Here is a 56,984-nt window from a genome sequence, read left to right on the forward strand (position 1 = left end):
ACGTCCCAAGAATCAAGCCTGCAAGGCGCAGATGATTGGCTGACGTTGACCGCTAAGAACTAAAATGTTCGACATTCTTCTGTATAGTTTTGAGTATACATCGCTAAAGCGAGCCAGTCGGCTCGCTTTTTTTGTTTCGGAGTATTTTGCCTATGAAAAAAGCCCTCCCGCAGGAGAGCTTTTTTTCATTACTGATGATTGCGACGTGCCAAGGCACGGATGACTTTCGCGCCAGTATTGTGGATCTTGCGCAGTGGTGCAACCTTCGTCGTGACTTTCGGTTTGATTTCCTTAGCGACGCCGAAGTTGCCGCGCTTGAGGACTGTCGTCTTGGTCTTGTCCGGCTTGAAGAAGTTGCGGATCTCTTGAGCTACCATATCCGGCTCAGCATCCTCGTGACAGAGGAACACGTCAAGAGCAACGTACTTCAAATCGGTATAGATATGAAGAGAAAGATGACCGTCTGTCAGCAAGGCAATGAGGACATAATGATCATCGGCAAGCTGCTGGACATCCAACTTGACAAGCTGGTGTCCGATGCGTTCAAGTGCAGCTTTCATATTCTCCTGGATAAGTTCTATGTCAGTGAGTTTATTGTTTTTGCAGTTGAATAAATCGGCCGTTAAATGACGGGCTAATATTTTCACTATTTCTTACGCTCCTTTTAATATGCTAGGATGACGATAAAACATATACACTATATTATAGTTGATTGCAGGGGATGGCGTCAAGAGGGCGCCTGTTTACCTGCCCTAACGGAAATCATAGTCGTCTTGATGAGAATTACGTTCCAATGGGTAATCCAGTTCGATGGTGTGAAGAACCAGTACGAAGTCAGGATGCGTCTCATTGATATATCTGCGGATACTCCCTTTGAACCAGCGGGGATCGATGATATCCATCTGCCTTACGCAGAGAGCCAGAAAGGGAGCCACACTGTTGGCAAAGGAGTCCTTGATCATGAGAATTTTAACATCTGCCACTTCAGGCGCAAAGTTCTCGATACGAATCAGGGAGCAATCGGCATAGTTGTAAGCCGCATAGGGATTGGAACCGTAAAAATCTTTATGCTCCAGTTCGTGTATGTCGTAGGTGATAGAAAAATCCCCATAAGTATCAATGCCCAGTCCGGGAATTTCGTAATGCAGGCAGGTGGGGAAAAGGGGATAAAGAAGCATAAAATCGTCGGGCTTAGCCAAAACGGTGGTCATCCGCTTACCCTGGCTGCCCAGGAAGTAAGCCGGATAATGTTCCTGCCGATAGCTGGCCAAAGACAGCCGGTCTTTGGGGAAAGGGATATCACCTGCAGTTTCCAGCCATTGGGCGATATGCGTAGCGGCCCAGAGGCCGGTGGTGGGCAGCCAGTGATGGTCTGTCCGAAAGAATAACTGATGGTAAGGTGTGTCAGGAAAATCCTTGTGCATGTATGGATACAGGTCAAGGGTGGCGATATCGCGCGCCTGCAATCCCTGCAGCATCGCATCTTTTTTTTGCAGACTGAAATCCAGCTGGCCGATGAAAGTGCTATCTGTTTCCGTGTCTAGGGCAGGCGGATTGGGAACGAACAGGAATTTTGCGCCCTGCTGCTTACAAAAATCAGCTAAGGAAGCTGTTTCGTTAATGTACTCCTGAATGTCAAAGGGCAGAGTGGGGAAAAAGAGCCAGCCATCGGCCAGCACCTGTACGCTGCCGATGGTCAGCGGACGGATATTCCAGCCAATGAGCTGGTCATAGCGCCGGCCAGTTTCTACGATGTTCGTGTAACCGGGGAAATAAGTTTCGCTCCAGCTGGCAATGCGGGCCTGATCTTCCCGTATTTTGTTTTCCTGCTGACGTATTTCTGTCAGTAAGGAGCGCTCCGGCTGTGGTTCAAGGAAAGGATAGAGACCAGCCCAGTCAATATCTTTTTCCCGAGGATGGATACGTTCGGGCAGACGCCAATTATCCCAAAGAATTAGCCTGGTCAGCGCGTTGTCCCATTTACAGTGGTCAATCAGAACTACCACGGTAAACCAGCGGATAAATATCATGGCAAAAGCCAGCACTAAAAGCCCAGCGCAAAAACGCATCATATAGTCACGAATGCTCATAGCTATACCTCAAAAGTTAAAATAGATAAAGGGATTATAATTCCCCGCTACAGTAGCAATAAGGGAAAGCAGAAAGAGAATCGTAGCCAGACAAGGCTCGGCCACTGAGTGCCAACAGCGCCAGTGCGCAGCAAGCCAAGGATAGAGGGGAAGAGAAAAAGCCAGCCCCATAAGCCAGATCAGCCAGCCGTTGCTGAGAAAATGTACAGCCCGTTCATCAAAGAGCGGATTACCGGCCTGTCCCCACATCATGCTTAGATAAGACAGGCTTTGTTCAAGATCAGGAAACTGGAATATCACCCAGGCAGTAATGACAGCCAGCAACGTGTAGAGATGACCGAAAATACCAATATGATCAGTAAAGCTGGTAAACTTTTCCAGAATCAGCAACAGAAAATAAATCAGTCCCCAAACTAAAAAGGTCCAATTGGCGCCATGCCAGAAGCCTGTCAGCGACCAAACGATAAAGAGGTTTAAGGCCAGACGTCCACGGCTGCACCGGCTGCCGCCGAGCGGAATATAGACATAGTCCCGGAACCATGAGGACAGAGAGATATGCCAGCGGCGCCAAAATTCCGTTACACTGCGGGAAATATAGGGATAGTTGAAATTTTCCCGGAAATGGAAGCCAAACATTTGCCCCAGTCCGATGGCCATATCCGAGTAGCCGGAGAAGTCAAAGTAAATCTGAAGCGTGTAAGCGATAGCACCGAGCCAGGCTGCTGATACGGAAAGGGGCTCCTGTCCTGCTATGAAGCGGCTGTTCATAGCAATGACTGCCAGGTAATTGGCCAGCAGTACTTTTTTGGCTAAACCGTAACTGAAGCGTATCATGCCGGCGGTGAAATCCTGCCGGGTTTCCTGGCGGCTCACGATTTCCCGTTCAATGTCAGCATAACGCACAATCGGGCCGGCAATAAGCTGAGGAAACAAAGCAATGTAGAGGCCGACATGCAGCACATTCTGCTGGGCCTGAGCCTTCCCGTAATAGATATCGAGAAGATAGGAAAGAAGCTGGAAGGTAAAGAAAGAAATTCCAATGGGCAGGGCCAGCTGGATCGCAGAAAAATCTTTTTGCAGCAAAAGTCCCAGCTGAGTGGCCGCAAAGGTAAGATACTTAAAGACGAACAGCATGCTCAAATGAAAGGCGGCGCCAAGAGAAAGCCATAGCTTGCGTTTCCTTGGCGTAGCTGCTGCTGTCATCCGGAGGCCAACCTGCCAGCCGGCGATGATGGAAATAAGCATCAACCAGATAAAGAAAGGCTCACCCCAGCCGTAAAAAAGAAGGCTGGCGATGAGCAATAATACATTGCGGAATTTCCGGCTTTGGCAAAATGGATTGTAGTAAAGCAGAAGTATCATTGGCAGGAATATAAACAAGAATATATTGGAAGAAAAAACCATGAAGCTTCCTCCTTCGCATATTACGTTGCATGAAAGAATCATTGGTTATGTTCTACAAAAAATAGAGAAAATCCTGCCCTGGTTTTGCAAGTGGAACCTCGTGCTGCTTTATGTTTGTGTCCAGTCTGTTAAATGGTTTGCTTGCGTGTTTTCCAGGCCAGAGCGATAAAGCATAGGAAGGCAAGCGTAAAGGCAACGAAGCTGGTGGTCTGTGCACTGGTCATAAAGGCCAGTGTCTTTTCGGCATAATCGCCGCGGAGAAATTCAAGACCGAAGCGAGCGGCACTGTAGAGCATGACATAGAGGGCAAAGCACTGCCCTTTGACGTGTTTGGTACAGCGATACATGAGCAGCAGGGCGAAGATGACGACGTCGAGCTGTCCCTCCCAGATCTCGGCGGGCCAGAGTGGCTGTGTGCCATAGGTATGGGCAGCCAGTGTCGTGGCAGGATAAACAATGCCAAAGGAGCTGCCAGTCGGTGCGCCGAAGGCATCACCGTTCAAGAGATTGGCACAGCGTCCCAAAGCCTGGCCGAGGATGATGGCCGGAGCCAATACGTCCATAAGCCGAAGGGTGTCGAGTTTATGATGGCGGCAGTAGAGGATGCCGGTAATCACGCCGAGGGTTACGCCGCCTTGGATGGCCATGCCGCCCTGCCAGACATTGAATAATTCGGTCAGGTGCTCGCTGTAGTAATTCCAGTCAAAGAAGAAAACGTCCCAGAGACGGGCTCCGAGCAACCCGGCGATGCCGCAATATATGCCCATGTCGACAATGTGTTTTTCATAGCCGCAACGTTCCTGTTTCGCAAGGAAGTAGCCGACGCCAGTTGCCAGAATGATGGAAAGCGACAGAACAAGTCCGTAGGAGCGGACCGGAAAGTCGCCGATGAAGAATAGATATTGATGCATATAGGCCTCCCAGGGATCAGCAGCTGCCAGGCAGCTGGATATTCGTTGTTGAAACACTGTTAATTATAGCTTACGCGCGCTTAAATTTGAAGGAAAGGTTTTTGAAAAAAGAATTGAATTATGTCTTCTCGTATGTTACAATAAGTGCTGTTAACATGTAAATGCGTGGATGAAGAGAGTACATCTTCAGCGAAAGTTCAAGCGAACCGGGGTAGGTGCGAGCCGGAAGCGAGTAGCGAGGGTAGAAAATCACTTCGGAGCAGCAGGCTGAAAGAATGCGAGTAGGCCGGGCCGGTATTCCCCGTTACGGAATAGCGTATGATGGTACGTGAAAAATAGGTGGTTTTAGTGTAGGTAATACAGCCTGCATCCTGTTTTGGGATGCAGGCTTTTTCTATTAGGAGGAGGAATCCGCTTTGTACAGTAAGGTAGACACCAACCTGAACTTCGTGGAACGCGAGCAGGAAGTCCTGAAGTTCTGGAAAGACAACAACATCGCCCAGAAAGCTATCGATCAGCGTGAAGGCTGCGATACGTTCACGTTCTATGATGGCCCGCCGACGGCTAACGGCAAGCCGCATATCGGTCACGTCCTGACGCGTGTCATCAAAGATATGCTGCCGCGTTTCCAGTCCATGAAAGGCAAGAAAGTTCTGCGCAAAGCGGGCTGGGATACCCATGGCCTGCCGGTTGAGCTCGAGGTCGAGAAGGCTGTCGGCATCAACGGCAAGGAGCAGATCGAGGAGTACGGCATCGAGCCGTTCATCAAGAAGTGCCGTGAATCGGTTTGGAAGTACAAGGGCATGTGGGAAGAATTCTCCGATGTCGTCGGCTTCTGGGCGGATATGGACAATCCGTATATCACCTACGAGAACAACTTCATCGAGTCCGAGTGGTGGGCGCTCAAGGAAATCTGGAACAAGGGCCTCCTGTATAAAGGGTATAAGGTTGTTCCGTATTGCCCGCGCTGCGGCACGCCGCTTTCGAGCCATGAGGTTGCGCAGGGCTATAAGGATGTCACCGAGCGTTCGGCGATGGTCACGTTCAAGGTCAAGGATGAGGAGAACACGTACTTCCTGGCTTGGACAACGACGCCGTGGACACTGCCTTCCAACTTGGCATTGTGCGTCAATCCGGATGTCGATTATGTAAAACTCCGTGTCAATGGTAAAATCTACATCCTTGCGGAGGCGCTCGTAGAAAAAGTATTTGAAGATGTTGAGGGCGAGCGTGAGGTTCTCGAGAAGTTCAAAGGGCAGGCTCTCGAGGGACGTGCTTATGAGCCGCTCTATCCGTTTGCCAGTGATGCCATTGCCAAACAGCCGGGCAAAAAGGCGCATATCGTAACCTGCGATGGTTATGTCACGACCGAAGATGGTACGGGTATCGTCCACTTAGCCCCGGCTTTCGGTGAAGACGATAACCGCGTCTGCCAGAAGTACAACATCGCGTTTGTCAATCTCGTCAACAGCAAGGGCGAACTCACCGAGGAGACAGACTGGGCCGGTGTATTCGTCAAGAAGGCTGACCCGATGATTCTGGAAGACCTCAAGAACAAAGGCTTGCTCTTCAAGGCACCGGAATTCACGCATAGCTATCCGCACTGCTGGCGCTGCGATACGCCGCTGCTCTACTATGCGCGTTCGACCTGGTTCATCAAGATGACCGATGTCAAAGACGAACTCGTCGCCAACAACAACACGGTCAACTGGATCCCGAAATCCATCGGCAAGGGCCGTTTCGGCGACTGGCTCGAGCATGTACAGGATTGGGGCCTGTCCCGCAACCGCTATTGGGGTACGCCGCTGCCGGTCTGGGAGTGCGAATGCGGCCATCAGCATACGATCGGTTCCATCGAGGAGCTCAAGTCCATGTCGGACAACTGCCCCGAGGAAATCGAGCTCCATCGTCCGTTCATCGATAAGGTAACCATCAAATGCCCGCAGTGCGGCAAGGAGATGCATCGCGTCTCCGAGGTCATCGACTGCTGGTTCGACTCGGGTTCGATGCCCTTTGCCCAGTGGCATTATCCGTTCGAGAACAAGGACATCTTCGAGAAGCGCTTCCCGGCGGACTTTATCTCTGAGGCTGTTGACCAGACCCGCGGCTGGTTCTACTCGCTGATGGCTATCTCGACGCTGCTGTTCCACAAGGCACCGTACAAGAATGTCATCGTCCTTGGCCATGTCCAGGATAAGGATGGCCGCAAGATGAGCAAGTCGAAGGGCAATGCCGTCGATCCGATGGATGCACTGCGCCAGCATGGTGCCGATGCCATCCGCTGGTATTTCTATGAGAACAGTGCTCCGTGGCTGCCGAACCGCTTCCATGATGATGCGGTGCAGGAAGGCCAGCGCAAATTCATGGGCACGCTCTGGAATACCTATGCTTTCTTCGTGCTCTATGCGAATATCGACCAGTTCGATGCAACGAAGTACACGCTGGACTACGATAAGCTCAGCGTCATGGACAAGTGGGTACTGTCGCGCCTCAACACGATGGTCAAGGAAGTCGACAACGACCTGTCCAATTACCGCGTAACCGAAGCCGCCAAGGCTCTGCAGGATTTTGTCGATGAGCTTTCCAACTGGTATGTCCGCGGCAGCCGCAGCCGTTTCTGGGCTAAGGGCATGGAGCAGGACAAGATCAATGCCTATATGACGCTCTGGACGGCGCTGGTCACGACGGCCAAGACGGCAGCACCGATGGTTCCGTTCATCACGGAGTCCATCTATCGCAACCTCGTTTGCAGCATCGACAAGCAGGCACCGGAGTCCGTGCATCTGGCTGATTTCCCGGCAGTCAACGAGGCCTGGATCGATGAAGAGCTCGAGGCCAACATGGAACTCGTACTCGAGATCGTCGTGCTCGGCCGCGCATCGCGCAATGAGACGAACATCAAGAACCGCCAGCCGGTTGCCAATATGTTTGTCCATGCTGGCCGTGAGCTGCCGGAGTTCTTCCAGAAGATTGTCGAAGATGAGCTCAATGTCAAGGCTGTGACCTTCAAAGACGATATGGAAGAATATCTCACCTACAGCTTCAAGCCGCAGTTCCGTGTACTCGGGCCGAAAGTCGGCAAGCAGATCGGCGAGATCAAGGCAGCCCTTGGCAAACTCAATGGTTCCAAGGCTAAGGCTGAGCTTGACAGCACGGGGACGCTCAAACTGTCGCTTGCTAGCGGCGAGGTCACGCTGACGCCGGAGGACGTCGAGGTCTCGATGGCACAGAAAGAAGGCTTCAACTGCCAGCGTTACAATGGGGTGACGATTGCGCTCGATACGACGCTTACCGAAGAGCTGCTTGAGGAAGGGTTCGTCCGTGAGATCATCAGCAAGGTCCAGACCATGCGCAAGGAAAACGGCTTTGAGGTCACCGACCATATCACGGTCAGCCTCAGTGGCAATGAAAAACTTGCAAGCATCGTCAAGAAGAACGAAGCATATCTCAAGGAAATCACGCTGGCTGACACGGTGGTCTATGGCAGCCTTGAAGGTCAGAAAAAAGAATGGAATATCAACGGCGAGATGCTGACACTTGCTGTGAAGTAAGTATCGGTTGATGCTTAGGGCCTTCCCTGCGGGGAAGGCCTTCTTATTGAAAACTTTTTGCTGCTGGCAGGAAAAGTGCGTGGCAATCAAGAACAGATATAGAGGAAAGCTAGGACCTAAGGGAGGCTCATTCGTGGCAGAGGATAGAATAGACGATATCGCCAGCACAAAGGTACAGGAACATGTCCATACGCATGTCTTAGCGGATGGTACCACCATCCAGCATACGCATGGTCATCTGCACAGCCATACGCAGACGAAAGCGGTGCTCAACCGCATGTCGCGGCTTATCGGCCATCTGGAGGCCATCAAGCGCATGGTGGAGGAGGGCCGTGACTGCAGCGAGGTGCTTGTGCAGCTTTCTGCGGTGCGCAGTGCGATAAATGGTGTCAGCAAGATCATTCTCAAAGACCATCTGGAGCATTGTGTTGTCGATGCTGTCAAAGAGAATGATAAAGATGCGATTGCCCAGCTCAACAAGGCAATCGATCAATTCATGAAATAGTGCAAAGGGTTGGGAGGCGGATCTCATGGAACAGATGCAGATAAAGGCAACACTCAAACAGGCAGGTGTGGATTACGATAAAGGGCTGGAGCGTTTTATGGGCAATGTGGCGCTTTATCATAAATTCCTGCTCAAATTCCTGGTGGATGGTTCGTATGCGGATTTTGTAAAGGAACTGGCAGCCGGAGATCTCGTCCTGGCAGAAAAGAGCGTTCATACGCTCAAGGGGACATCGGGCAACTTGAGCCTCATGCGGCTGTTTGAAGCGGCGGACGCAACGGTGCAGGCAATCCGGACCGGACAGGGCAGCGAGGAGATCAAAGAGCTGGCGGAAAAAGTCGGCGAAAGCTATGAGGAAACCTGTCAGGCTATCCGTCTCAGCATCGGCGAATGATCAAAAAACAAAAAGCCTTCTTCCATCGCGGAGAAGGCTTTTTGTTTTGGCGCGGTTTCTGTGACACATGTTACGGTAATTATCGGGAAAATCCGTTATCCTAATGCTTGTCGATTTTACAGGAAAACATTTGTATTTACGCTGTAAATAATGATAGAATCATAATGAGATGGTAAGACAAGTTACCCGTAGGAGGTTATTCATATGGCGCAGAATAGAATCGTAATCAGCCAGGTCATGATGCCGAGCCAGACCAATCCCAATGGCAATGTCCATGGCGGCGAGATCATGAAGATGATGGACTCGACGGCCTATGCAGCGGCGCGCCGCTATGCCCGTTCCAATGTGGTCACGGCCCGTGTCGATGAGCTGGAGTTCCATCTGCCCATCCTGATTGGCGATCTTGTGACCTGCACGGCGGAGATTGTGTTTGTGGGGCATAGCTCGATGGAAGTAGCAGTGAATGTCGATGTCGAGGATCTCGATCAGGAAGGCAAGCCGCAGCGTGCGCTTACGGCCTATTTCACGATGGTGGCTTTGGATCGCAACTCGCGCCCCAAACCGGTGCCGCCGCTCATCCTAGACACGGAGGAGGCCAAGCGGGCGTTTGAAGAGGGCCGCGAGCGCTATGAGGCGCATAAGGAGCGGAAAAGAATCCAGCGTGAGAAGGAAAAAGCCCGCCTGGCGGCGAAGAAGTCACCGAGAGAGCCGGAAGATGATCCGCGCAAAAAATAAAAATAGTTTACAGTTTTACAGATAAATGCTTGCAAAATGTATTTTTATGTGATATTGTAGTATGCAACACAGGGAAATGCATAGCAGAGGAATAGTACGTATCAGAAAGCTCCCAGCGAGTTGTCGGTTGGTGCAAGACAATAGTGGCATGATATGGAACTCGCCTTGAAGCAGCCCGCTGAACGCCGCAAGGCAAGTAAACCGGGACGGAGCCTGACCGTTAGCACAGGAGGACTTGATGGAGTCCGTATGAGGTGCCGGCAGGCACGAATTGGAGTGGTAACACGTAAGCTAGCCTTTCGTCTCTTGGAGATGAAGGGCTTTTATTTTTAGGAGGGATTCGCAGATGATGAATTATCAGAAGTACAGCAAGGGTTATTTCATGCCGCCAGAGATCGACCTGGAATGGGCGAAGAAGGATGCCCCGGACCATGCGCCCATCTGGTGCAGTGTGGATATGCGCGATGGCAATCAGGCGCTCATCACGCCGATGAACCTCGAAGAAAAGCTGGAATTCTATAAGATGCTCATCAAAGTCGGATTCAAGGAGATCGAGGTCGGTTTCCCGGCGGCGTCGGAGACCGAGTATGAGTTCCTGCGCCGTTTGGTCGAGGATGACCTGATTCCCGATGATGTGACGATCCAGGTACTCACGCAGGCCCGTGAGCATATCATCCGCAAGACCTTCGAGGCGCTCAAGGGCGTCAAGAATGCCATTGTCCATGTCTACAACTCGACGTCGGTCGCTCAGCGCCAGCAGGTCTTCCGCAAGTCGAAGGAGGAGATCAAGCAGATGGCCGTCGATGGGGCCAAACTCCTCAAGCAGCTGACCGAAGAGGCCGGTGCTGACTATCGCTTCGAGTATTCGCCTGAGTCCTTTACAGGCACGGAGCCAGAGTATGCGCTCGAAGTCTGCAATGCAGTGCTCGATGTCTGGCAGCCGACGGCTGACCGCAAGGCCATCATCAATCTACCGGTGACCGTAGAGATGAGCATGCCCCATGTCTATGCGATGCAGGTGGCGTATATGAACAAGAACCTCAAATACCGTGAGAATGTCGTGCTGTCCCTGCATCCGCACAACGACCGTGGCTGCGGTGTCGCCGATACCGAGATGGGCCTGCTGGCTGGCGCTGACCGTGTCGAGGGCACGCTGTTCGGCAATGGCGAGCGCACGGGCAACGTCGATATCGTGACCGTTGGCATGAACATGTTTGCCCTTGGCGTAGATCCTGAGCTGGACTTCTCGCATATGTCCGAGCTGGTCGAGACCTATGAGAGCCTCACGCGCATGCAGGTCAGCTATCGTCAGCCGTATGCAGGCAAGCTCGTCTTTGCCGCCTTCTCGGGCTCGCATCAGGATGCCATCGCCAAGGGCATGAAGTGGAAGGAAGAGAAGAACCCCGACAAGTGGACCCTGCCGTATCTCTACATCGACCCGAAGGATGTCGGGCGCGAGTATGATGGCGATGTCATCCGCATCAACAGCCAGTCTGGCAAGGGCGGCGTCGGCTTCATCATGGAGCAGAAATACGGCATCGAGATGCCGAAGAAGATGCGCGAGGACTTCGGCTACTGCGTCAAAGGTGTTTCGGACCACAAGCACAAGGAACTCATGCCGGATGAGATCTTCCAGATCTTCCAGAATGAGTATGTCAACGTCACGACGCCGTATGAGCTCGACGACTTCATGCTCAAGAAGGAGCCGGACGGCACGCGTTCCGGCACGGTGGATCTCAAAGTCGATGGCAAGAAGGTCACGTTCCTGGCCAAGGGCAATGGACGTCTGGATGCAGTGTCGAATGCATTGCAGCAGAATCTCAATATCTCGTACAAGGACCTGACGTATAGCGAGCATGCCCTGGAGGTCGGCCAGAATTCCCGGGCAATGGCCTATATCGGCATCACGTCGGATGACGGCCATATCACCTGGGGCGCTGGCATGGATACCGATATCATCACGGCCTCCTTCCATGCGCTGTTCAGTGCCATCAACCGCATGAAAGCGGGAAAATAAAAATTTAAAAGTATTCTTCAGCAAAAGATGATATAATGGAATCGCATTTTTCTAAAGAACATGAAGGGTGATTCCATGAAGAAGACTATCATATCCTGTCTCCTGACGGCTGTCATCACCTTGGTGGCCGCTACGACGGTTTTCGTCATGGGGGCAGGATATTTTATTGGCAATTATGCTGTGCACTTCGGGCTGGAGCGTGGCACGGCGGAGAATCCGCAGGAACCGCCGCGTGCTTATGCGCTTTTGATGCCGCCTGAGGCAAGGCAGTTCAATAAACCGGAATATGAGAATGAAGTATGGGACTTGCAGGCAGCGGACGGCCTGCAGCTTGAGGCTACGCATTTTTCTCCCAGGCAGGACAGCGAGCGCTGGGTGATTATCGCGCATGGCTATGGCTGCACCCAGCAGAATTCTTGGTATATCGCCGAAAATTATCTGCTGATGGGATATCATGTATTGACGCCGGATTTGCGGGCCTCAGGCAACAGTGAAGGCAAGTACCTGACGATGGGCTATAAAGAGGGCGGAGATATTGCGGCCTGGGCCCGGCTGATCGCCAGGCGTCATCCGCAGGCCAGGATTATTCTGCATGGCGTGTCGATGGGGGCTGCGACGGTGATGATCGCTGCAGCGCGTGAGGATCTGCCAACGCAGACTGTGGCCTGTATCGAGGACTGCGGGTATACGAGTGCGTTTGACCTGTTGGTCCATCAGCTGACTGTCTCGTTTAATCTGCCGGCGTTCCCCGCGATGAATCTTTTGGATTGGCGCTGCCAGAAAGTCGCAGGCTTCAGCTTGCATGATGCTGAACCGGTAATGGCCGTGCGGCGGTCGAAGCTTCCCATCCTGTTCATCCATGGTAAGAAAGATACGCTGGTGCCGGTGGAGATGGCTGAGAAACTTTACAAAGAGGCGCGAGTGCCAGAAAAGAAATTACTGCTGATCGATGGTGCTATCCATGCAGCGTCGTCACAGAAGGATCAGGAACGTTATTTCCAGACGGTCAGTGACTTTGTCCGGCCGTATATGTATTGAGGGAGGAACTATATGAAGGCAGTGGTAACCCGGGTGAAGTCGGCGGCGGTGCGGATCGATGGCAAGGTCAATGGTGCGATCGAGCAGGGATTTCTCGTGCTGTTGGGGATCGGCCCGGAGGATGATGGGGAAACATGTGCCCATCTGGCCGAAAAGATTGCCAATGTGCGCGTGTTTTCCGATGAGGCTGGCAAGATGAACCGGAGCATCGATCAAGTGGGCGGCTCCTTCTTGGTCATCTCGCAGTTCACGCTTTACGCGGACCTCAAGAAACGGCGGCCGGGCTTCAGCCATGCGGCTAAGCCTGACTTGGCAGAGCCGCTCTACGAGCAGTTCATGCAGGAGCTGCGGGCGAAGGGCTTTGCGGTGGCGCATGGGGAGTTTGGTGCTGATATGCAGGTCGAGTCCATAAACGATGGGCCTGTGACGCTGCTGTTTGATACGGAGGAAGTATGAGCATGAACAAAGAGTTATTGCAGAAATATGCCCAGCTCGTCGTGAAGGTCGGCGTCAATCTGCAGCAAGATCAGATTCTCGTCATCAATTCGCCCATCGAGTGTGCGGATTTTGCCCGCACGATAGCGGAGGAAGCCTTCGCGGCGGGGGCACACGATGTCGTCGTGAGCTGGGGCGATGAGCTGCTGGCCCACATCCGCTACGCGGGCGGCAAGAAGGAGCTCTTCACGGAGTTCCCTGAGTGGCGGCGCAAGTTCTATACGGATTATGCCGAGCAGGGGGCGGCCTTCGTATCCATCGCGGCCCGCGATCCGGAAATCTTCAAGGATATCGATCCGGAAAAACTCAAGCTCTCGCAACAGGCGGCCGGGGCGGCGCTCCTGGAGTACCGCGCGCGCCTTATGAACAACCGCAATACCTGGTGTGTGGTTTCGGTGCCCACCAGGAGCTGGGCGCAGAAGGTCTTCCCCGCTGTCTCAGCCGATGAGGCTGTGGCAAAGCTCTGGCAGGCTATCTTCCAGACGGTACGCATCGAAGCGGGCACGGATACGGTGGCTGTCTGGCAGGAGCATATCGCTTTCCTGCAGAAGGCGGCCAAGTTCATGAACGATAATGCGTTTGTATCGCTGCACTATACGAATGACAGCGGTACTGACCTTACCGTCGAGCTGCCCGAGGGACATATCTGGGCTGGCGGTGCTGAGGACTCAGAGCTCGGCGTGCAGTTTGCGGCCAATATGCCGACGGAGGAAGTCTACACGCTGCCGAAGCGTGAGGGCGTCAACGGCACTGTGGCAGCGTCCAAGCCGCTGAACTTCAACGGCAATCTGATCGAAGGGTTCAAGCTGACCTTCCAGGAAGGGAAAGTCGTGGATTACTCGGCCGAAAAGGGTGAGGAGATCCTCAAGGGGCTGCTCGAGACCGATGAGGGTGCGCGCTATCTGGGGGAGGTGGCGCTGGTGCCGTACGATTCGCCGATCTCCCAGAGCGGTATCTTATTCTACAATACGTTGTTCGATGAGAATGCGTCGTGCCATCTGGCTCTGGGCAAGGCCTATCCGACCTGCATCGAGGGCGGCGAGTCGATGGACAGCGTGACGCTCTTGCAGCATGGTGTCAATGATTCGCTGCTGCACGAGGATTTCATGATTGGTACACGTGATTTGGATATCGTCGGCACGACAAAGGACGGCCGGCAGGTACAGGTATTTAAAGATGGCAATTTTGCCTTTTGAGTGGCAGGAAGGGAAAGAGGTTGTTATGAAACAGGAGTTATTGCGCCAAGGGATGCGCATGGTACTGGTATTGATGGCGGCAGTGGTCATGCTGATTTCGCCGGAGGCCGAGGCAGCAAAGCCGGTGGCAGCAGATTTTGCCTGCCGGCAGGTTTCGCTGGGGGCGGATAAGGATGCCGTGGAGAAGGTGTTCGGCAAGCCGGTTTATGACCGCACGGTACGCATCCAGGATGTACTGGTCAAGGAATGCGACTATGCAGATGACTACACGATCGGCTATTCCGTGGCGACGGGTGAGGTCATCGACATCATCGTCAAGAATAAGCAGTATGAGGCAAGAGGCGGTGTCCGCTATGGTGCGACGCCGGCCTTGATCCAGAAGGTCTATGGCAAGCAGAAGGCCCAGAACATCATGGGGAATAAGTTTTATGTCTATGACAATCCAAAGAACAAGTTCCAGCATTTGATGCTGCAAGTCAATATGGACAATGATTCGCTGGTGGTCATGCGCATCACCGGGCTGCCGATGAACGATGAAGAGATCGAGGCGCTGATGCAGGAGCGTCCGGAACTCTTTGAAGAGCCGGAAGATAAGAGCGTATCGCTGAATATGGCGGGGAAGGAAATCGATATGTCTGATCTGCCGGCAGCTCAGCCGGTTAAGCTGGGAGGTTTGACGGAATGATTCAGCTGCGGATGCTGGAGCATCGCCTGCTGCGTTATGCAGGCATCACGCTGGGCTGCTTGATTGCCAGCTGCTCCATCAATCTGTTCCTGGTACCGTCGCACTTGCTGACAGGCGGCGCGACGGGCATTGCTATCATTGTTTACTATCTGGCCCAGCTGCCCATCGGTCTGCAGACCTTTGCCTATAACCTGCCGCTGCTGGCAGCGGCTTGGAAGACCCTGGGGCGCGGCTATACCTTTGATGTCATCATTGGCACGGCGATCTTCTCGTTCTGCCTGGATTTCACGCGCTTCCTCAACGCCTATGCACCAGTCAACGATATCATGCTCGCAGCCATCTTCGGCGGCGTCTTCAATGGCATCGGCTATGGACTGGTATTCCGCATGAACGGCAGTACCGGTGGCTTTGATATCATTGGCGCGATCGTCAAGAAGTATTATTCGCTCAACATGGGCGGCGTCATCTTCGGCTTCAACTGCGTCATCATGCTGGTGGCAGGCTTCCTGTTCGGCGTGGCTCCGGCCATGTTCACGCTGATCTGCATGTATATGAATGCGATGGTTACCGACAAGGTCATCGCGGGCTTCAACAGCCGCAAGGCGGTGCTGATCGTCTCAAATCGTTCGGAGCACATCGCGGAGGCCATCATGGAGGTAGGTCGCGGCGTCACCTTCCTGCACGGGCAGGGAGCCTTCACGCGGCGGGAGCGCAATGTCGTCTTCGTCGTCGTGACGCTTACCCAGGTCGCGAAAATCAAGATGATCGCCAATGCCATCGACAGCGATGCATTCATGATCATCATGTCGGCCAACGAGGTCATGGGGCGGGGGTTCAGCTCGCCGGGCATACGCGTGGGGAATGTCATCAAGCGTTATGAAGGGAAGGATACATAATGGATCTGTCAGTCACGTATCTGCTGAACAGCGGCTTTATCGTGGAACTCGGCCGCACGCTGCTCGTCTTTGATGATTTCGAGGATCAGCAGGATCTGGTGGGCCAGGCCATCCGTGCGGGCAAGCATGAGGCGGTGTACCTCTTTGCCTCCCATGCCCATTTCGATCATTTCGATGCGCATATCCTGAGCTACCAGCATGAGGCGGCGCGCTATGTATTCGGCTATGACATAAGGCGGACGAAGCGCGGCCGGATGTTCCCGCAGGAAAAGGTCACCTATATGCGTCCCTATGAGGAATGGGAAGATGGCTGTCTCAAGGTGGAATCCTATGATTCCACCGATGTCGGGGTAGCCTTCCGGGTCACGGAAAAGGCCACGGGGAAAAGCATTTTCCATGCAGGTGATTTCAACTGGTGGGATTGGACCGGAGAGACGGCAGAGAACCGCAAGCTCGCAGAGAATGCCTTCCGCAAGCAGCTGAAGCGGATTGAAGGCATGCAGGCGGCACTGGCATTCTTCCCGGTCGATGGCCGTCTCGGTCCGATGCAGGACAAGGGCGCCCGGGAATTTGTCCGCGTGACGGATATTGGTGCGCTCATCACGATGCATGACCTCACGGAATCCGGCTGGCAGCCAGCAGCGGACTTTTTCCCCGTAGGGCGCAGCTTTCCCGTCTGGTCGCCGCAGTATCCGGGGGAACAGCGGACGTTCTCCGTCTGAAGGATTTGTGGTTGAAATGGCAGGAGGTTATAAGGTAAAATGAAGAAGATATTGATTATGCTGCTCGCAGGTATCATGATGCTGACTAGCGGATGCCTGGCCGTGGGCAGTGCAGACAATGGAGGAAACAAGAAAGTGGCTAATCGCATTGCAGTAATCCAGACGAATAAGGGTACGATTGAAATCGAGCTTTTCGAGGACAAGACGCCGATTACGACGAAGAATTTCATCGATCTGGCACAGAAGGGCTTCTATGATGGCATCATTTTCCATCGCGTCATCGATGGGTTTATGATCCAGGGCGGCGATCCGACTGGCCTTGGTACGGGCGGCCCGGGCTACACGATCGAGGATGAGTTCCGCGATGATTTGACGTTTGGTGGCGAGGGCATCCTGGCGATGGCCAATACGGGCATGCCACATACGGGCGGCAGCCAGTTCTTCATCACGCTGGCCAAGACGCCGTGGCTCAACAATCATCATACGATTTTCGGCAAGGTCGTAAAGGGCATGGATGTTGTCCGCGACATCGGCCATACGCAGACTGGTTTCCAGGATCGTCCGGTCCATGACGTCGTGATGGAAAAAGTCACCATCAAAGAAGCAGAATAATGGCTGCTGCCTACACCTATATCCTTGTATGTGGGGACGGCAGCCTCTATACCGGTTGGACGAATGACCTGGAAAAACGGGTAAAGACGCACAATGCCGGGCAGGGCGCGAAGTATACGCGCTCGCGCCTGCCTGTGCGTCTTGTCTATTTCGAGGCCTTTGCGGACAAACGCGAGGCGCAGAGCCGTGAGTATCAGATAAAGAAGCTTACGCGTGCACAGAAGCTGGCGCTCATTGACAAGGGTTCAAAAAATAATTATAATGAATTAGTTACCATAGAATAATCATATGAATTTGCAAAGGGGCGTTTCTACATGGCAGATAAAAAGGTCATGCTGACCGAAGACGGCTATAATAAACTGGTGGAAAAAGTAAACTATCTCAAGAGCGTACGCCGCATTGAGATTGCCGAGCGCCTGAAGGCAGCAATTGCCCTCGGTGACCTTTCGGAGAACTCCGAGTACGATGATGCGAAAAACGAGCAGGCCTTCCTCGAGGGTGAGATCCAGGAACTCGAGGCCAAGATCCGCAACTCGGACATCATCAAGGCCGGCAGCGGCGACGTCGTCCAGATGGGCTCGAAGGTTGTCGTCCTCGATGTGGAATTCGCCGAAGATGGTCCGCAGACGTTCATGATTGTCGGTTCGACGGAGGCTGATCCGGACGAGGGCAAGATTTCCAATGAGAGCCCGCTCGGTCAGGCACTGCTCGGTCAGAAGGTCGGCACGACGGTTGACGTGCATGCGCCGGCTGGCATCATCCAGTACAAGATTGAAGAAATCAAAGGCTAAGAATCGCAGGAATAGATAGGAGAATTCGCTTTTATGGCAGAGAATAAGGAAAATCAGCAGGGCCAGGAGCAGGATCTCAACGAGATGCTCAAGGTCCGCCGCGAGAAGATGGAAGCGTTCAAGGAAATCGGTGTAGCTCCGTTCGGCCATCGCTATGAGGTCACGGACTATGCTGCCGACATCAAGGCAAAGCATGATGGACTTGAAGGCGACGAAGAAGGGCCGGAGGTAACGATCGCTGGCCGTCTTATGGCTATCCGTGGCCATGGCAAGGCTTCGTTCTGCACGCTTAACGACCGCACGGGTAACATCCAGGTCTACTTCAAGGTCGACGTGCTCGGCGAGGAGAAGTACAAGCAGCAGTTCCGCAAGCTCGATATCGGCGATATCGTCGGCATCCGCGGCGTCGTCTTCAAGACGCATCGCGGCGAGGTCACGGTACGTGTTGAAGATTTCGATCTGCTGAGCAAATCCCTGCGTCCGCTGCCGGAGAAATTCCATGGCCTGCAGGATGTCGATATCCGCTACCGTCAGCGCTATCTCGATCTCATCATGAACCAGGATGTCCGCGACACGTTCCGCAAGCGCACGCAGATTATCCGCGCAGTCCGCGAGTATCTCGATGCGCGTGACTATCTGGAAGTGGAGACGCCGGTCCTGTCGACGATTGCCGGTGGTGCAGCGGCCCGTCCGTTCATCACGCATCACAATACGCTGGGCATCGACCTCTACCTGCGCATCGCCACGGAGCTCAACCTCAAGCGCTTGATCGTCGGCGGCCTTGACCGTGTCTATGAGATCGGCCGCATCTTCCGCAACGAGGGCATGGATGTCCGCCATAACCCGGAGTTCACGTCCATCGAGTTCTATCAGGCCTTTGCTGACTATCAGGACATGATGGACCTGACTGAGGGCATCGTGGCCAATGCCGCAGAGAAAGTCCTCGGCACGACGGTCATCAACTACCAGGGCGTCGAGATCGACCTTTCAAAGGTAAAACGCATCAGCATGAACGATGCGGTAAAAGAGGCTACGGGCAAAGACTTCATGGCTTGCGAGACGGTCGAAGAAGCCCGCAAGCTGGCCGATGAGATCGGTGTGCCGTATGAGCAGCGTCATGGCATCGGCGGCATCCTCAACGCTGCGTTTGAGGAAAAGGTCGAGGAGACGCTGATGCAGCCGACCTTCATCACGGGGCATCCGACGGAAATCTCGCCGCTGGCAAAACGCAACGCTGACGACCCGCGCATCACGGACCGTTTCGAGTTCTTCATCTATGGCCGCGAGCTGGCCAATGGCTTTACGGAGCTCAACGACCCGATCGACCAGAAGGGCCGTTTCGAGGATCAGCTCAAGCAGCGTGAAGCTGGCGACGATGAAGCCCATGGCATGGACGAAGACTTCGTCACGGCCCTGGAGTACGGCCTGCCGCCAACGGGCGGTGTCGGTATCGGCATCGACCGTCTTGTTATGCTGCTGACCGATGCTGCTTCGATCCGCGATGTCCTGCTGTTCCCGACGATGAAACCGCTGGGGACGCCGGCACCGCTGGCTGAGGCACCGGCAGCTGCTGTACCGGAGAAGATTGACTTTTCGAAGGTTGAGGTCGAGCCGCTTTACGAGGATATGGTCGACTTCGATACGTTCTGCAAGTGCGACTTCCGCGCCGTCAAAGTCAAAGACTGCGTTGCTGTCAAGAAGAGCAAGAAGCTCCTGCAGTTCACCCTCGATGATGGCACGGGCACGGATCGCACGATCCTTTCCGGCATCCATGCCTTCTACGAGCCGGAGCAGCTCATCGGCAAGACGCTCATGGCCATCGTCAACCTGCCGCCGCGTGCCATGATGGGCATTGAGTCTTGTGGCATGTTGATTTCCGCCGTCCACACGGAGGAAGGCGAGGAGAAACTGCACCTGCTGCAGCTCGACCCGCATATCCCGGCTGGCGCAAAAATGTGCTGAATGGTCAAACTTGACATTTGACTTTTGACCGGTCAAATCTGACTTTTGTTGGATTTGACCGGTCATTTTATTTGACTTGTCAACTGGTATGATATAATAGGGCGTGATAATGGTACGGGAAATGCTTGTCATAAAAGAGGTGTTTTGTCATGAAGAAAGATTTGGCGCCGGGTATATATGAACAGGTCATCAACGAGGGAATTGCTCAAGGCTTGACAAAAATCGATATGAGCCGTGTCCAAATTGATGCGATGGATATAGAAGAGGCTTCAGGGATACTGACGGGCTATTTAAAGGAAATCATTAAGAAGGGCTTGGATCATACAGCGGATCAGCATGACAAGGCAGAGCGGCTTAGGGCACAGATTGCACTGGCTAATGATATTATTGCGTTGATAAAGGCCAGAACCGAAAATGAGGATTTGCAGGATGAACTCGTGGAGGGGGCAGGTAAGCAGCTTTTGGGAATTGCACCGGAAAATTCGTTGCAGCAGGTGAAAAAGAAGTGTGAGTTGCCGCGCCCAGAGACTTCATTGATTGAAACCTCGCTCTTCACTGGGGCGCAAAAAGAGCCCTCGATGTTTCATGAATTGAAAAAGGAAATCTTATCTGCCGACCGCATTGATATGTTGGTGTCCTTTATCAAATGGAGCGGGCTGGTCATGATTATGGATGAGTTGGAAACTTTTTGCCAACGTGGTGGACAGTTGCGGCTGATTGCCACCTCGTATATGGGGGCAACAGATGTAAAGGCCATCGACAAGTTGGCAGAGCTTACGAATTCCTCTGTGCGCATTTCTTATGATACGAAGCGTACGCGCCTGCATGCCAAGGCGTATGTTTTTTATCGGGATACCGGTTATGACACGGCTTATATCGGTTCTTCCAATTTGTCGCATGCGGCTATCTCCAATGGGCTCGAATGGAATGTCAAGATTACGGCGTATGATTCTCCAGCGACTATGGAAAAGGTAAAGGCGACCTTTAATTCCTATTGGCATGCACCGGAATTCGAACCTTATACCCAGGCAGACCATGACTATTTGAATGAAGCCATTGAGCGGGAACGGCACCCGGATTGCTTCCGTGAGAAAGCCAGCACGTATTTATTTACCATTCGTCCCTATGCGTATCAGCGTCAGATGCTGGATGAACTTCAGATTGACCGCAAGATTCAGGGAAATTTCTGCAATTTGGTGGTGGCGGCAACAGGAACGGGAAAAACGGTGCTGGCAGCCTTTGATTATAAGCGGTTTTGTGAGCAAAATCCTGGAAAGCCCAACCGCCTGCTTTTTATCGCCCATCGCGAGGAAATTTTAGATCAAAGCCGCCAATGCTTTCAGGCAATTTTACAGGATGCAAATTTCGGCGGGAAATTTGTGGGTACATCGAGGCCGCAGACCCAGTCGGAATTCGAGCATTTATTCATGTCGATTCAGACTTTCAATGCGCAGGCTTGGTATCATAAGACAACGGCAACTGCTTATGACTATATCGTAATTGACGAAGCCCACCATGCGGCATCGCCTTCCTATCAGGAATTACTTAGCTACTACCAGCCTAAAATCTTATTGGGACTCACGGCGACGCCGGAGCGCATGGATGGGCAGGACATTACCAAGTATTTTGGCGGACATATCGCCACGGAGCTTCGGTTGCCTGAGGCTATTGAGCGGGGGATGCTTTGCCCCTTTCACTATTTTGGCGTCACCGATGTGGTAGACTTGTCTTCGCTCCAATGGGAGCGCGGCAGTTATCGCCGGAGTGAGCTGAATCGTGTCTACGTCTTTGAACATGAAAAGGCACGTCGGCGGGCCCATTTGATTATCCAGAGTGTCAAGCGCTATGTCACTAATCTTATGGAAGTTCACGGCGTTGGGTTCTGCGTTTCGCGGGAACACGCTAAGTTTATGGCCGATTTCTTTAATGAACAGAATATCCCATCTATCGACTTGTCGGGGCTTAGCCAGGATGACGTGCGGCGGGAGGCTAAAACTGCCTTGCAGCAAGGAAAAATCCGGTTTATTTTTGTGGTGGATTTGTACAATGAGGGTGTGGATATTCCCAATATCGATACGATTTTGTTTTTGCGGCCCACAGAGTCCCTTACCATTTTCTTGCAGCAGCTCGGCCGTGGTCTGCGGCTGGCCGATGACAAGGATTGTTTGACGGTGCTGGATTTCATTGGACAGGCCAATAAAAAATATCGCTTTGAGGAAAAGTTCCGGGCTTTGCTGGGAAATACCCGCCGCGGGGTAGCAGAGGAAATTCGCACGGGGATTACTTCGGTGCCCCATGGCTGCTACATTCAGCTTGAAGAAAAAGCCCAGCAGTTTGTACTGGATAATATCAAAGGGCAGTTGAATAATAAACGGGGCCTGGTGCAGAAAATCCGGGAGTTTTTCCAGGAGGCAGGACAGCCTCTGACGTTGGAAAACTTCTTGCGCTACTACAAGCTTGATATTGCCAAAATCTATCGAAAGGGTGCCAAGGAGTCCTTTCATCGTCTTTGCGTACTGGCGGAGGCGTTGCCGAATTTCGTGGAACCTGAGGAAGAAAAACTTACGGCGGCTTGCTTACGGTTTGCTGCCATTGACTCAGCCGAGTGGCTGCGGTTCTTATTGCGGATTTTGCCGGAGCTTCCGCGTCTTTCGGCGAATCGTTTCTCTGTCCGGGAAGAGCGGCTGCTGCAGATGACCTATTATACGATTTGGAACGACAGCCTTGCGGAGGAATCGGCACGGGAACAGATTTATGAGCGGCTGCAAAGTTTGGGGGAAAATCCGACCATGTTAGCGGAGATTCAGGAAATTGCCGCTTATCGTCTAAAGCATTTACAGGTCATTGGGATGCCGAACCGGTTGTCCTTCGACTGCCCACTGGAAGTGCATTGTCACTATACCCGTGACCAGCTCTGTGCGGCCATGGATATGTTTAAACCGACAACCCTGCGGCAGGGTGTTTATTATCACAAGGAAAAACATTGTGATATCTTCCTTATCACACTAAACAAGAGTGAAAAGGATTATTCGCCTTCGACGATGTATCAGGATTATTCGATGAGTGAGTGGTTATTTCACTGGGAGTCGCAGAGTACGACTTCCGATACTTCACCGACAGCCCAGCGTTATTTTCAACATAAAGAAAACAAGCATCAGATTTTGCTATTCGTTCGTGAATACAAGGAAGATGCTTCGGGAGCTGCGCCCTTTATGTTCCTTGGCACAGCTAATCACGTCAGCCATTCAGGCAGTAAACCGGTGCAAATTATATGGAAGCTCGATGACCCAATACCAGCAAAGTTCTTGAATACGACGAATAAGCTGGTGGTGGAATGAAGAACGGATAGCGAATCGAGGAGATTGTGGATAGAGGCAAATCCTCAACCGCGACAGATGTTGACAAGTCAACTGGCTGGAAATTGGGGGGGTTCTTTTTCAAGGACAAAATAAAAGAACCCCGAAGACTCAAGGATGTGTACTGCCCCCCATAAGTTAGACCTAGAAAATCTAACTTTATGGGGGCACTACATGTATGTGAGCCTTTCGGGGTTCGTTTATTTTGATAGGACGAGTTCTGCCGTCAGCCGTTTGAGCGGCAGCAGTCTTAAGATCAGGCAGCAGATGGCAAAGTCGGGGACTAGCGTTGTGGCGTTGTAGGTAGCGGAGTAGAGGATCGGTGACATGCCCTCGGGGGCATAGGCGGCAAAGAAGATGACGCCGGAAAGGAAATGGCAGAGGAATTTCAGGGTGAAGGCAGCTGTGACGCCGAGATAGAGATGGCTGCGGAACAAGGCGACGATGGCCATGACCATGTAGGGCAGGGGATAGTCGAGCAGCACCTGCACCGGATGATAGATGAAGGGATTGAGCAGCAGGCCGATGAGGCCGCAGAGGAAGCCGGCGAGCAAGGTGATCTTGCTGCCATGGGTGCGGGCCAGCAGGATCAGCGGCACCATGGTGCCCAGGCTGATTTCACCGCCCTGCGGCAGCTGGAACAGATGGAACTGGGCGAGGACAATCGTGATGGCTGACATCATGGCAGCCTGTATAAGGATGCGTGTGGAAAGATTCTTATGATTCATATTAGGTCACTCCTTTGGGAACAATATCTTCTATTATAACGCAAAAAGCGAAACGCTCACAATGGTTTTGCCGCGATTGTGCTGAAAGCTATCAGACATTGAGGTTTTCCGCGTAATTTGGTATGATAGATACGTATTGTTATAAGACAAATCAGAATGATGCAGGAGGCTTGGCGATGGATTATTTGGGTCTGGATGATGAGGCTTTTATCCGCAAGAATGTGCCGATGACGAAGCAGGAGATACGCATCCTCAGTTTGGTCAAGGCGAGAATCAAGCCGGATGCGGTCATTTACGACATCGGTGCTGGTACGGGCTCGCTCTCCATCGAGGCGGCCCGCATGGCGCCGCAGGGGACGGTGTATGCCTTGGAGCGCAATCCCGAGGGCGTCAGTCTCATCCGTGCCAATGCGGCGAATTTCTCCGTGGGCAATCTCAAGGTCATGGAGACGGAGGCGCCAGCTGGCATGGAGAACCTGCCTGCGGTGGACACGGTGTTCATCGGGGGCAGTGCGGGCAGGCTGGCGGATATCCTTGCGGTGGTGACGCCGAAGCTCAAGGCAGAGGGGCGCATCGTGCTCAACTGCATCACGGTGCAGACGCTCATGCAGTGCATCGAGTATATGCGCAGCCATGCGGATATCTATGCGTATGAGGCGATACAGGTGCAGATCAGCCGTCTGCAGCAGGTGGGGCCGTATGATATGGCTAAGGCCTTGAACCCCATCTATATCGTGACCTGCTGGAAGAAATAACAACAATCAGATACTTGACGGAAGAGGGAATTGGATATGGTACATATCGTTGGTGCGGGTCCTGGCGATCCGGAGCTTATCACAGTCAAAGGTCAGCGCTATCTGCGCGAGGCGGATGTGGTCATCTATGCGGGCTCGTTGGTCAATCCGGCGCTGCTGGAGCTTTGCAAGCCGGGGGCAGAGATCCACAACTCGGCGTCGATGACGCTGGATGAGGTCGTAGCTGTCATCGAGAACGCGGAGCAGAAGGGGCAGGTGACGGTGCGCCTGCACACGGGTGATCCTTCGGTTTACGGTGCCATCCAGGAGCAGATGGATGCCTTTTCCAAGAAGGGCATCGCTTACGATATCGTTCCCGGCGTGAGCAGCTGCTTTGCCACGGCCGCAGCGCTCAAACAGGAGTATACGCTGCCGGGCATCTCGCAGACGGTCATCATCACGCGCAACGAGGGCCGCACGCCAGTGCCTGAGGCAGAGAAGCTGCGCAGTCTGGCGAAGCATCAGTCGACGATGTGCATTTACCTGTCGATCGCGATGCTCGACAAGGTCGTAGAGGAGCTCATCGCTGGCGGCTATGCGCCGGATACGCCGATCGCGATCGTCCAGCGGGCTTCGTGGCCGGAGGAGAAGATCGTGCGGGGGACGCTGGCAACCATCGTCAAGGATATCGAGGGCAAGAATATCGACCGCACGGCCATGATCGTCGTCAGCCGTTGCCTGGGCGCAAGCTATGATCTTTCGCGCCTGTATGCGCCGGAGTTTTCCCATATGTTCCGTGAGGCCAGCAAATGAGATTAGCCGCTTTTGCCTTGACAGCCAAGGCGTATGAATTAGCCAAGACCTTCCAGCGCAGCCTAGATAATCCGATGACCGTCTATGTGTCGGCCAAGGTGGCACCCCCGACGGTTGCTGCCGAGACGGGGGCGGGGATAAAGACCTTTGCCAAGCTCGAGGAAGCGGTGGCCGAGACGTTTACCGCTTATGACGGGCTTGTGTTCATCATGGCAGCGGGAATCGTCGTACGGACGATCGCGCCCCTGCTGCAGGATAAGCTCCAGGACCCTGCCGTGGTCGTTTTTGATGAACGCGGCCAGCATGGCATCAGCCTGCTTTCGGGTCATATCGGCGGCGCCAATGTGCTGACGCAGCAGCTTTGCCAGGCTGTGGGAGCATCGCCGGTCATCACGACGGCGACGGACGTCAATCAGTGCCAGGCACCGGATGCCCTGGCGGCTAAGCTGTGCCTGCGCCCCTGGCCGAAGGTGCGCATCCGCACGCTCAATTCGGCGGTACTTGAGGGGCAGGAGGTATGCTGGCGGATAGACAAGACACTGCCCCACAGCGTCTTCTATAAGAGGCAGCTGGAGCAGGCTGGCCAGACCGCCGAGCTCTGCGTGACCAGCCAATGTCTGCAGTTTTGTGCCGAGGAGAAGGATAGACCTTGGGCGGTCATCCTGTCGGAGCCGAATCTGCCAGCTCTGCCAGAGCTGCCGCAGAATGTGCTCTGCCTGACGCCGCGCCGGCTCATTGCTGGTGTCGGCTGCCGCCGCGGGACGCCGGCTGCCTTGGTCATGGGCGCTTTGGATATGGCGTGCCGCATGATCGGCCGTGACCGTTCGTTCATTGATGCCTTGGCGAGTACGGTCGTGAAGCGCCATGAGGCGGGGATTTTGTTTGCGGCAGATAGTCTGGCACGGCCGGTGCATTTCTACGACCATGCGCAATTGCAGGCGATGATTGCACGGTATCAGCTGGAGGAGTCTGACTTCGTGAAGGAGAATATAGGCATCGGCAATGTCTGCGAGGCCGCAGCCTATTGCTGCGTCGGCGAGGCCGGCGGGCGGCTGGCGCTGCGCAAGACGAAATTCGAGAAAGTGACGGTAGCATTAGTATGGGAAAAATAACAGTGATCGGTATTGGCCCTGGCAGCCTTGAGGATATGACGCCGCGGGCGCGCAAAGCCATCGAGGCAGCTGCGGTCGTAGCCGGGTATAACACGTATATCAAGCTCATCGAGCCGCTGCTGGCTGACAAGCAGGTGATCGGCACGGCGATGATGCAGGAGATCGAGCGCTGCCGCATGGCAGTCGATGAGGCGGCAGCCGGCCGTGACACCGTAGTCGTATCCAGTGGTGATGCGGGCGTTTATGGTATGGCTGGCCTGGTGCTGGAACTCATCCTCCAGCGTGAGGAAAGCCAGCGTCCGGCATTTGGCGGCATCATTGCGGGGGTCTCGGCAGTGAATGCGGCGGCGTCGGTGCTCGGCGCACCGCTGATGCACGATTTCGCCGTCATCAGCCTGTCGAATCTGCTGACGCCTTGGGAGCTTATCCGCAAGCGCATCGAGATGGCAGCCCAGGGCGACTTCGTCACGGCGCTCTACAATCCGAAGAGCAAGAAGCGCGTGCAGAACATCGAGGAAGTCCGCGAGATCATGCTGAAGCACCGCGACCCGCAGACGCCGGTCGGCATTGTCACGGCAGCCAGCCGCGACAAGGAAGCGAAGGTCATCTCGACGCTGGCTGATTTCACCAAGGAGGATATCAATATGTTCTCGATGGTTATCATCGGCAATAGCCAGACCTATGTCAAAGAGGGCTGGATGATCACGCCGCGTGGCTATGAGAATAAGGAGAACGGTTTATGATTTTTGTTGCCGCTGGTACGCAGGATGGCCGGGAGCTGTCGAAGTACCTGCTGGAGCATGGTTATGATGTAGCGGCCTCTGTGGTCACAAGCTATGGTGAGCAGCTGCTGGCTGACTGCCGGGGGCGCAATCTCATCATCAATGACCAGCCGCTGGACCGGGAGGGGATGCAGGCCTATCTGGCTGACCATCATATACGGCTGCTGGTCGATGCCAGCCATCCCTATGCCGTCAACATTTCGGCCAATGCGATGGAGGCTTGCCAGCTGCTGGGCATTCCCTACGTGCGCTATGAGCGTGACCTCACAGCCGTGGACTACGATCAGGTCACGGTCGTGCACAGCTATGAGGAGGCGGCGGTGGCAGCGGCCAAGCTGGGGCGCCGTATCTTCCTGACGACGGGCAGCCGCAATCTGGTGAAGTTCACGACGGCTGAGGCCCTGGCAAGGTGTGAACTCATCGCTCGCGTGCTGCCCTCGGCGGAGGTCATCAGCCTCTGCGAGAGCCTTGGTCTCACACCGGGGCAGATTGTTGCCATGCAGGGGCCATTTTCCAAGCAGCTCAACAAGGAGCTTTTCCGGAAATACCGTGCCGATGTCATCGTGACGAAGAACAGCGGGTCCATCGGCGGCACCGATACGAAATTCGCAGCTGCCGAGGAACTGGATCTGCCGGTGGTCGTCATTGACCGGCCGGCCATGACCTATGGCAATATCGGCAGAACCTATGAAGATATCTTGAGATTCGTAGAGGAGCATTATTGAGATGGACTTTATCAAACAGCCAATGGAAATCGAATCACGCAGCATGGAGATCATCGCGCCGCATCTGCAGGCCTTCAATCTCGATGAGAAGACGACGAAAGTCTACAGCCGCATCATCCACGCGGCTGGTGATGTGGAATACGCCCCGATCATCCGTGTCGGCGAGGGGGCAATCGATGCAGCGATTGCAGCCCTGGCCGGTGGCTGTGATATCTATACCGATGTCGAGATGGTCCGCACGGGCATCAACAAGCGCAAGCTGGCTTCGTTTGGCGGGCAGGTGCATTGCCTGATTGCCGATGAAAAGGTGGCAGCTGCGGCCAAGGCGGAGGGCATCACGCGTTCGATGGCGGCCATGCGCACCTTCGGGGCTGCGCTGGATGGCAATATCGTCGCCATCGGCAACGCGCCGACGGCGCTCTTCGAGGTGCTGCGGCTCATCCGTGAGGAGGGAGTCCGTCCCGCCTGTGTCGTCGGCATCCCCGTAGGCTTTGTCGGTGCCGCGGATTCCAAGCAGGCACTGGCCGAAAACGGTCTGGTGCCGTATATCACCGTTGCGGGCACCAAGGGCGGCAGCCCCATTGCGGCGGCGGCCATCAATGCCATGATGTATTTCATCAACAACGAGCGAGGCTGAGCGATGAACGGGACAGAGACAGGCAGGATCGTGCTGGTGACTGGCGGTGCCCGGTCGGGCAAGTCGACGTTCGCGGAGAAGCTGGCTGCGCAGAGCGGCCAGCGGATTGGCTATATCGCCACGGCACAGATCTACGATGAGGAGATGCGGTTCCGGGTCGCCCTGCATCAGCAGCGGCGCCCGGCCAACTGGCAGACCTATGAGGCGCCGTTTGGGGCAGAGGAAGCCATCCAGGCGGCCTGCCAGCAGAACGATGTCATCCTGTTTGACTGCATCACGCTGTATTTGAGCAACCTGCTCTGCAGCCTGCCCGAGGCAGAGCTTGCGGCCCAGGATAAGGTCTACGCGCTGACCCGTCAGAAGGTCGGAGCGCTCATCACGGCAGCGGAAGCGGCGGCCGAGCGGGGCTTGACGGTCATTTTCGTTACCAATGAAGTGGGCGCGGGCATTGTTCCGGAGAACAAGCTCAGCCGCATCTACCGGGATATCAGCGGGCTGGCCAATCAGCAGATTGCGCAGGCCGCAGCAGATGTATACGCAGTCATAGCAGGCATTCCAGTAAACATCAAGGCACTAGCTTAAGGAGGAACCCACATGTCGAACGCGATCATGCTCATGGGAACGAGCTCCCATGTCGGCAAAAGCATCATAACCACAGCCCTCTGCCGCATCTTCCATCAGCAGGGGCGCAAGGTCGTCCCGTTCAAGGCGCAGAATATGGCCTTGAACTCCTATGTCACCAAAGATGGCAAGGAGATGGGGCGCGCGCAGGTCGCGCAGGCTGAGGCGGCTGGTCTTGAACCGATGGTCGACATGAATCCGGTCCTTTTGAAGCCGACGGGCAACAGCTGCTCCCAGGTCGTTCTGAACGGCGAGCCCATCGGCAATATGAGTGCCCGGGAGTATCACAAGGGGTACAGCCTCAAGGCCTTTGACGCCGTAAAAGCTGCACTGGGACGCTTGCAGGCTGGTTTCGACACGCTGGTGATCGAGGGCGCGGGCAGTCCGGCCGAGGTCAATCTCAAGGCCAATGACATCGTCAATATGCGTGTGGCCAAATATCTCCAGGCGCCGGTGCTGCTGATTGCCGATATCGATCGCGGCGGTGCGCTGGCGTCCCTGGTCGGGACGCTGGAGCTTCTCGACGAGGAGGAGCGGGCTCTCGTCAAGGGGCTGGTCATCAACAAGTTCCGTGGCGATGTGAGCCTGCTGACGCCGGCTGTCGATTTCCTCGAGCAGAAGACGGGCAAGCCGGTGCTCGGCATCGTGCCGCATATCGAATCCCTGGGCATCGACGATGAGGACTCGGTATCGCTGGAGGAGAAGCAGGCAGTGCCCCAGGATGCGCCCCTGAGTATCGCGGTCATCCAGACGCCGAAGCTCTCGAACTTCACGGATTTTGACAGTCTGGCGGCCGAGCCGGACGTGGCCCTCTACTATGTCAAGGCAGCGGAGGAGCTGGGGAATCCGGACCTCATCCTGCTGCCGGGCTCGAAGAACACGACGGAGGACCTGCTTTATCTGCGTGAGTCAGGCATCGAGGCAGCTATCCGCCGGCAGGTGGAGCAGGGTACGCCGCTTTGGGGCATCTGTGGCGGCTATCAGATGCTGGGCCGTGCGATCTGCGACCCGCTGCATACGGAGTCAGCCCATGACCGTGTGGCAGGCATGGGATATCTGGCGATGGAGACGACCTTTGCGGCTGCCAAGCTTACGACCCAGGTGACGGCTGACTGCGTCAAGCTGCCCTTCCTGGGACAGACGCTTACGGCAGACGGGCTGCCAGGCTATGAGATCCATATGGGCAAGACGGAGTTTGGCGAAGAAATCCAGCATCCGTTCCATATCACGGCCAAGGCCGATGCTGCCTTTGATGGCTGGGACGGAGCCTATGCTGTGGCCGGACAAGGCGAAGTCGTGGGCACGTATATCCATGGCATCTTCGATCATGACGGCTTCCGCCGCCAGATGCTCAACGCGCTGCGGGCGCGGAAGGGGCTGGCGGCGCTCGGCATCCAGCGCAATGTGCGGGCAGAGAAGGAGCGGGCGTATGACCATCTGGCCGAGGTGGTGCGTCAGAGCCTTGACATGGAGAAACTTGCGCAGATCATGGGGGAGAAGACATGCTGACGGCTATCCTGGCTTTTTTCATCGATACGGTCATGGGCGACCCCAACAGCCGCTGGCATCCCGTCGTGCTGATGGGGAAGCTCATCGGCGGCCTGGAGCGGCTTTTTTACCGGGCCGAAGACAGCGACGGCAAGAAATATGCGATGGGCGCGATGCTCGTGTTGATTACCCTGCTTGTGTCTTATGAGGCAGCTGCGGCAATCATGATGCTCTCCTATCATATCCCCTGGGAGTGGGGCACGACGGTGGTGGGAGCCTTGCTGCTGGCCTTCACCATTTCCCCAAAAAGTCTTGCCAAGGCGGGCAAGGGCATCTACACGCTGCTCCTCCTCGGCGAGCTCGAGGAGGCCCGCAAGAAGGTGGGCTGGATCGTTGGCCGTGATACGGAGGAGCTTACCGATGCCGAAATCGCACGGGCGACGGTGGAGACCATCGCGGAGAACACGGTGGATGGCATCATAGCGCCGCTGTTCTTCTTCGTGCTCGGCGGTGTGCCCTTGGCCGTGCTTTACCGTGCGGCCAATACGATGGATTCGATGATTGGCTACAAGAACGACAAGTATCTCTATTTTGGACGGGCGGCGGCCAAGCTCGATGATGTGCTGAACTACATTCCCGCCCGCATCACGGGGGTCCTGTTCATCTTTGCGGCCTGCCTGCTGGGGTTTGACTACAAGAATGCTTATGAGATGATGCTGCGCGATGCTGCCAAGCATCCAAGCCCGAATGGCGGCTATGCCGAGGCGACGGTGGCCGGTGCCCTGCATATCCGCCTGGGCGGCATCAATTCGTATTTCGGCAAGAAGTCGCTGCGTGCGTATATGGGCGAGGCCATTGAGCTGACTGCGCCCAAGCATATCATGGAATGCATCCGCATGATGTACACCGTGACTGTGATGTTTATCATTATTACCTATGCGATGTTTGGGTTATGATAGGAGTGATAAATATCACTAACATCTAGGAGGACATTATCCATGAAATCATTCATCACTGCTTTGCAATTCCTGACGCGTATCCACGTGAAGAACCAACCAGATCTGACCATCGAGGATTTCGGCCGTAGTACGAAGTTCTTCCCGCTGGTCGGTGCGATCCTCGGTCTTATCTATCTGCTGGCGACCTGGTGCCTGATCGCTGTGTTCGGCTGGGCGAATTTTGTCACGACGATCTTGGTCCTGCTGCCGGTTCTCGTAACGGGCGGGCTGCTGCTCGATGGCTACATGGATACGGCTGATGGTGTCTTTTCGGCCCGGGACCGTGAGCGCAAGCTCGAAATCATGAAGGACAGCCGCGTTGGCTCTTTCGGTGTCATCGCGCTCGTCGCCCTCATGATGGTCAACTGGACGGTGCTGCGCGATATCAAGCTCGTGCTCATCATGACGGCCTTGTTCATCATGCCGATCATCGGCCGCATGGCCATGGTCATGGTCATCGCCTTCTTCCCCTATGCCCGCAAGGAAGGCATGGGCAAGGCCTTTGCGGATATGGCCGATAAGGAGACGGTAGCCATTGCTGGCATGACGACAATCCTGTTTGTCGTGCCCTGGGGGCAGGCGGCGATCGCGGCGCTGGCTGCGGGGCTGGGCTTTGCCTGGCTGCTGGGGGCCTGGCTGACGAGCAAGCTCGGCGGGCTGACCGGCGACACCTATGGGGCGATCGAGACGTTGACCGAGACCATGGTGCTCGTCGTATTCTTAGTGACTTCCTGGATTCCAGGTGGTCTGCATATTTTATGGCGCTGAGGAAGGCGCCCCTTAGGAGCGTTTGAATTTATGGAAATCACTGTCCGTGTCCCCGGTTCCTGCGGCGAGCTGCTGCAGGGCGAGCTGCAAGGCGAGCCGTTTCTGGTCACTTGCCCGATTGGCTGCTATACGACGGTGCGCGTTTCGGATGCCTTGGCGGGCATCCACGGGCTGGGCCGCAAGTCGCTGATGGCCTTGGAGAAGACGCTGACGAGTCTCGGCAAGGAGGAGCTTCCCTGGGGAATCCGCCTGGAGTCGAGCCTGCCGCGCGGCAAGGGCATGGCTTCGTCGAGTGCTGACATTGCAGCGACCATCGCCGCGGTGGCGCTGGCTTTTGGCTATCAGCCGTATTGGGAGGAGATCATGCGGCTGGCTGTGGATATCGAGCCCACGGATGGTGTTTTCTGTCCTGGTGTCGTGTGCATCAATCATATGGATGGGCGAATGCTGGCAGGCTATCGGGGCCTGCCGGCTTTTCGTATCTCTGTTTACGATACGGGCGGTGAGGTGGATACCATCCGCTATCATGAGACAATGGCAATGTCGCCGGCTGGCAGCGCGTCGGCTGCGGCGATGGAGCAGTTCCAGCGCGGGGTGCAGCTGCGCGATGAGGCGCTGCTGGCGGCTGCGGCGACGACCAGTGCGCTGGCCAATCAGCGGCTGCTCCCAAAGGAAGGCTTGGAGGAGCTGCTGGCCTTTAGCCGGCGTCTTGGTGCGCATGGACTGAATGTGGCGCACAGCGGTACTGTGGTCGGTGTGCTGTGGCCGGCAGGCTTTGCGGATGATGAGCTGCGGCAGGCGGAACGTTGCATAGGGAAGCGCTTCCCGCAGCTGAAGTTCCTGTTGCGCTCGCGCCTGCAGGGCGGCGGCATCTGGATGGCGGCAGGCGATGACGGACAGTGGCAGGGATTGTTTGCGTGACAGGAGGAAACAAAGATGGTACAGAAGCAGGAAAAGGCGGTATTGCCGCGGCTCGTCATAGCTGCGACCCAGTCCGGCTCAGGCAAGACGACAATCGTTACGGGTCTGCTCGCGGCACTGCGGGCGCGCGGGCTGGTGGTGCAGTCCTTCAAGGTGGGACCGGATTATATCGATCCTGGCTATCACGCCCTGGCCAGTGGCAGGCCGGCACATAATCTGGATACCTGGCTGACGCCAGCCGAGATCGTACCGGCCTTGTTCGCGGCTGAGGCCGCTGGCGCTGACCTGGCTGTGATTGAGGGCGTCATGGGACTCTACGATGGCGGCCGCCAGGGGGTGAGCTCGACTGCTGCCATTGCCAAGCTGCTGGACGCACCCGTGCTGCTGGTGATCGATGCCAAATCGATGGGGGCATCGGCGGCGGCGATAGCCCAGGGCTTCCGTGACTATGATCCGGAAGTGAAGCTGGCAGGTGTCATCCTGAACCGGCTGGGGTCTGACACGCATGAGGCGATGATCCATGAAGCCATGGCTGCTATCGGCATCGAGGTCTACGGTGCCCTGCGCCGTGATGATGCGCTGCGGATGCCTGAGCGCCATCTGGGCCTGCTGCCCGTACAGGAAAACGAGGAGCGGCAGGTTGTGCAGGCAATGGGGCAGGCAATCGGCCGCCAGCTTGACATCGCGGCGATAAGACGGCTGGCGCAGCAGGCGGCACCACTCGCCGTCCCTGGGCTGGCGGCAGCTGATGCGCCGGAGAAGCGCTGCCGCATCGGCGTGGCACGCGATGAAGCGTTTTCGTTCTATTACCCGACGAGCCTGCAGGTCTTGGAGCGCCTGGGGGCAGAGCTGGTACCCTTCAGCCCGTTGCACGATACGGCCCTGCCAGCCGTCGATGGCCTGCTGCTCGGCGGCGGATTCCCCGAGATGTTTGCCCCGCAGCTGGCAGCGAATGCAGCCATGCGCCTGGCAATCCGCCAGCAGGCGGAGGCGGGCATGCCTATCTATGCCGAATGTGGCGGGTATATGTACCTGTTTGCAGAGCTGCAGGATTTTGCGGGGGACTGCTATCCGATGGCCGGCGTGTTTTCTGGGCGGGCCGTGATGACGAAGAAATTGCAGATGGTCGGCTACGTGACGGCTGAGCAGAAATGTGATACGATACTAGGAGAAAAGGGCATGACCCTTAAAGGTCACGAATTCCATTTTTCGCTGGAACAGGAGAACGGGGAGCTGGAGCGTCCCTTTGCCTTCACGAAGCTGCGCAACGGAGCTGTCTATGCAGCGGGCCAGCAGGCTGGGCAGGCATTGGGCAGCTATCTGCATCTGCACTTTGCCGGCTGTCCGGCGGCGGCAGCGTCCTTTGTCCGCCGGTGCGAGAAATGGCATGCTAGGTAAGAGGTGGCAGACATGGAAAAGTTCGAACATGGCGGGAATATCTATCGGGAGGACGTGCCTGCTGGTGACTGGCTGGATTTTTCAGCCAATATCAATCCGGCGGGACTGGCACCTTCGGTGCGGGCCGCTTTGCTGGCGGCAGTAGACGATGTGATAAATTATCCCGATCCCGAGGCAAGGGAACTCAAGGCAGCCTTGGCGGAGCGCTATAACGTGCCCGCGGAGCAGCTCGTGCTGGGAAATGGTGCGGCAGAGCTTTTTTATCTGTTCCTGCAGACCGTTCGGCCGCGGCGTGTGCTGCTGCCGGTGCCGTCGTTCAGTGAGTATGAGCGGGCGGCGCTGGCAGCGCGTTGCAAGGTGAGCTGTTTTGCCCTCAGTGCCGAGAATGATTTCCGCATCGATTGGGAGGAGATGCTGGCGGCGCTGCCGGTGACGGACTGCATCATCCTGGGCAATCCCAACAATCCGACGGGCACGCTGGTGACGCGCAACGAGCTGGTACGCCTGCTGGAGGCGATCAAGGATGGCACGCAGTGGCTGGTCGTTGACGAGTCCTTCCTGGGTTTCCTGCTCTTTGACAGCCGCTATACGGTGCGCGATTTGGTGGCGGAGTACCCGCGGCTGTTCGTCGTGCAGTCGCTGACGAAGTTCTATGCCTTGCCGGGGCTGCGTCTGGGCTTTGGCGTAGCGCAGGAAGAGCTGGCTAGGCGCCTCAATGCTGGCAAGGATGTCTGGAATGTCAACCTTCTCGCGCAGAAGGCGGGGGTGGCGGCGCTGGCGGATACGGAGTATCAGCAGCAGAGCCGCCAGCAGCTCATCGAAGAGATGCAGCGTCTGTACAAACGCATCGACGGCCTGCGCGGCATCAAGGCTTTCCAGCCAAGTGTGAACTTCATGCTGCTGGATGTCTCGGGAACGGGGCTCAGCAGCAGTGGATTTACGGCAAGATTGCGGGCGCGGGGGATTCTCGTGCGCGATTGTGCCAATTATACAGGCATCGAAGACGATTGTTATGTGCGCATTGCCATCCGCCGGCCGGAGGAGAACGATCGCCTGCTTGCCGTACTGGAGGAATTTTGATTCATGGTGAAAGTTGTATTCGTCCGTCATGGACAGACGGAATGGAATGTCAGTGGCCGGTATCAGGGGCAGTCGGATGTGGCCCTGTCGGCGGCGGGACTGGCGCAGGCTGAAAAGCTGGCTGCGGAGTTTCCCGTGGCGAAGCTTGACGCAATCTATGCCAGCGACCTGGTGCGTGCGCGCGTCACCGCTGAGACGGTGGCGCAGAGATTCGGCTTGCCCGTCCAGCTGGAGCCGGCTTTCCGGGAACTGAGCTTTGGGGACTGGGAAGGCCTGACCTATGAGGAGATCGTGGCTGCATGGCCCGATGCCATGCGCAACTTCCTGGCGCATCCGGATATCCTGGAGGTGCCTAACGGCGAGTCGTTCCCCGCTGTGCAGCAGCGGGCGCTGGAACGGCTGCACGAGCTGCTGGCTAAGCATGAAGGCCAGACCATCATGATCGCCGCCCATGGTGCCGTGCTGCGGACGATGCTGGCGGCGGCGCTGCACATGCCGCTGCAATATCTGTGGAGCATCCGGCAGTTCAACACGGCGGTCAACATCGTGCGTTACGATGCAGACGGCAATCCGACGGTAGAGTTATTGAACAGCACAGCTCATCTAGGTGAGCTCAGATAAAAGGAAGAAGGTTTGGACATGAAGGTTTTAGTGACAGGCGGAGCAGGGTTCATCGGTTCCCATTTGGTGCGGCAGCTGCTGGCTGCAGGCAATGAAGTCACCGTGCTTGACAATGTCAGCACGGGCGACTGGGGACACTTGCCAGCAGGCTGCGAGGAGTGGGAGATGGACATCCGCTCGCAGGAGATCATCCCGCGCATCATGAAGGCGCGCTTTGATGCCATCGTGCATCTGGCTGCCCAGACGATGGTCAACGTCTCGATCGATGATCCGGCGTTCGATGCGATGCAGAATGTCGTCGGCACCGTGAATGTGCTGGAGGCTGCCCGCAAGAGCGAGGTCGGCCGTGTCATCTTTGCTTCGACTGCTGCCGGCTATGGCGACGTGGCGGAAACAGAGCTGCCCATCAAGGAGCAGCAGGCACTGCAGCCGATGTCCTTCTATGGGCTCAGCAAGGTGACGGTGGAGAAGTATCTGGCGATGTACAAGGAAGTCTTTGGCCTGGATTATGTTGCGCTGCGCTTTGCCAACGTCTATGGTGAGCGCCAGGGAGATACGGGCGAGGGCGGTGTCATCAGCATCTTCGCGAAGCGGGTCGCGGCCGGCAAGGGCATTACGATCTATGGTGACGGTGAGCAGACGCGTGACTTCATCTATGCGGGGGATATCGCTGCGGGCATCTGCGCGGCCCTGGCAACGGAGAATGTCAATGCGGTCTATAACCTGAGCACCAGCACAGAGACCAGCCTCAACGAGCTTGTGAAGATCATGGAGGATATCACCTGGAAGAAGGTCGATGTGTCCTACGGTGCTGTCCGCACGGGGGACATCCGCCGCTCGGTGCTGGATAACAGCATGGCTGTCCAGAATCTTGGCTGGAAGCCGCAGACGAGCCTCAAGAAGGGCCTCAAGAACACCATCGGCTATTTCAAGGGGGAATGATGCTTATCCACAGGATCGCTGTGAATAAGCTGGCATTTTTCTCGGAGAAAATGTAAAAAATCCCTTGACTTGTTGCGTTTTTATGAGTAGAATATTTCTATGTGATGTTACGGACTCAGGCATCCATTAGCCCCGGAAGCCGTTTTCGAGAGCGTCATATACCGATAAAATAAGAATTGAAATCATTAGGGGGGAAATCGCATGAAGACAACGTTTATGGCAAATGCATCCAATATCGAGCGCAAATGGTATGTTGTAGACGCTGAAGGCCAGACTGTCGGCCGCCTCGCAGCTGAAGTCGCAAAAGTTCTTCGCGGTAAAAATAAACCGACCTTTACTCCGCACGTTGATACGGGTGATTACGTCATCGTCATCAATGCAGAGAAAGTAAAATTCACGGGTAAGAAACTGACGGACAAGACCTACTTCCGTCATTCCGGTTACCAGGGTGGCACGACGTTCACGTCCGCTGGCCTGATGCTCGAGAAGTTCCCGGAGCGCGTTCTGGAGCACGCTATCAAAGGCATGCTGCCGCACAACCGCCTCGGTGCTCAGATGTACCGCAAGCTCAGCGTTTACGCTGGCAGCGAGCATCCGCATGCAGCTCAGAAGCCGGAAAAGCTTGAGCTGAACATTCGCTAATCTGGAAAGGGAGGAACATTCTACATGGCACAAGTAAGCTACTACGGCACTGGCCGCAGAAAATCTTCCGTTGCCCGTGTTCGTCTGGTTCCGGGCGAAGGCAAAGTTACGATCAATGGTCGTAGCATGGAAGAGTATTTTGGTCTGAAGACTCTCGAACTCATCGTTCGTCAGCCGCTCAACCTTACGGAGACTGTTGACAAGTATGACGTCATCGCAAACGTTGCAGGTGGCGGTGTAACTGGTCAGGCAGGCGCCATCCGTCACGGTATCACCCGTGCACTCATGGAGATGGATGCTGATCTTCGTCCGGCCCTCAAGAAGGCTGGTTTCGTAACGCGTGACCCGCGTGAGAAAGAGCGCCGTAAATACGGTCTCAAGAAAGCTCGTAAGGCTTCCCAGTTCTCGAAACGTTGATCCGTTTTATACGAACAATATATCCGCAGCTTCGGCTGCGGATTTTTTTTGTCGCGGGGCAAAAAAAGAACCAGCAAGCGTACTTGCTGGTTCTTTTTTGCTGTTGATGATTGCTGCTTACTTTTTCAGCGCCTCTTTGAGGATTTCCGTCAGGGCTTTCTGTGAGATACGCATCATGTCAGAGAGCAGAGCGTTGTACAGATCGCCACCGTCCGTTACGCCACGGCCATTTTCCGTGATGAAGAATTTTTTCGGATGATCTTCTGCTTTGTAGGCCTCGTCAAGTTTTTCCTGGACAAGTTTCTCAATTTCCTGTTCTGTCATTAAAGACACCTCTTTCCTAAAATCTAAATATATTATACGACATTGTGTGATGTTTTTCCTTGTTTTTTCTAAAAATAAATGAAATTAATCTTTTCAGCTGCTTTCCATTGAATTTGAATCACAATTTAATTGCTACTTAAAACTAATTTAAATACAAGCCCTTATACTGTAACCATAGCAAGCAACCGAAGCAAGGCTGTTTGCCTGGAGCAAGCGAGTACAGAAAGGTGATGGATAATATGAAAAGCATGAAGAAAAAACTGTTAGCAGGTGTAGTGGCCGGTGCGGTCCTTACGGGGGTAGGCCTCAATGCGACGAGCGTGAAGGCTGCTGAGAACATGCAGCGCCAGACGCCGCCGCCGATGCATCAGCAGGGACAGATGGGACAGCATCCGCCGGTCCAGATGAGTGCGGATGAAGCAGCGAAGAACATCCATGAAACGTTTGGCGTCGATGAGGCTGAGGTAAAGGCAGCCATCACGGCGCACAAGGATTTCCGCGATATCGGCCAGGCAGCGATGCTCTCCAAGATCAGTGGCAAATCCTTCAAGGATGTGCTGGGCATGAAGACCGAGAAGAACAACTGGCCGGAGATCGGCAAGAGCCTTGGCGTGACGCGCGAGCAGGTGGAGACGCAGATGCTCACGATGCAGGCCATGCACATCGAGAAGAAAGCGAATATCGGCAAGGACAGAGTCCTGGCGCTGCTCAAGAACGGCTACCAGGCACGGGACATCGAGTGTGCGGGTCTGCTGGCCAAGGCTGCGGGCAAGGACGTACAGGCTGTCCTGGACATGAAGAAGATCAACAATCGTTGGACGGACGTTGCTGCGGAGCTGGGTGTGGACAAGAACGTGCTCAGACCTGAGAAAGGGGCACGCCCAGGCCATGGACCGCAGGGCGGCCCGCCGGCCGAGGGCATGATGGGAGCTCCGGACGGTGCGCCTCAGGGCGAGCCGCAGCCGGCTGAATGATTGCATATGGTATGGCTGTCACACGCTTCTGCGTGTGGCAGTTTTTTGTTTGGAAGCATCGTTCTATACGTTAATGGAATAATGTCTGCATTTTTTTGCTGAAAAATGTAAAATATGTATTGACAAGAAAAACAAAAGCGTGTAGTATATGAAACATCGACGGGTTAACAACTTTACAGTCGATAACAAAGATAAATCGGCGAACGGGAAATAGTAGGAATGCAGGTCGCTGTCAAGCGAGCCGGAGACTGGGGAACCAGTGGTGTGAAGTCCGGTCAGCGAGGTGTTTTGAATGGTCCCGCGAGAGTCCACCGAAAACAGCCTGGGCTGTAAGTAGGCTGGAACGGCTGCCTCCGTTAACGGGCTACGGCATCGGCTCTTTGGGCCTGCGCCGGAATGAGGTGCGTCTTTGACGTATGAAAACGGGTGGTACCGCGAAGTAGATTCGCCCCGACTGGATTTTTCCAGCCGGGGCTTTTGTATTACATATAGGGGATGAGCAGATGAAGGTAAAGATGTGTGGGATGAAATCGTTGCTGGCAGCCAAGGTTGCCGAGGAAGCCGGAGCAGATTTCATCGGGTTTATTTTCTGGCCGCAGAGCCATCGTTATATTGAGCCGGAACATGCAGCCGTCATCGCCGGGCAGTTGCAGCAGGCTTGGAAGACAGGCGTCTTCGTCGATGAGGATATCGAGAAGGTCAACGAGATTGTCCAGCAGGTACATCTTGACTTCGTCCAGCTCCATGGACATGAGAACGCGGCTTATGCCCGCAAGGTGCAATGTCCCGTGATCAAGGCGTTCCATTACGATGATGGATTCAGTGCGCAGGCAGCCAATGAGTTCCCTGCCGAAATGATCTTGATCGATACTTACCGTCCGGGGCAGCCGGGGGGTACGGGGGAAACCTTTGACTGGCGGGATGCCGCGGAAGAGATAGCCAAAGTGGAGAAACCCGTGCTGATTGCCGGTGGCATCAATACGGGGAATCTGCGGACGGTGGCGCGTATCTTTCATCCGTATGGTGTGGATGTATCGGGCGGTCTCGAGGAGAACAAGGAGAAATCAATCAGCAAGATACAGGCTTTCATGCGTCGCGTACGGAGCCTGCCACGCGGGAGGAAACGTCATTGAAAGATATTTTAGGCGAAATTGTCGAAAAGAAAAAAGCTATCGTAGCTGAGGCCAAGCGGAAAATGCCCCTGGCGGAAGTGAAGGCACGCATGCAGCCGGGGACATTCCGCATGAGCAAGGTCTTCAAGAAAGATGCATGGAATCTCATTGCAGAGTGCAAGCTCCAGTCGCCAGCCAAGGGGCGGCTGAACCAGACGCACACGGTGGAGCAGCTGGCGGCTATCTATGCAGCCAACGGTGCCAGTATGCTATCCGTGCATACGGATCCCCATTTCCTGGGGTGCAATGAAGATTTCTGCAAGGTGCGCAAGCTCGTGGAGCTGCCACTGCTGCGCAAGGACTTTGTCATCGATGACTATCAGTTGTATGAGGCGCGGATGCTGGGGGCCGATGCTGTGCTGCTGATTGCCCGCATCCTGTCCCCAGAACAGCTCAAGGAATATCTCTATACGGCTTGGAGCCTGGGCATGGATGCGCTGGTCGAGGTGCATGATGAGGCGGATATGGCCGCAGCCCTGACGACACCGGCAGAATTCATCGGTATCAACAACCGCAACCTCAAGACCTTCACGACGTCGATCGAGCAGACGCTGCAGCTTCTGCCCTATGCCGACAAGGAACGGGTGCTGATCAGCGAAAGCGGCGTGCTTTGTGCAGACGATGCCAGGGTATTGCGTGAGGCTGGCTGCGATGGCATCCTGGTCGGTGAAGGCTTGGTGAGGGCTGGTGATATCGGTGCGATGACGAATGCGCTGGCGGATATCGATGCAGGCAATGACAGGAAAATGATGGCATAAGGAGATAGACAGAATGAATACCAAGGGAAGATTTGGCCAGTATGGCGGGCAGTATGTGCCGGAAATCGTGATGCCGGCGCTCAATGAGCTTGAGGCCGCTTACCATAGATATAAGAACGATCCGGAATTCACGGAGCAGTTCCGCGCGTTGCTGCGCGAATACGCAGGGCGTCCGACGAATCTCTACTACGCAGAGAAACTGACCGCGCATTATGGCCGGGCGAAGATTTTCCTCAAGCGTGAGGACCTGCTGCACACGGGAGCCCATAAGATCAACAATGCGCTGGGGCAGGCGCTGCTGGCTAAGCTCATGGGCAAGAAACGCATCGTGGCGGAGACGGGGGCCGGCCAGCATGGTGTGGCTTCGGCTACCGTTGCTGCGCTGTTTGGCATGGAGTGCCATGTGTTCATGGGGGCTGTGGATGTCGAGCGGCAGAAGCTCAACGTGTTCCGCATGAAGCTGCTCGGCGCCAAGGTCATCCCCGTTTCAAGCGGCACGGGAACCCTCAAGGATGCGACGAGCGAGGCCATCCGCTATTGGGCGACGAATATCACCGACACCCATTATATCATCGGCTCGGCTGTCGGCCCCCATCCGTATCCGACGATCGTGCGCGACTTCCAGAAGGTCATTGGCGAGGAGATCCGCGAGCAGATCAAAGCGCAGACCGGGGGACTGCCGGATTATCTGGTCGCCTGCGTCGGCGGCGGCAGCAATGCCATCGGCACATTCTACGATTTCCGCAAGGACAGTGCTGTCAGGAAGTTTGGTGTCGAGGCAGGCGGACGCAGTGATGGGGTGGCGGATAATGCCAAGACGCTCTCCGGTGCTGGTGAGCCGGGAATCCTGCATGGTGCCTTCAGCTACCTGCTGCAGACGCCTGATGGCCAGGTCGTCGAGGCGTATTCGATATCCGCAGGTCTTGACTATCCGGGGGTAGGGCCGGAACATTCCTACTATAAAGATGAGAACATCGTCAAATATGTATCGGTCACGGATGAAGAGGCCTTGGCGGCCTTCCAGCGCTTGTCGCAGATCGAGGGCATCATTCCTGCCTTGGAGAGCTCCCATGCGTTGGCGTACCTTGAGAAACTGATGCCGGAAACAAAAGCTGGCGAGTCCGTAGTCGTATGCTTGTCGGGCCGTGGCGATAAGGACGTAGCCATGGTGGCCAGGGCACTGGGGGAGGATATCGAGTTATGAACCGTATTGAGGCGAAGATGGCAGCGCTCAAAGCTGCTGGCAAAAAAGGCATTTATATCTATATCACCTGCGGCGCGCCGGATGTGGCGACGACAATCGAGGCAGTCCGGCAGGCTGAGCAGAATGGCGCTGATCTCATCGAACTCGGGCTGCCGTTCTCTGATCCGATGGCCGATGGCCCGGTCATCCAGACCGCATCGGTGGTGGCGCTCAAGAATGAGATGACGCTGGCCAAGGAGCTGGAAATCCTGCGCGAGATCCGCAAGTTCTCGGATATCCCCTTGGTGGGTATGGGGTATATCAACAATATGTACCACTATGGATTTGCGAGATTCGTCAAGGATTTCCAAGCTGCTGGCATGGATGGCATCATCGTGCCGGATGTCCCGCATGAGGAGTCGGAAGAGATGCGCCGGATCTGCCAGGAGAATGATTTCGTGCTGGCGGAATTCATCACGCCGGGCACGACGGAGGCGCGTATGCAGGATACCTGCAAGGATGCACGCGGTTTCATCTACTGTGTCTCCAACAATGGTGTCACAGGGGTCAAGAAGGTGGACTACCGTGTGATCGGCGGCGTTTGCGACAAGGCGCGCAAGTATACGGATACGCCGCTGGCGGTGGGCTTTGGCATCGGCTCGGCTGAGGCGGCTGTGGAAGCCGCTGCGCATGCGGATGCTGTCATCGTGGGCAGTGCTGTGGTCAAGCGCCTGCTCGACCATGAGCTTACGGAAGCCATGGCCTTGGTCCATGAGATGCGCGTGGCGCTCGATGCGAATTATGCGCAGTGAAAACAGAGAAAAGGATTTTTAGAAGCGATGACGAATAGTTATTTCTAGGAAATTCGATTCCAGAAAGGAAGATAGCTATGATCGTCACTGATATAAAAACCGTAGATGCGGCCGAAGATCTCATTCGCCGCCATACGCAGAACCGTCCGGAAAAACCAAGGAGCGTACAGGAGATATCGGCCCGCTACCGGCAGGCGATAAAGCAGTATCAGGTACTCATGCATGCGGAGATCGATAACCGCGAGCAGCGAGTCATGCTGTATTCGGAAATCAAGACGCTCGGCTGGTGTTTGGGACGCGACGAGCATAAGGTGGTAAAGGATATCAACACGCCGCAGCCATGACGGCGTCCATCCGGTGAAAGCCCCTGCCTGGTGATAAGACGCCAGGCAGGGGCTTTTTCTGGATGGGAGTGAGACATATGAAGCTTGAGCCAGCGTGTGCTGACTTTTGCCGGTTGGCAAAGACGAAGAATCTCATCGCTGTGTCGGCAGAACTCAATATGGATATGGATACGCCAGTGTCGGTATATTATAAGCTGGTCGATGAGCACAAAGGCTTCATCCTGGAGTCGGTCGACACGACGCATCAGCAGTTCGGCCGCTATTCGTTCATCGGAGCAGAGCCGTTTGCACGGCTGCAGGTCTTCAAGAACCGCTTGATGATCAAGGAAAATGATTTGATGAAGACCATCGAGGGCAATCCGGTCGCAGCGATCCGCCAGTACATGGCACGGTTCCAGCCGGCCATCGAGGATGCGGCGATCCCTCTGGCCAATGGTGGACTGGTGGGGTATTTCAATTATGAGATCGTTGGGACCTTTGACCGGGTGCGGGGCTTGGACATCGGGGAGGAGGATCTCTTGGGGCAGTTCATGCTCTGCCGCATCCTGGTTGTCTACGATGCGCTGCGCAACCGGGCAAGGATTGTCTGCTTTGCTGACATCAAGGCTGGCGAAGAGCCTGAGGCTCTGTACCACAGCATCGAGGCGAAGATAGAAGCTTTGCAGCAGAAGCTCGCAGCGCCGGTGGCCTTGCGGGCAGCAAAGCCTGCAAAGCGCCAGGAACCTGTGGATTTCCTCGGGAAGTATGGGCAAGTGCCTGAGGATTTCCTCACGGCGATCCGCAAGGCCAAGGAGCATATCTTTGCCGGAGATATCTTCCAGATTGTGCCTTCGCGTCAGTTCCGGCAGAAAATCACCAAGCCCTGCTTTGATTTCTACCGCCGGCTTCGGCAGGTGAATCCGTCCCCCTATATGTTTTACCTTAACTTTGGCCGCGTGAAGCTTGTCGGCGCTTCGCCGGAGATGCTGGTCAAGGTGACCGGTGGTACCGTCTATACTTATCCGATTGCCGGTACGCGCCGCCGGGGCAGGACGGCCGCAGAGGACAGCGAGCTGGCGGCAGGCCTCAAGGCGGACAGCAAGGAGGTTGCAGAGCATTCGATGCTCGTGGATCTGGCGCGCAACGATATCGGCCGCATCAGCGAGCCGGGCTCGGTCCGCGTGACCAAGCTCAAGCAGGTCGAGTATTTCAGCCATGTCATGCATATGGTTTCTGAGGTGGTGGGCAAGATAAAAGCGGGCTATACGCCGATGGATGTGCTCAAGGCGACGTTCCCGGCGGGAACAGTCAGCGGGGCACCGAAGCTGCGGGCGATGGAAATCATCCATGCGCTTGAGCCGGTGAAGCGCGACACATATTCGGGGACAGTCGGCTATATGGACTTTGCCGGCAATATGGATATGTGCATCACCTTGCGCACGATGCGCATCGAAAACGATGACACGGCCATCATCCAGTCGGGGGCTGGCATCGTGGCTGACTCGGTGGCCGAGAAGGAATACCAGGAGATCCTGCAGAAATCCAAGGCGCTGTTTGAGGTAGTAGAGGAGGTGGAAAACGATGTTGTTGCTTTTAGATAACTACGATTCGTTCACCTACAATGTCTACCAACTCTTGTCGGAACTTGGGGCTGAGGTCGAGGTCATACGCAACGATCAGACGACCGTAGAGGAAATCCGCCGCCGCGGCTATGCGGGCATTGTGCTTTCACCGGGGCCGGGGGTACCGGCGGAGGCCGGCATCACAGAGCAGGTGATTGCCGGGCTGAAGGGCGAGCTGCCGATGCTGGGCATCTGCCTCGGCCATCAGGCCATTGGCGAAGTCTTTGGCGGCCAGGTGGTGCGGGCTGGCGAAATCGTGCATGGCAAGACTTCGCCGCTGAAGCATACCGGTCAGGGCTTGTATGCCGGACTAGCCCAGGGAATCCCGATTGGCCGCTATCATTCGCTGGTGATCGACCGGGAGACACTGCCGCCGTGCTTTGCCGTTACCAGTGAGCTGGCCGATGGCATGGTCATGGGAATCCGCCATAAGGAATATGATATCGAGGGGATACAGTTCCATCCCGAGTCCATCCTGACGCCGGATGGACGCACGATGATGCAGAATTTCCTGGCGCGTCTGGGCTGAGGAGGAAAGATTATCTGGCCTTCCCTGCGGGGAGGGCTTTTTCTTTTGCCTGAGTGTGCTATAATAGAAGCCGTCATGCTTTTTATGATGGTGAAAGGAAACATTCATGCGAAATATACTGACCAAGGCGGGAATCCTGGTGCTGCTGTTCCTGATGCTGCTGCCAGCTGTTCCCGTGGCCGCGGGCAGGCATAAGGCTGACCAGGCGGCAAAGCCGAAGGCCAGGATCTTGTTTGTGCCGCAGGACAACCGGCCGACATCCTGCGAGCAGACCGCTGATGTGGTACGCAAGCTCGGCTATGAAGTGGTGATGCCCGACAAGGAATTGCTGGGCGGGCTCAAGAAACGCGGCAATCCCGAGCGTCTGTGGCAATGGACCAAGGAGCAGGCGCCGAAGGCCGATATCGCGGTGATTGCGACGGACTCGCTGCTCTACGGCGGTCTGGTAGCCTCGCGCAAACACAATACACCGCTGCCGGTACTGCAGGAGCGGGCTGGCAGGCTGGCGGAGCTGCATCGGGACAATCCTGGCCTCAAGCTCTACGCCTTTGCGTCGCTAATGCGCACGCCGCGCAGCGGCGAGGCGTCGGGCGGTGAGGACCCGGATTATTATATTGATTACGGGGCCAAGATCTTCCGCTACACGGGTCTTATGGACAAGGCTGAGATGCGCGGGCTCAGTGCCGCCGAGGCGGATGAGGCGATGGAACTGGAGTCGGCAATCCCGGACTGGGTGCTGGCCGATTGGATGAAGCGCCGGCAGCATAATGTCGATACGACGAAAATGCTCATCGACGACGTGCGCGCTGGTGCCATGGAGTATCTGCTGGTGGGCAAGGACGACAATGCGAGCTTGTCGCAGACCCATCGCGAGAGCCGCTGGCTGAAGACTTATGCCGAGGGGATTCCGGCCGAGCACTTCCAGCTGGTAGCGGGCATCGATGAACTGGGCCTGCTGCTTATGAGCCGGGCCGCCAATGCCTGGGAACATGTCGTCCCGCAGGTGGCAATCCGGTATAATGAAGGCATGGGCGGCCGGACAATACCGACGTATTCGGATGAACGCGTCGAGGCGACATTGCAAACGGATCTGCAGATTGCGGGGGGAAGGCTTGTGGCGGAACCGGCGAAGGCGGATTTCACGCTGCTGGTGAATACGAATCCGGATGGCGTCACTGGCGAGGCCAACCATATCCGCGACTGGGAGCAGGCGCCGCTGAACAACGGGCAGGATCGTGCGGGAACCAATGCTTTCCTGCGGCAGCTGCGGGAGCTGCTGCACAAGGGCTATGCCGTAGGCGTAGCTGATATAGCCTTCACGAACGGTGCGGACAATGCGCTCATGCGCCACTTGGAACAGGAGAACCTGTTGTTCTCCCTGCGTTCGTATGCCGGCTGGAATACAGCGACCAATAGCCTGGGTTTTTCCCTGGCTCAGGGCATGCTCGCTGCGCGCATGCCCAAAGCGGCGGCCAACGCACTGCTATTGACCCGCTATCTGGACGATTGGGGTTATCAGGCCAATGTGCGCACGGCACTGGCCATGGAGATTGAACAGTTGGAAGATCCGCAGGTATATCTCTATCTGGGCGATTATGAGCCGTATATGGTGGAGCAATCGACGGCACTGCTGCAGGCGTTTGCCCGCGAGCATCTGCCACAGCTGCATAGGCCGGAGACATTGCAAGTGACATTCCCTTGGCAGCGCATGTTCATTGCGGATATCCGCTATGATGCGCAGAACTGAAGAGCAGCGGGAGCAATCCCGCTTTCTTTTCAGTTTTAAAGTCAAAAGGTCAGAAATAATATTTGACTTTTTGACTTTAAGCAGTATAATAAGAATTAGAAACGGAACCGTTCGAAGGATAGCATGAGATTACGGAGGAAATAGATTATGGGACAGGAAAGATATACGGCGAAGACCATGGCGGCCTTGCAGTCGGCACAGCAGCTGGCAGCCATGCGCTACCATCAGGAGATCAGCTCAGCGCATGTATTGCTCGCGCTGGCCAAGGAGCCGGAGGGGCTGCTGGCGACGATCTTTGCAGACTGCCAGACGGATATGCCGATGCTCAAGGCCCGGCTGGAGCAGGTATTGAACAAGATCCCGAGCGTCAAGGGCTCGGACCGTCTGGGCATGGGCATGGATATGGTACGCGTTCTGGGGCGGGCGGAAGAGCTGGCCAAGGCGATGAAGGATGACTATGTATCGACGGAGCATCTGCTGCTGGCGGTTGTCAGTGATGGCAGTGACGAAGTGCAGTCCATCTGCCGGGAGTTCAAGCTCACGAAGAGCAGCATCCAGAGCTCGATCAAGAAGAATCGCAAGCAGAATGTCACGAATGAGAACCCGGAGGAAGGCTATAAGTCGCTGGAGAAATTCGGCCGCGACCTCACGGAGGCAGCGCGCCATGGCAAGCTCGACCCTGTCATTGGCCGTGACGAAGAGATCCGCCGCACGATCGAGATCCTGTCACGCCGCACCAAAAACAATCCGGTGCTGATCGGCGAGCCGGGTGTCGGCAAGACCGCAATCGTCGAAGGGCTGGCCCGCCGTATCGTGGCAGGGGACGTGCCGGAGTCCCTGAAGAACAAGACGCTGTACTCCCTCGACATGGGGGCGCTGATCGCCGGTGCCAAGTTCCGCGGTGAATTCGAGGAGCGCCTCAAGGCGGTGCTGAACGAAATCGTCAAATCCGACGGCCAGATCCTGTTGTTCATCGATGAAGTGCATACGGTAGTCGGTGCCGGCGCGGCAGAGGGCGCTATGGATGCGGGCAATCTCTTGAAGCCCATGATGGCACGTGGCGAGCTCAGATGCATCGGCGCGACGACCCTCAACGAGTACCGCAAATACATTGAAAAGGATACGGCCCTGGAGCGGCGCTTCCAGCCGGTTATGGTCGGTGAGCCGTCGGTGGAAGATACGATTTCTATCCTGCGCGGGCTCAAGGAGCGCTATGAGGTGCATCATGGTGTCCGCATCCGCGATGCTGCGCTGGTATCGGCAGCCGTGCTCTCCGACCGGTATATTTCGGACCGCTTCCTGCCCGACAAGGCCATCGATCTTGTCGATGAGGCGGCAGCTAAGCTGCGCACGGAGATTGAGTCGATGCCAGGACCGCTGGATGAGATCCGGCGCAAGATCATGCAGCTGGAGATCGAAGAGCAGGCTTTGAAGAAAGAAAACGACGAGGCATCGAAGGCGAAACTGGATTCGATTGCCAGTGAAAAGGCGGCGCTGCAGCAGCAGGAAGGAGAGCTCCAGGCGAAATGGGAGAGCGAGAAGCAGGCCATCCTGCGGGTCCGCGCGATAAAGAAAGAAATCGATGAAGTGAACAGCCAGATGGAGGCGGCTGAGCGCGCCTATGACCTCAACCGCATGTCGGAGCTCAAATACGGCAAGCTGCCCGAATTGCAGAAGAAGCTGGCGGATGAGGAGAATATCATCGCTGCGAAGTCCAAGGATGAGCAGCTGCTCAAGGAGGAGGTCGGCGAGGAAGATATCGCGAAGGTCGTCAGCCGTTGGACGGGGATTCCCGTGGCCAAGATGATGACAGGAGAGCGCGAAAAGCTGATCCATCTCGAAGAAGGGCTCCATACGCGGGTCGTTGGCCAGGATGAGGCTGTCAAGGCTGTCAGCGAGGCCATTTTGAGAGCGCGGGCGGGAATCAAAGACCCCAACCGTCCAATCGGCTCCTTCATTTTCCTTGGCCCCACTGGTGTCGGCAAGACTGAGCTGGCCAAGACGCTGGCTGAGTCGCTGTTTGACGATGAACGCAGCATGATCCGCATCGACATGAGCGAGTATATGGAAAAGCATAGCATTGCCCGCCTGATCGGTGCGCCTCCGGGCTATGTCGGTTATGATGAGGGCGGCCAGCTGACCGAGGCTGTGCGCCGCCGTCCGTACAGTGTTATCCTGCTCGATGAGATCGAGAAGGCGCATCGCGATGTGTTCAACGTGCTGCTGCAGATCCTCGATGATGGGCGGCTTACCGATGGCAAGGGCCGTGTGGTCAACTTCAAGAACACGGTCATCATCATGACGAGCAATCTCGGTTCCCAGGAAATCCTCAACAAGGATTATGAGGAAGCCAAGGCAGCCGTGGACAGTATCCTCAAGGAATACTTCCGGCCGGAGTTCCTGAACCGCGTGGACGATATCATCGTCTTCAAGGCGCTGCAGAAGGAGCAGGTCAAGAATATCGCCGCTATCCTCCTGCAGAAACTCGGCGAGCGGTTGCAGAAGCAGGTCAGGATCACCTTGGGCTGGGATGAAGCGGCTCTGTCGGCTCTGGCTGAGCAGGGCTTCGACCCGAACTTTGGCGCCCGGCCGCTGCGCCGCCTGCTCGTGCATACCGTTGAGACGGAACTGTCCAAGTCCATTATCCGCGGGGATGTACAGGAGGGCGACACGGTGGCTATCGGCTTTGCAGATGGCGCGTTCACCTTCACCAAAGCATGATGCTGCACATAGAAAAAACGGTGGCTGGAGTGATCGATCACTCCAGCCACCGTTTTGTTATGGCGTGGGGATGAATCTGGCGAGGAAGGTATGATTCCCGTCCAGAAGGTCCTTATGCAATTTTGCCAGCGGGGCGAAGATCGGAGAGTACTGCAAGCGCAGCTTGAAGCGCAGGAACGTGTGGTTCGTGCAGCCGAAGATGGGCACGCGGTTGAGTACGTAGCGGTTATCGCCTTGGCCGGCGAGGCCGTAGTTGACGGTGAAAGCGCCCTTGTAGCCGGCGTCTTTCACCCGCTGCTGCAGCTCCTCATCATAAGAGCCGCAAGGGTAGGCAAGGAAGTTTATCGTCTTGCCGAGCTTCCATTCCAAAGCTTTTTTTGACCCGTCAAGCTGATTCCAGGTTTCTTCGGGGCTCGTGCTGTCGAGCTGGGCATGGGAGAGGGTGTGGCTCTCGAAGTTGATGAGCCCGCTCTCCTGCATCTCCGCTGCCTGGGACCAGGTCAGATAATTGGGATAGGTGCTGACGTAGTCAGAGATAAGGAAAATGGTGCCGCGCAAGTTGTATTTCTCCAGGATGGGGAAAGCATTGCGGTAATTATCGGCATAGCCGTCGTCGAAGGTGATGATGACAGGTTTATCCGGCAGCGGCCGTCCCTCGTCCCAGGCGGAAATCATCTCGTCCGGTGTGATGGTGTGGTAGCCATTGTCAGCCAGATACTTCATCTGCGTTTCGAACTGGTCTGTGTGTACGGTCAGCGCGTTCTCGTCGCGATCATTGATCTGATGGTAGTTTAATACGGGAACGGAATCTGCTGCACCATGCATGAGATAGAGGCAGCCGCCGATTCCTGCAAGCAGAACGGCTAGCAAAACTCCACCCAGCCGTTTTAGCCATGTTGCCATGAAAGACACATCCTTTTGTTGATTTTAATATCCTGTCTAATATATACCAATGCGGCAAGCATGTCAAATGATAAAAGGGCGCTGCGCCGCTCTGCAAGCAAAAATCCGCTGACGCTGGTGTCAACGGATTCGTATGCATCGGTATGTAGATCGGTTAAGGAACCCGGGGCGGAGCTCAGCCGATGACGCGGCAGGCACCGGCATAGTGGGCAACGCGGTAATCGCGGGACAGGGAATCGTAAGCGATGCCGTGCGTGCTGGAGGCGTGGATCATCTGACCGTTGCCCACGTAGATGCCGACATGGGAGATATTCACGTAATCGCCCGCGAAGAAGACGAGGTCGCCAGGTTGCAAGTCGGCTTTGTTGACCGGGTGGCCAGCGGAGATCTGGATATCAGCAGTCCGTGGCAGGTTGATGCCGTGCTTGGCGTAAACGTACTGGACGAAGCCGGAACAGTCAAATCCGTTCGGTGAGGATCCACCCCATACATAAGGCACACCAAGGAATTGCTGTGCCGTACCGACGATAGCGCTGATGCCGGCCAGATATGACTTGTGCTGCACGAACGTTGGCATAGCGCGGTGCAGGAGTGCCTGATAAGACTGGTCACCGACAAGCCCATCGGCAGTCAGATGATGATCGCGCTGGAATTGGCGGACGGCCTCCTGAGTTGCCGGGCCGAAGTCACCATCGACGCTGACATCGTAACCAGAGCTGGCAAGTGCCTGCTGGATCTCACTGATCTCCTGTCCGGTATCACCGAGACGGAAGGCTGCGGCGTCGCAGACAGCAGGAACGGACAGGCAGAATGTGGCGGCTAATAAAAGACGACCTAACTTATGCAAGGGAAATCCTCCTTAATAATATAGTTGATGTTTCATAAATAAGAAAGAATAGGTTCCAATCAAAACCGAGCCCATTATATCATGTTAGCACCTGACAGGTCAAATAGGTCATAACTTTGCCGAGCATATCCTGGACAAAGGGGCTTTCATTCGCTGCGGATTCGTTTTATAATAGATGGGTGCATTTGATTAGGAAATGAAGGCAATCTAAAAATAAAGGAGATATTGCGATTTATGCAAAGAAATGATTTGTGCTGGTGTGGCAGCGGCAAGAAGTATAAGAAATGCCATGAGGACTTTGACGAGCGTCTGAGCGAGATGAAGTTCGATGTATTCCTGGGACAGTGCCGCCCCCCGAAGAAAATCATCAACAATGCGCATGACATCGAGTGCATCCGCAAGGCAGGCGTCATCAATGATGGTGCGCTGGATCTGGCGGGGACGATGATCAAGGCGGGCATGGACACGGCGACGATCGACAAGGCCGTGCATGACTATATCGTGGAGCGCGGCGGCTATCCGTCCTGCTTGAATTATGAGGGCTTCCCGAAGAGCTGCTGCATCTCCCTCAATGAGGTAGTCTGCCATGGCATCCCGTCACCGAAGACCATCCTCAAGGACGGCGATATCCTGAACATCGACATCACGACGACGCTGGACGGCTATTATGCGGATGCCTCGCGGATGTTCATGGTCGGCGAGGTCAGCCCTGAGGCGGAAAAACTCGTGCGCGTGACGAAGGAGTGCATGGAGCTCGGCATCGCTGCTGCCAAACCGTGGCATTTTGTCGGTGACATCAGCGCGGCTTGCGGCAACCATGCCCATGCCAATGGCTATACGGTCGTCACGGACCTCGGCGGCCATGGCGTAGGCAAGGATTTCCATATGGAACCGTTTGTCGCCCATGAAGGCGAAGCCAATACGGGCATGCTGCTCGTGCCGGGCATGGTGCTCACGGTGGAGCCGATGATCAATATGGGCAAGAAGAATGTCACGGTCGACGCCAAGGATAACTGGACCGTGCGGACGAAAGATAAGAGCCTGTCAGCCCAGTGGGAGAAGACGATTCTCATCACGGAGACGGGGACGGAGGTATTGTCGTCGTAATGACTACGTTCAAGGAATTAGGAATCAGCGACAGCGTCTGCGAGACGCTGCGCTATAAGGGCATCAAGGAGGCTACGCCGGTACAGGAGGCAGCTATCCCGCTCGTGCGGGCTGGCCGTGATGTCATCGCGCAGGCGCAGACCGGCACGGGCAAAACGCTGGCCTTTCTGCTGCCAATCCTCGAGAAGATCAAGCCGCAGGCTGAAGTAGCACAGGCCCTTGTGGTGACACCGACCCGGGAGCTGGCCATCCAGATCGCCAAGGTAGCAGCGCTCGTCGGTGAGGCCTCGGGGGTGAGCTCGCTGGTCATCTACGGCGGCCAGGACATCGAGCGGCAGAAGCAGAAGCTCCGCCGTCATCCGCAGCTCATCATCGGCACGCCGGGGCGTTTGCTGGACCATCTGCGCCGGGGTACGATTGACTTGTCAAAAGTCAACAAGGTAGTGCTGGATGAGGCCGATGAAATGATGCGGCTCGGCTTCATCGAGGATGTCGAGGTGCTGCTCAAAGCTGCGGCAAACGACCGCCAGCTGACGCTGTTCTCGGCGACTATGCCGGACCGCATCAAGGCCTTGGCGCATCAGTATATGCGCGCCCCGGAGAATATCAAGATCAAGAGCGAGCATGTCACGCTTGATGCCATCGAGCAGGTCATCATCAATACGACCGAAGAGGTGAAGATCGATCGTCTCTGTGAGTGTATCAACAGTGACAATCCTTATCTGGCCATGGTATTCTGCCATACGAAGCAGCGTGCGCATATGGTCACGATGGCGCTGGCGGCCCGCGGCTATCTGGTCGACGAGCTGCATGGCGACCTGTCACAGGTACAGCGGGCACTGGTGCTCAAGCGGTTCCGCAAAGCAGAGCTGCAGATCCTTTGCGCGACGGATATCGCAGCCCGCGGCCTTGACATCGAGGGCGTTACGCATGTATTCAACTATGATATTCCCCATGACGCCGAGAGCTATATCCATCGCATCGGCCGTACGGGCCGGGCTGGGCAGCAGGGTAAGGCGGTGACCTTTGTGAATGCCCGCCAGTACGATCTGCTGCGCCGCATCGAGTCGGGCATCAAGAACCGCATCCGCAAGGAGCACTCGGAGCGCCATCATCGCCGGCAGGAGAAGCAGGCCAAGATCCTGCAGGAAATCCGCGAGAAACGCGAAGAGAAGAAAAAGAAGAGCAAGCCGCTCTCCAAATACGCCAACCGCAAGGGCAATGCGCATAAGGGGCGCAATGACCGCAGCCGCCGCGTGAAAGCCAAGACGAAGACGAATCTGGGACACCGTGCCAAGATGGGGCGTCATTGACAATATTGTATGCAGAACTCCCGGGGTTTATGGAATCCCGGGAGTTTTTTTGCGGGGATAATTGTCATAAATTTTTCAAAAAAATAATAATACAAGCAGGAATATGATAAAAAAAGCCGAAGTATATCCCTGTAACCAAATTAAAGGGGGAGATTCCATGATCGGTATCAAAAATGTTATTGCCATTGTTTGCGGCGGTGGACCGGCGCCAGGCATCAACAGCGTTATCTCAGGTGTAGTCAATGAGGCAACCCGCCATGGCTGGGATGTACTCGGAATCTATGACGGCTTTTCACGTATCGGCCGTGGCGAGAAGAACTATGTCCGCCTTGAGCCGAAAAACATCAGCCGTATCCACCTGACGGGCGGCTGCATCCTCAAGATGTCGCGCTTCAATCCGACGAAGAAAGAGTCCGATCTGCGCACGGTCGTCGAGACGCTCACAGAGCTTGGCGTCACGCATCTTGTGACGATCGGTGGCGATGAAACGGCCTACAGCTCGGCGGCGGTATCGGAGTACGCACGCAAGATGGGCCGTACGATCAATGTTGTCCATGTCCCGAAAACCATCGACAACGACCTGCCGCTGCCGGAAGGCGTTCCGACCTTCGGCTTTGAGACAGCCCGGGCCTTTGCTACGACGGAAATCGAAAACCTCATGGAAGATTCCCGCACGACGAATAACCGCTGGTATTTCACGATTGCCATGGGCCGCACGGCTGGCCATCTGGCTCTCGGTATGGGCCGCAGCGCCGGAGCAGCACTTACGGTCATCCCCGAGGAGTTCCCCGAAGAGAAGATCCCTCTGCAGCAGGTGGTAGACATCATCACTGGTTCGATCGTCAAACGTTATCTGACGGGCAAGAATTACGGCGTGGCAGTCATTGCCGAGGGTGTCATCGAGAAGATCGCGCCGGAGGACTTCAAGAAGCTCGGTACGGTGGTCACTGATGAGCATGGCCATATCCGCTACAGTGAGCTCGACTTTGGTGAGATTCTCAAGCAGGCTGTCCTGGCCGAAGTCAAGAAGCTCGGCATCAAGATTTCCGTCATCGATAAGGAGATTGGCTATGAGCTCCGCTGCACGGCACCGATTGCTTACGATATCGACTATGCGCGCTCGCTCGGCTATTCGGCAGTCAAGTTCCTCATGGCTGGCGACAGCGGTGCCCTGATCACGATCCAGGACAACAAGGCAGTGCCGATGCGCTTTGAGGATATCAAGGACCCGGCAACCGGCAAGACCATGGTCCGCAAGGTCAACATCGAGTCGATCCAGTACAAGATCGCCCGCGGCCTCATGATGCGCTTGGAAAAAGAAGACCTGAACGATCCGGGCCTTGCCAATGCATATCGCATGGAACCCAAGGAGTTCAAAGAGCGTTATATGTATCTCTTTGATGCACCGGAAGAGGCTGAGGCCAGCCAGGCAGAACCCAAGAAATGAAGTCCTATATAATAGAATAGAACGCAGATTTAGCAGGGGATTTTCTTTCCCTGCTAAATTTTTTTTATTTTTTTTGGTAAAAAGGGGTTGACGAACCCCAGGCGATGCTCTATAATAATTTCTTGTCAGCCAGTGATGCGCAAGCGTCACAAGCGATAACATCGCGGGGTGGAGCAGTCGGTAGCTCGTCGGGCTCATAACCCGAAGGTCACAGGTTCAAGTCCTGTCCCCGCAACCAAATTGATTATTACCAACATTTCGAGATAATACACATTATCGCGGGGTGGAGCAGTCGGTAGCTCGTCGGGCTCATAACCCGAAGGTCACAGGTTCAAGTCCTGTCCCCGCAACCAAAATGCTGGAATCGCTGATATAGCTCAGTCGGTAGAGCGTATCCTTGGTAAGGATAAGGTCA

The 56,984-nt window shown here is 55.5% G+C and carries 54 protein-coding genes, 3 tRNA genes and 2 other annotated features (1 of these 59 running past the window's edge); of the genes, 49 read left to right on the forward strand and 8 right to left on the reverse strand.

Annotated features, from left to right (window positions below):
* Positions 1–188: 188 nt before the first annotated feature.
* From BM181_RS08530 to lgt, 4 genes are all read right to left on the reverse strand, one after another.
* A complete protein-coding gene (locus BM181_RS08530) occupies positions 189–647 on the reverse strand; it encodes an S-adenosylmethionine decarboxylase family protein (protein ID WP_075443895.1) in 459 nt (152 codons plus the stop codon).
* A 105-nt stretch (positions 648–752) separates the two neighbouring features.
* On the reverse strand, positions 753–2,090 hold the full coding sequence (locus BM181_RS08535; RefSeq protein ID WP_075443897.1) for a DHHW family protein: 1,338 nt from the start codon (positions 2,088–2,090) through the stop codon (positions 753–755).
* 9 nt (positions 2,091–2,099) lie between these two features.
* Complete coding sequence (locus BM181_RS08540; protein WP_075443899.1) at positions 2,100–3,494, reverse strand: MBOAT family O-acyltransferase; 1,395 nt, start codon at positions 3,492–3,494, stop codon at positions 2,100–2,102.
* Between the two features lie 128 nt (positions 3,495–3,622).
* Positions 3,623–4,405, reverse strand: a complete 783-nt coding sequence (lgt, locus tag BM181_RS08545) for a prolipoprotein diacylglyceryl transferase (RefSeq protein WP_075443901.1) — start codon at positions 4,403–4,405, stop codon at positions 3,623–3,625.
* Positions 4,406–4,821: 416 nt separating this feature from the next.
* On the opposite strand from lgt, the gene ileS reads away from it, so the two are divergent.
* From ileS to BM181_RS08625, 16 genes are all read left to right on the forward strand, one after another.
* Positions 4,822–7,956: an isoleucine--tRNA ligase gene (gene ileS / locus BM181_RS08550; RefSeq protein ID WP_075443903.1), complete on the forward strand. Its 3,135-nt coding sequence runs from the start codon at positions 4,822–4,824 to the stop codon at positions 7,954–7,956.
* 133 nt (positions 7,957–8,089) lie between these two features.
* Positions 8,090–8,461 (forward strand): metal-sensing transcriptional repressor, encoded by a 372-nt coding sequence (locus BM181_RS15575; protein WP_371263022.1) that lies wholly within the window; start codon positions 8,090–8,092, stop codon positions 8,459–8,461.
* A gap of 25 nt (positions 8,462–8,486) precedes the next feature.
* On the forward strand, positions 8,487–8,855 hold the full coding sequence (locus BM181_RS08560; RefSeq protein WP_256211333.1) for an Hpt domain-containing protein: 369 nt from the start codon (positions 8,487–8,489) through the stop codon (positions 8,853–8,855).
* Positions 8,856–9,059: 204 nt separating this feature from the next.
* On the forward strand, positions 9,060–9,590 hold the full coding sequence (locus tag BM181_RS08565) for an acyl-CoA thioesterase (RefSeq protein ID WP_075443905.1): 531 nt from the start codon (positions 9,060–9,062) through the stop codon (positions 9,588–9,590).
* 72 nt (positions 9,591–9,662) lie between these two features.
* Positions 9,663–9,900, forward strand: a binding site (T-box leader).
* A gap of 39 nt (positions 9,901–9,939) precedes the next feature.
* Complete coding sequence (locus tag BM181_RS08570) at positions 9,940–11,607, forward strand: 2-isopropylmalate synthase (RefSeq protein ID WP_075444068.1); 1,668 nt, start codon at positions 9,940–9,942, stop codon at positions 11,605–11,607.
* Positions 11,608–11,682: 75 nt separating this feature from the next.
* Positions 11,683–12,645 carry an alpha/beta hydrolase gene (locus BM181_RS08575; RefSeq protein WP_075443907.1) on the forward strand — a complete coding sequence of 321 codons (963 nt, stop codon included), beginning with the start codon at positions 11,683–11,685 and terminating at the stop codon, positions 12,643–12,645.
* 12 nt (positions 12,646–12,657) lie between these two features.
* A complete protein-coding gene (gene dtd, locus BM181_RS08580) occupies positions 12,658–13,101 on the forward strand; it encodes a D-aminoacyl-tRNA deacylase (protein ID WP_075443910.1) in 444 nt (147 codons plus the stop codon).
* A 2-nt stretch (positions 13,102–13,103) separates the two neighbouring features.
* Complete coding sequence (locus tag BM181_RS08585; protein ID WP_075443912.1) at positions 13,104–14,336, forward strand: aminopeptidase; 1,233 nt, start codon at positions 13,104–13,106, stop codon at positions 14,334–14,336.
* Between the two features lie 25 nt (positions 14,337–14,361).
* A complete protein-coding gene (locus BM181_RS08590; RefSeq protein ID WP_075443914.1) occupies positions 14,362–15,021 on the forward strand; it encodes a hypothetical protein in 660 nt (219 codons plus the stop codon).
* Complete coding sequence (locus BM181_RS08595; RefSeq protein ID WP_075443916.1) at positions 15,018–15,917, forward strand: YitT family protein; 900 nt, start codon at positions 15,018–15,020, stop codon at positions 15,915–15,917. Before BM181_RS08590 ends, BM181_RS08595 begins: the two co-directional genes overlap by 4 nt.
* Positions 15,917–16,639, forward strand: coding sequence for an MBL fold metallo-hydrolase (locus BM181_RS08600; RefSeq protein WP_075443918.1), 723 nt, complete (start codon positions 15,917–15,919; stop codon positions 16,637–16,639). The genes BM181_RS08595 and BM181_RS08600 overlap by 1 nt, the downstream gene beginning before the upstream one ends.
* Before the next feature lie 39 nt (positions 16,640–16,678).
* Positions 16,679–17,251, forward strand: coding sequence for a peptidylprolyl isomerase (locus BM181_RS08605; protein ID WP_075443921.1), 573 nt, complete (start codon positions 16,679–16,681; stop codon positions 17,249–17,251).
* The gene (locus BM181_RS08610) at positions 17,251–17,535 is read left to right on the forward strand and encodes a GIY-YIG nuclease family protein (RefSeq protein ID WP_075430613.1); all 285 of its coding nucleotides are present in this window, start codon (positions 17,251–17,253) and stop codon (positions 17,533–17,535) included. The genes BM181_RS08605 and BM181_RS08610 overlap by 1 nt, the downstream gene beginning before the upstream one ends.
* Positions 17,536–17,565: 30 nt before the next feature.
* The gene (gene greA / locus BM181_RS08615) at positions 17,566–18,042 is read left to right on the forward strand and encodes a transcription elongation factor GreA (protein ID WP_075430615.1); all 477 of its coding nucleotides are present in this window, start codon (positions 17,566–17,568) and stop codon (positions 18,040–18,042) included.
* 33 nt (positions 18,043–18,075) lie between these two features.
* On the forward strand, positions 18,076–20,004 hold the full coding sequence (gene lysS / locus BM181_RS08620; protein WP_075443924.1) for a lysine--tRNA ligase: 1,929 nt from the start codon (positions 18,076–18,078) through the stop codon (positions 20,002–20,004).
* 149 nt (positions 20,005–20,153) lie between these two features.
* Complete coding sequence (locus BM181_RS08625; protein WP_075443927.1) at positions 20,154–23,342, forward strand: DEAD/DEAH box helicase; 3,189 nt, start codon at positions 20,154–20,156, stop codon at positions 23,340–23,342.
* 218 nt (positions 23,343–23,560) lie between these two features.
* Here BM181_RS08625 and thiT read toward each other — a convergent pair whose 3' ends face one another.
* Positions 23,561–24,088 carry an energy-coupled thiamine transporter ThiT gene (gene thiT, locus BM181_RS08630; RefSeq protein ID WP_075443930.1) on the reverse strand — a complete coding sequence of 176 codons (528 nt, stop codon included), beginning with the start codon at positions 24,086–24,088 and terminating at the stop codon, positions 23,561–23,563.
* 176 nt (positions 24,089–24,264) lie between these two features.
* On the opposite strand from thiT, the gene cbiT reads away from it, so the two are divergent.
* The 17 genes from cbiT to rpsI all read left to right on the forward strand — a co-directional run bounded on the left by cbiT (position 24,265) and on the right by rpsI (position 38,787).
* A complete protein-coding gene (cbiT, locus tag BM181_RS08635) occupies positions 24,265–24,843 on the forward strand; it encodes a precorrin-6Y C5,15-methyltransferase (decarboxylating) subunit CbiT (RefSeq protein WP_075443933.1) in 579 nt (192 codons plus the stop codon).
* 36 nt (positions 24,844–24,879) lie between these two features.
* Entirely contained in the window at positions 24,880–25,635 is a 756-nt protein-coding gene (gene cobM / locus BM181_RS08640) for a precorrin-4 C(11)-methyltransferase (RefSeq protein WP_075443936.1), read from the forward strand.
* Entirely contained in the window at positions 25,632–26,747 is a 1,116-nt protein-coding gene (locus BM181_RS08645; protein ID WP_075443939.1) for a cobalt-precorrin 5A hydrolase, read from the forward strand. Before cobM ends, BM181_RS08645 begins: the two co-directional genes overlap by 4 nt.
* Positions 26,735–27,490 (forward strand): precorrin-3B C(17)-methyltransferase, encoded by a 756-nt coding sequence (gene cobJ, locus BM181_RS08650; protein WP_075443942.1) that lies wholly within the window; start codon positions 26,735–26,737, stop codon positions 27,488–27,490. Before BM181_RS08645 ends, cobJ begins: the two co-directional genes overlap by 13 nt.
* Positions 27,487–28,254: a precorrin-6A reductase gene (gene cobK / locus BM181_RS08655; RefSeq protein WP_075443945.1), complete on the forward strand. Its 768-nt coding sequence runs from the start codon at positions 27,487–27,489 to the stop codon at positions 28,252–28,254. The genes cobJ and cobK overlap by 4 nt, the downstream gene beginning before the upstream one ends.
* A 1-nt stretch (position 28,255) precedes the next feature.
* Positions 28,256–28,891 (forward strand): precorrin-8X methylmutase, encoded by a 636-nt coding sequence (locus BM181_RS08660; protein ID WP_075443948.1) that lies wholly within the window; start codon positions 28,256–28,258, stop codon positions 28,889–28,891.
* A gap of 3 nt (positions 28,892–28,894) precedes the next feature.
* Positions 28,895–29,473: a bifunctional adenosylcobinamide kinase/adenosylcobinamide-phosphate guanylyltransferase gene (gene cobU, locus BM181_RS08665; protein ID WP_075443951.1), complete on the forward strand. Its 579-nt coding sequence runs from the start codon at positions 28,895–28,897 to the stop codon at positions 29,471–29,473.
* Positions 29,474–29,485: 12 nt separating this feature from the next.
* The gene (locus tag BM181_RS08670; protein ID WP_075443954.1) at positions 29,486–31,021 is read left to right on the forward strand and encodes a cobyric acid synthase; all 1,536 of its coding nucleotides are present in this window, start codon (positions 29,486–29,488) and stop codon (positions 31,019–31,021) included.
* Positions 31,015–31,956 carry an adenosylcobinamide-phosphate synthase CbiB gene (gene cbiB / locus BM181_RS08675; protein ID WP_075443957.1) on the forward strand — a complete coding sequence of 314 codons (942 nt, stop codon included), beginning with the start codon at positions 31,015–31,017 and terminating at the stop codon, positions 31,954–31,956. Before BM181_RS08670 ends, cbiB begins: the two co-directional genes overlap by 7 nt.
* A 42-nt stretch (positions 31,957–31,998) precedes the next feature.
* The gene (cobS, locus tag BM181_RS08680; RefSeq protein ID WP_075443960.1) at positions 31,999–32,766 is read left to right on the forward strand and encodes an adenosylcobinamide-GDP ribazoletransferase; all 768 of its coding nucleotides are present in this window, start codon (positions 31,999–32,001) and stop codon (positions 32,764–32,766) included.
* A gap of 30 nt (positions 32,767–32,796) precedes the next feature.
* Positions 32,797–33,687: a GHMP family kinase ATP-binding protein gene (locus BM181_RS08685; RefSeq protein WP_075443962.1), complete on the forward strand. Its 891-nt coding sequence runs from the start codon at positions 32,797–32,799 to the stop codon at positions 33,685–33,687.
* A 15-nt stretch (positions 33,688–33,702) separates the two neighbouring features.
* Positions 33,703–35,085: a cobyrinic acid a,c-diamide synthase CobB gene (locus tag BM181_RS08690; RefSeq protein ID WP_075443964.1), complete on the forward strand. Its 1,383-nt coding sequence runs from the start codon at positions 33,703–33,705 to the stop codon at positions 35,083–35,085.
* A gap of 12 nt (positions 35,086–35,097) precedes the next feature.
* A complete protein-coding gene (cobD, locus tag BM181_RS08695; protein ID WP_075443967.1) occupies positions 35,098–36,165 on the forward strand; it encodes a threonine-phosphate decarboxylase CobD in 1,068 nt (355 codons plus the stop codon).
* Positions 36,166–36,168: 3 nt separating this feature from the next.
* Positions 36,169–36,786, forward strand: coding sequence for a histidine phosphatase family protein (locus tag BM181_RS08700; protein ID WP_075443970.1), 618 nt, complete (start codon positions 36,169–36,171; stop codon positions 36,784–36,786).
* Between the two features lie 18 nt (positions 36,787–36,804).
* The gene (locus BM181_RS08705) at positions 36,805–37,728 is read left to right on the forward strand and encodes an NAD-dependent epimerase/dehydratase family protein (RefSeq protein ID WP_075443973.1); all 924 of its coding nucleotides are present in this window, start codon (positions 36,805–36,807) and stop codon (positions 37,726–37,728) included.
* Between the two features lie 201 nt (positions 37,729–37,929).
* Positions 37,930–38,370, forward strand: coding sequence for a 50S ribosomal protein L13 (gene rplM / locus BM181_RS08710; RefSeq protein ID WP_033170485.1), 441 nt, complete (start codon positions 37,930–37,932; stop codon positions 38,368–38,370).
* 24 nt (positions 38,371–38,394) lie between these two features.
* Complete coding sequence (gene rpsI, locus BM181_RS08715; protein WP_075443976.1) at positions 38,395–38,787, forward strand: 30S ribosomal protein S9; 393 nt, start codon at positions 38,395–38,397, stop codon at positions 38,785–38,787.
* Positions 38,788–38,904: 117 nt separating this feature from the next.
* On the opposite strand, the gene BM181_RS08720 is transcribed toward rpsI, so the two are convergent.
* Positions 38,905–39,111 (reverse strand): hypothetical protein, encoded by a 207-nt coding sequence (locus BM181_RS08720; RefSeq protein WP_075443979.1) that lies wholly within the window; start codon positions 39,109–39,111, stop codon positions 38,905–38,907.
* A 239-nt stretch (positions 39,112–39,350) separates the two neighbouring features.
* Between BM181_RS08720 and BM181_RS08725 the strand changes: the two genes are divergently transcribed.
* The 10 genes from BM181_RS08725 (at position 39,351) to clpB (ending at position 50,952) form a co-directional block, all read left to right on the forward strand.
* Positions 39,351–40,085, forward strand: a complete 735-nt coding sequence (locus tag BM181_RS08725; protein ID WP_075443982.1) for a hypothetical protein — start codon at positions 39,351–39,353, stop codon at positions 40,083–40,085.
* Between the two features lie 190 nt (positions 40,086–40,275).
* Positions 40,276–40,541: a binding site (T-box leader), on the forward strand.
* Between the two features lie 47 nt (positions 40,542–40,588).
* Positions 40,589–41,218, forward strand: a complete 630-nt coding sequence (locus BM181_RS08730) for a phosphoribosylanthranilate isomerase (protein ID WP_075443985.1) — start codon at positions 40,589–40,591, stop codon at positions 41,216–41,218.
* The gene (gene trpC / locus BM181_RS08735; protein ID WP_075443988.1) at positions 41,215–42,015 is read left to right on the forward strand and encodes an indole-3-glycerol phosphate synthase TrpC; all 801 of its coding nucleotides are present in this window, start codon (positions 41,215–41,217) and stop codon (positions 42,013–42,015) included. The genes BM181_RS08730 and trpC overlap by 4 nt, the downstream gene beginning before the upstream one ends.
* Positions 42,016–42,028: 13 nt before the next feature.
* Entirely contained in the window at positions 42,029–43,219 is a 1,191-nt protein-coding gene (gene trpB / locus BM181_RS08740; RefSeq protein ID WP_075443991.1) for a tryptophan synthase subunit beta, read from the forward strand.
* Entirely contained in the window at positions 43,216–44,010 is a 795-nt protein-coding gene (trpA, locus tag BM181_RS08745; protein WP_075443994.1) for a tryptophan synthase subunit alpha, read from the forward strand. The genes trpB and trpA overlap by 4 nt, the downstream gene beginning before the upstream one ends.
* A 77-nt stretch (positions 44,011–44,087) precedes the next feature.
* Positions 44,088–44,354 (forward strand): hypothetical protein, encoded by a 267-nt coding sequence (locus BM181_RS08750; RefSeq protein WP_255449334.1) that lies wholly within the window; start codon positions 44,088–44,090, stop codon positions 44,352–44,354.
* Between the two features lie 77 nt (positions 44,355–44,431).
* Positions 44,432–45,934 carry an anthranilate synthase component I family protein gene (locus tag BM181_RS08755; RefSeq protein ID WP_075443997.1) on the forward strand — a complete coding sequence of 501 codons (1,503 nt, stop codon included), beginning with the start codon at positions 44,432–44,434 and terminating at the stop codon, positions 45,932–45,934.
* Complete coding sequence (locus tag BM181_RS08760; protein ID WP_075444000.1) at positions 45,915–46,484, forward strand: anthranilate synthase component II; 570 nt, start codon at positions 45,915–45,917, stop codon at positions 46,482–46,484. The genes BM181_RS08755 and BM181_RS08760 overlap by 20 nt, the downstream gene beginning before the upstream one ends.
* Before the next feature lie 106 nt (positions 46,485–46,590).
* A complete protein-coding gene (locus BM181_RS08765; protein ID WP_075444003.1) occupies positions 46,591–48,231 on the forward strand; it encodes a DUF4127 family protein in 1,641 nt (546 codons plus the stop codon).
* 147 nt (positions 48,232–48,378) lie between these two features.
* Positions 48,379–50,952 (forward strand): ATP-dependent chaperone ClpB, encoded by a 2,574-nt coding sequence (gene clpB, locus BM181_RS08770; RefSeq protein ID WP_075444006.1) that lies wholly within the window; start codon positions 48,379–48,381, stop codon positions 50,950–50,952.
* 57 nt (positions 50,953–51,009) lie between these two features.
* Here clpB and BM181_RS08775 read toward each other — a convergent pair whose 3' ends face one another.
* Together BM181_RS08775 and BM181_RS08780 are read right to left on the reverse strand one after the other, a co-directional pair.
* Entirely contained in the window at positions 51,010–51,855 is an 846-nt protein-coding gene (locus BM181_RS08775; RefSeq protein WP_075444009.1) for a polysaccharide deacetylase family protein, read from the reverse strand.
* 175 nt (positions 51,856–52,030) lie between these two features.
* A complete protein-coding gene (locus BM181_RS08780) occupies positions 52,031–52,702 on the reverse strand; it encodes a C40 family peptidase (RefSeq protein WP_075444011.1) in 672 nt (223 codons plus the stop codon).
* A gap of 234 nt (positions 52,703–52,936) precedes the next feature.
* On the opposite strand from BM181_RS08780, the gene map reads away from it, so the two are divergent.
* The 6 genes from map to BM181_RS08810 all read left to right on the forward strand — a co-directional run.
* Positions 52,937–53,809 (forward strand): type I methionyl aminopeptidase, encoded by an 873-nt coding sequence (gene map / locus BM181_RS08785; RefSeq protein WP_075444014.1) that lies wholly within the window; start codon positions 52,937–52,939, stop codon positions 53,807–53,809.
* Positions 53,809–55,122 (forward strand): DEAD/DEAH box helicase, encoded by a 1,314-nt coding sequence (locus BM181_RS08790; RefSeq protein WP_075444017.1) that lies wholly within the window; start codon positions 53,809–53,811, stop codon positions 55,120–55,122. Before map ends, BM181_RS08790 begins: the two co-directional genes overlap by 1 nt.
* A 157-nt stretch (positions 55,123–55,279) precedes the next feature.
* Positions 55,280–56,569 (forward strand): diphosphate--fructose-6-phosphate 1-phosphotransferase, encoded by a 1,290-nt coding sequence (gene pfp / locus BM181_RS08795; RefSeq protein ID WP_075444020.1) that lies wholly within the window; start codon positions 55,280–55,282, stop codon positions 56,567–56,569.
* A 162-nt stretch (positions 56,570–56,731) separates the two neighbouring features.
* A tRNA-Met gene (locus tag BM181_RS08800) sits at positions 56,732–56,807 on the forward strand.
* Between the two features lie 39 nt (positions 56,808–56,846).
* Positions 56,847–56,922 (forward strand) — tRNA-Met (locus BM181_RS08805).
* Between the two features lie 13 nt (positions 56,923–56,935).
* Positions 56,936–56,984 (forward strand) — tRNA-Thr (locus tag BM181_RS08810) (it continues 27 nt past the right edge of the window).

The sequence above is a fragment of the Pseudoselenomonas ruminantium genome (genome assembly GCF_900113715.1).
Classification (GTDB): Bacteria; Bacillota; Negativicutes; order Selenomonadales; family Selenomonadaceae; genus Selenomonas_A; species Selenomonas_A caprae.

What these genes read in the sequence shown, in the direction of transcription:
- BM181_RS08535 (WP_075443897.1), bottom strand. Translation starts at nt 2,090, where the DNA reads ATGAGCATTCGTGACTATATGATGCGTTTTTGCGCTGGGCTTTTAGTG.
- BM181_RS08540 (WP_075443899.1), bottom strand. Translation starts at nt 3,494, where the DNA reads ATGGTTTTTTCTTCCAATATATTCTTGTTTATATTCCTGCCAATGATA.
- lgt (WP_075443901.1), bottom strand. Translation starts at nt 4,405, where the DNA reads ATGCATCAATATCTATTCTTCATCGGCGACTTTCCGGTCCGCTCCTAC.
- BM181_RS08560 (WP_256211333.1), top strand. Translation starts at nt 8,487, where the DNA reads ATGGAACAGATGCAGATAAAGGCAACACTCAAACAGGCAGGTGTGGAT.
- BM181_RS08565 (WP_075443905.1), top strand. Translation starts at nt 9,060, where the DNA reads ATGGCGCAGAATAGAATCGTAATCAGCCAGGTCATGATGCCGAGCCAG.
- BM181_RS08570 (WP_075444068.1), top strand. Translation starts at nt 9,940, where the DNA reads ATGAATTATCAGAAGTACAGCAAGGGTTATTTCATGCCGCCAGAGATC.
- BM181_RS08575 (WP_075443907.1), top strand. Translation starts at nt 11,683, where the DNA reads ATGAAGAAGACTATCATATCCTGTCTCCTGACGGCTGTCATCACCTTG.
- dtd (WP_075443910.1), top strand. Translation starts at nt 12,658, where the DNA reads ATGAAGGCAGTGGTAACCCGGGTGAAGTCGGCGGCGGTGCGGATCGAT.
- BM181_RS08585 (WP_075443912.1), top strand. Translation starts at nt 13,104, where the DNA reads ATGAACAAAGAGTTATTGCAGAAATATGCCCAGCTCGTCGTGAAGGTC.
- BM181_RS08590 (WP_075443914.1), top strand. Translation starts at nt 14,362, where the DNA reads ATGAAACAGGAGTTATTGCGCCAAGGGATGCGCATGGTACTGGTATTG.
- BM181_RS08595 (WP_075443916.1), top strand. Translation starts at nt 15,018, where the DNA reads ATGATTCAGCTGCGGATGCTGGAGCATCGCCTGCTGCGTTATGCAGGC.
- BM181_RS08600 (WP_075443918.1), top strand. Translation starts at nt 15,917, where the DNA reads ATGGATCTGTCAGTCACGTATCTGCTGAACAGCGGCTTTATCGTGGAA.
- BM181_RS08605 (WP_075443921.1), top strand. Translation starts at nt 16,679, where the DNA reads ATGAAGAAGATATTGATTATGCTGCTCGCAGGTATCATGATGCTGACT.
- BM181_RS08610 (WP_075430613.1), top strand. Translation starts at nt 17,251, where the DNA reads ATGGCTGCTGCCTACACCTATATCCTTGTATGTGGGGACGGCAGCCTC.
- greA (WP_075430615.1), top strand. Translation starts at nt 17,566, where the DNA reads ATGGCAGATAAAAAGGTCATGCTGACCGAAGACGGCTATAATAAACTG.
- lysS (WP_075443924.1), top strand. Translation starts at nt 18,076, where the DNA reads ATGGCAGAGAATAAGGAAAATCAGCAGGGCCAGGAGCAGGATCTCAAC.
- BM181_RS08625 (WP_075443927.1), top strand. Translation starts at nt 20,154, where the DNA reads ATGAAGAAAGATTTGGCGCCGGGTATATATGAACAGGTCATCAACGAG.
- thiT (WP_075443930.1), bottom strand. Translation starts at nt 24,088, where the DNA reads ATGAATCATAAGAATCTTTCCACACGCATCCTTATACAGGCTGCCATG.
- cbiT (WP_075443933.1), top strand. Translation starts at nt 24,265, where the DNA reads ATGGATTATTTGGGTCTGGATGATGAGGCTTTTATCCGCAAGAATGTG.
- cobM (WP_075443936.1), top strand. Translation starts at nt 24,880, where the DNA reads ATGGTACATATCGTTGGTGCGGGTCCTGGCGATCCGGAGCTTATCACA.
- BM181_RS08645 (WP_075443939.1), top strand. Translation starts at nt 25,632, where the DNA reads ATGAGATTAGCCGCTTTTGCCTTGACAGCCAAGGCGTATGAATTAGCC.
- cobJ (WP_075443942.1), top strand. Translation starts at nt 26,735, where the DNA reads ATGGGAAAAATAACAGTGATCGGTATTGGCCCTGGCAGCCTTGAGGAT.
- cobK (WP_075443945.1), top strand. Translation starts at nt 27,487, where the DNA reads ATGATTTTTGTTGCCGCTGGTACGCAGGATGGCCGGGAGCTGTCGAAG.
- BM181_RS08660 (WP_075443948.1), top strand. Translation starts at nt 28,256, where the DNA reads ATGGACTTTATCAAACAGCCAATGGAAATCGAATCACGCAGCATGGAG.
- cobU (WP_075443951.1), top strand. Translation starts at nt 28,895, where the DNA reads ATGAACGGGACAGAGACAGGCAGGATCGTGCTGGTGACTGGCGGTGCC.
- BM181_RS08670 (WP_075443954.1), top strand. Translation starts at nt 29,486, where the DNA reads ATGTCGAACGCGATCATGCTCATGGGAACGAGCTCCCATGTCGGCAAA.
- cbiB (WP_075443957.1), top strand. Translation starts at nt 31,015, where the DNA reads ATGCTGACGGCTATCCTGGCTTTTTTCATCGATACGGTCATGGGCGAC.
- cobS (WP_075443960.1), top strand. Translation starts at nt 31,999, where the DNA reads ATGAAATCATTCATCACTGCTTTGCAATTCCTGACGCGTATCCACGTG.
- BM181_RS08685 (WP_075443962.1), top strand. Translation starts at nt 32,797, where the DNA reads ATGGAAATCACTGTCCGTGTCCCCGGTTCCTGCGGCGAGCTGCTGCAG.
- BM181_RS08690 (WP_075443964.1), top strand. Translation starts at nt 33,703, where the DNA reads ATGGTACAGAAGCAGGAAAAGGCGGTATTGCCGCGGCTCGTCATAGCT.
- cobD (WP_075443967.1), top strand. Translation starts at nt 35,098, where the DNA reads ATGGAAAAGTTCGAACATGGCGGGAATATCTATCGGGAGGACGTGCCT.
- BM181_RS08700 (WP_075443970.1), top strand. Translation starts at nt 36,169, where the DNA reads ATGGTGAAAGTTGTATTCGTCCGTCATGGACAGACGGAATGGAATGTC.
- BM181_RS08705 (WP_075443973.1), top strand. Translation starts at nt 36,805, where the DNA reads ATGAAGGTTTTAGTGACAGGCGGAGCAGGGTTCATCGGTTCCCATTTG.
- rplM (WP_033170485.1), top strand. Translation starts at nt 37,930, where the DNA reads ATGAAGACAACGTTTATGGCAAATGCATCCAATATCGAGCGCAAATGG.
- rpsI (WP_075443976.1), top strand. Translation starts at nt 38,395, where the DNA reads ATGGCACAAGTAAGCTACTACGGCACTGGCCGCAGAAAATCTTCCGTT.
- BM181_RS08720 (WP_075443979.1), bottom strand. Translation starts at nt 39,111, where the DNA reads ATGACAGAACAGGAAATTGAGAAACTTGTCCAGGAAAAACTTGACGAG.
- BM181_RS08725 (WP_075443982.1), top strand. Translation starts at nt 39,351, where the DNA reads ATGAAAAGCATGAAGAAAAAACTGTTAGCAGGTGTAGTGGCCGGTGCG.
- BM181_RS08730 (WP_075443985.1), top strand. Translation starts at nt 40,589, where the DNA reads ATGAAGGTAAAGATGTGTGGGATGAAATCGTTGCTGGCAGCCAAGGTT.
- trpB (WP_075443991.1), top strand. Translation starts at nt 42,029, where the DNA reads ATGAATACCAAGGGAAGATTTGGCCAGTATGGCGGGCAGTATGTGCCG.
- trpA (WP_075443994.1), top strand. Translation starts at nt 43,216, where the DNA reads ATGAACCGTATTGAGGCGAAGATGGCAGCGCTCAAAGCTGCTGGCAAA.
- BM181_RS08750 (WP_255449334.1), top strand. Translation starts at nt 44,088, where the DNA reads ATGATCGTCACTGATATAAAAACCGTAGATGCGGCCGAAGATCTCATT.
- BM181_RS08755 (WP_075443997.1), top strand. Translation starts at nt 44,432, where the DNA reads ATGAAGCTTGAGCCAGCGTGTGCTGACTTTTGCCGGTTGGCAAAGACG.
- BM181_RS08760 (WP_075444000.1), top strand. Translation starts at nt 45,915, where the DNA reads ATGTTGTTGCTTTTAGATAACTACGATTCGTTCACCTACAATGTCTAC.
- BM181_RS08765 (WP_075444003.1), top strand. Translation starts at nt 46,591, where the DNA reads ATGCGAAATATACTGACCAAGGCGGGAATCCTGGTGCTGCTGTTCCTG.
- clpB (WP_075444006.1), top strand. Translation starts at nt 48,379, where the DNA reads ATGGGACAGGAAAGATATACGGCGAAGACCATGGCGGCCTTGCAGTCG.
- BM181_RS08775 (WP_075444009.1), bottom strand. Translation starts at nt 51,855, where the DNA reads ATGGCAACATGGCTAAAACGGCTGGGTGGAGTTTTGCTAGCCGTTCTG.
- map (WP_075444014.1), top strand. Translation starts at nt 52,937, where the DNA reads ATGCAAAGAAATGATTTGTGCTGGTGTGGCAGCGGCAAGAAGTATAAG.
- BM181_RS08790 (WP_075444017.1), top strand. Translation starts at nt 53,809, where the DNA reads ATGACTACGTTCAAGGAATTAGGAATCAGCGACAGCGTCTGCGAGACG.
- pfp (WP_075444020.1), top strand. Translation starts at nt 55,280, where the DNA reads ATGATCGGTATCAAAAATGTTATTGCCATTGTTTGCGGCGGTGGACCG.